Source organism: Spirillospora sp. NPDC127506 (assembly GCF_040302145.1).
In the GTDB taxonomy this organism is placed as follows: domain Bacteria; phylum Actinomycetota; class Actinomycetes; order Streptosporangiales; family Streptosporangiaceae; genus Spirillospora.
The window spans coordinates 108,480-155,063 of sequence record NZ_JBEORG010000014.1; the positions used below are offsets into that span (position 1 = coordinate 108,480).

Genomic DNA, 46,584 nt, shown 5'->3' on the forward strand with positions numbered 1-46,584 from the left:
AGGGCGGCGTCCTAGGCCACTAGACGACGGGGGCGTGTGTCCGCGTGCGGCGGACGCAGCTGGGGTACCAGGACTCGAACCTAGACTAAGTGAACCAGAATCACTCGTGCTGCCGATTACACCATACCCCAGTGAGGTACGGGCTTCCGTGCCGTTTCCAGCCCGGTCGCTCGCGCCTCGATGAGAATACAGGACCTTGCGAGAACGGCCAAAACGATTGGCCGGAACGGCGGTCAGCGGGTGAAGTCGGGCGGTCCGATGTGGGTCCGGCCCCAGTCGACGAGGGGGCGCAGGCGCCGCCAGGACGTCCGTACCCGCGTGACGACCTCGCCGGGATCGGCGGTCCACGGGTCGGCGGGCCAGCCGGTGTGGGCGTAGAGGGAGCGGTGCCGCAGCAGGTCGAGGCGCGGGTGGTCGGGGGCGGTGCCGCGGGGGCGGGTCTTGAGGCGGTCGCCGGCGATCTCCATGCCGGCGGACCGGAGGTCGTCCACGATGGCCTGGAGTTCGCCGCCGTAGGTGTCGGACCCGGCGGCCTCGCGGTAGCGGCGGAGCTGGTCGGGGGTGGGCGCGTACATGCCGCCCGCGACCATGAGGCCGTCCGCGTCGATCTGGATGTAGAAGCCCTCTCCGGTGTGGGCGCCCTGGTGCGTCTTGTAAGGAGACTTGTCCTTGCTGAACCGGACGTCCCGGTACGGGCGGAAGAGCTTGACCGCGCCGAACTCCTCTTCGAGTTCGGCGCACAGCTCGGTCAGCGGTTCGCGCACATGCCGCTCGTAGGTCTCCTTGCGGGCCGTCCAGTAGGACTTGCTGTTGTCGGCCAGCAGGCCCTCGTAGAAGGAGAACGCCTCGCCGGTGAAACCGCGGAACGCCATGGCTCAGTCGCGCTCGATGACGCGGTTGGTGAGGCGGCCGATGCCCTCGATGTCGACGGTCACCTCGTCCCCGATCTCCAGCGGGCCGACGCCGGCGGGGGTGCCGGTGAGGATGACGTCGCCGGGCAGCAGGGTCATGACCTGGCTGACGTACTCGACGAGGGTCGGGACGTCGTGCAGGAGCAGGGAGGTGCGGGCGTCCTGGCGGACGTCCCCGTTGACGGCCGTGGAGATGGCCAGGTCGGCGGGGTCGGCCTCGGTCTCGATCCACGGGCCGAGGGGGCAGAACGTGTCGAAGCCCTTGGCCCGCGTCCACTGCCCGTCCTTCTTCTGCAGGTCGCGGGCGGTGACGTCGTTCGCGCAGGTGTAGCCGAGGATGACCTCGGCGGCGCGGGACGCGGGCACCTCGCGGCACATCCGGCCGATGACGACGGCCAGCTCGCCCTCGTAGTCGACGCGGTCGGACAGCTTCCGCGGGTAGGCGATCGCCTCGCCGGGGCCGATCACGGCGGTGGACGGCTTGGAGAAGATCACCGGCTCGGCGGGCGGCTCGCCGCCCATCTCGCGGGCGTGGTCGGCGTAGTTCTTCCCGATCGCGATGATCTTGCTGGGCAGGATCGGCGCGAGCAGCCGGACGTCGGCGAGCGGCAGGCGCTGCCCGGTGAACGTCAGCTCCCCGAACGGGTGGGCCGCGATGACGGCGACGGTGTTCTCCTCCACCACTCCGAAGGACATGCCGTCGTCGGTGGAGAACCTGGCGATACGCATGTTCGAGAGCCTAGTACTCCCGTCAGAAGCCGCACGCCCCGCCGTTCAGCTCGCACCCCTTCGGCGTGGACGCGCGCCCGGCCGCGCCGTACTGGATCTCCCACGTGCCGCCGGGCGGGATCGCCGGGGCGCCGTCGAGGTTCCTGATCTCCACCTTCTCGCCGCCGCGGACGAGCCGCGCGCCCCAGATGTTCTTGACGTCCGCGCCGGGTGCGCGGAACGTCAGCTTCCACGTCTTCATGGGGCGGTCGGTGCGGTTGGTGATGACCATCCTGCCTTCGAAGTACCCCTCGTCCTGCTGGACGAGCTGGTACGTGATCCCCTTGCCCCGCACGAGCGGGCCGATCGGTGCGGTGGTCGCCGGCGGCGGCGTGCCGGGCGCGCCCGGCTGCTGCGCGGGCGGCTGCCCCGCCGCGGGCGCCTCGCTCGGCGCGGGCCCGCCGGGGGTCGGTCCGCCCGTCGGCCCGCCGGCTCCCGCCGGCGCCGACGCGCCAGGCGGCGACGGGGGCGACGACGGGGGCGCCGCGCTCCCGCCGTCCGAACCGCCCCTGGTGAGCAGGAGCGCCACGACCGCCGCGGCGGCGACGAGCAGCACCACGCCGACGGCCCCCACGAGGATCAGCGGGCGCCGGGACCGCCTCGGCGGCGCTCCCCCGGACGGCATCACCGGAGCGGTCGCGCCGTGCTGGGGAGCCGGCCCTGACGGCATCGCGAGCGGGAATGCCGGAGCGCCGGCGTCCGTGGACGCCGACTCGGCCCCGAACTGCTCCGTCCACGGCGTCTCTCCCACCGGCGAGGGCGCCGGCGCCGGCACCGCGCCCTGCGCGAACGCCGCCTCCTCCTCCTGAGGAGGGGCGGGCTCGCCGAGCCGGATGTCGGTGACGGTCGCGGACGCCTTCTCCGGCGCATCGCGGGAGGTCGCGCCCGGGTCGTCCGGAGGGTCCTGGGAGGTCGCCTGCGGGTCGTCTTCGGGGTCGTCGGCCGGAAGGTCGCGGAGGGTGACTTCCGGAGCGTCCTCGGGGTCGTCGGCCGGGAAGTCCTGGACCGTCGCGTCCGCGAGGTCGTCGACGACGGTCGAATCGGCCCCGGTGCCCGCGTCCGGCGCGGCGGCCCGGCCGGGAACGCGGAACTCGGCGGTCGTCTTGTGGTCCGGGGGCACGTACCCGGAGTCCTCGCCGCTCAACTCGTCCACCCTCCGCTGTCGTCGATCTCATGGAGTCCGACGACGGGCGAAGCGGTTCGGTTCAGCCCGAAACCGGGAGGTGTCCGGAATGCGTCAGCCGGCCGGCGCGGGCTCGAGCCCGCGCCGCGCGGCCTGCCGCAGCTGCCGGTTCAGCATGTCGGTGATGAGCTCGATCGCGTCCGGACCGGTCGCGTCGAGGGCGCCGCTCAGCCAGCGGGTGGCCTCGGCGAGCAGTTCCTCGGCCGACTCCCCCTCGGGCCCCGCGTCGGCCATCCGCCCCAGCAGCGCGCCGAGGCGCAGCGCGGCGTCGGCGCTGCCCGACTCGGCGGCCCGGCGGTACCAGCCGGCGGCCTGGTCGAGATCGCCCTCGCGCTCGTAGACCTCGCCGAGCCCGAACGCCATGTCAGCCCAGGTGCCGTCCGTCGGACGCCCAAGGTCCTCGGGAGTCCACGGTCGGACGGGCATAGGATCACTCCGGCAGGTCGGTTCGATGGGACGGCATGCAGGAACGCCACGCATGCCGTGCAGGTCCCCATAGTGGACGCTTCAACCGAAATCCGCCACCGCTTTCGCCGCATTTGGCGAAATTTCTGCGTAACCGTACCGATACCGACGGAAACAACGTCGTTCTTTCGAACGACCGGTTTCAGGCGGCCCGGAAGCGGAGCAGGGCGTCCTCGAACCCGTCGTGTCCTGCGTCGACGGCCCGCACCGCGGCCGGCGCCTCCACCGCCCCGCGCTCCAGCAGGTGCGGGACGGAGCGGGGCTCGGGCAGCACGCCGCCGCCGAGCCGGACGGGATCGCGCAGCACGGTCCGCACACCGGGCTCCCCGGAGACGAACTCGCCGAGCACGAACCCCTCGGATTCGTTCCACACGAGGGCCCGGAGCCCGAGCACGAACGTCGCGTCGCGCGGGTTGGCCGGGTCCAGCCAGACCTTGGAGAGCGGCGCCCCCTGGGCTTGGAGCGCGTCGCCGACGCAGGTGACGTAGCCGCGGATGACATCGACGAAGGGATCCGAGTGAGGCAGGGGCCGAAGGCGGTCGATCACTGATTCATCCCTCTCTTCGAGTTCTTTACGAAGTATGAGGGAAGATGATCCTGTTTGTCCCGTTTGGAAGGGAGAAATCTGGCTGAAGGCAGGCCAAATAGCCCCCTTCGCCACACAACTCCCTTCTCTCTCGTCTCTTCGCGGCTCAGACCGCCCGGGGCGGGGCGGTCCGGGGTACGGCTCGTGCGGCGAGCCGCGAGGCGAACTCCGGCATGAGGTACGAGGCGAGCCAGGGAGCGAGGACCGCGGCGCACGCCCCCGCCGAGTAGAGCGCCGTCAGCCGCCCCGGCGCCCCGGCCCGCCGGCCGAGTTCGGCGGTGATGACCAGGACCGCGGCGCCGGCGACCGCCGCCTGCTCGGCGCCGGCCCACGGCTGCCGCGCCGCCGGCGGCACCGGCGTCAGCTGCAGCACCGGGACGGCCGCCGGGCCGGGCTCGTCCACGACCGGCTCGCCCAGGGCACCGGGCCCGGCCGGTCCGCCGAGGCCGGCCCGCCCGGAGTGCCGCGTGATCCGTTGCTCCGGCGTGCTCGACGCCGCGTCCATCCGGTCTTCCACCTCGAACTCTCCTTAAGGTCAGCGGTCCGCTCCGCGGCGACCGGAGGTCATGTTCTCGGCCCGTTCAGCCCCCGGACGGTGACCAGCGAGGGCCAGCGGCCGGTCTCCACCGGCGCGGGCGGCTCGCTGCGGAGATCCGCGTGCCTCGTCCGGAAGCCGATGCTGACGACGTAGAAGACCGTGGCCAGGAAGAGCGCCGTGGGAACGAGGACCCAAAGCATGATCGGGGTCATGGTTGAACCTCCTCCGGGGAGTTCGCGATATCCCTTACATCCAGAACATCCTGCTGCTAGTGTTGTCAGAGTTTTCAGCTGGTGGGACTTGTCCCAACAAGTTGCTATCCAGCTTGTACCCTCTTTTGGGATTGCAAACACATAGGACGGGAAGAACTTGTTCAGAAGTCCGGTTCTGTGCAATGTTCCGCAGGTACGGCGGTCGGTACGAACCGGGACGGGCAGGCCGGAAGGGAGCGGATCCGATGGCTCGCACGACGCCTCTCCGCTGGCGTGATATCGCCGATGACCTGCGCCGGCGCATCGAATCGGGAGATCTCGCGAGCGAGAAGGGCTCGTCCGAGCGACGGCCGCTGCCTCCCGAGAAGGAGCTGGAGCAGCAGTACCGCGCCTCCCGCAACACCGTCCGAGACGCGCTCGCCTGGCTCCGGCAGCAGGGATACGTCGTCTCCGAACAGGGCAAGGGGACGTTCGTCGTACCCGAGCCCGACATCGTCGACGTCACGCTGCGCGCGGTCGAGCTGGGGCTCGCACCCGGCGCCGTGTCGGACGAGTGGTACAACCGCGACGCCGCCATCCCCGCCGACCGGAACGCGACGGTGTCGCAGGTCAAGGTCGAGATCCAGGAGGGCACCAAGGTCATCGCCCGGTACCTGCGGACGAAGAGCGGCTCGGAGTTCATCTCCCGCCACCAGGAGATCTTCCTCGACGAGAAGCCCTGGGTGCTGCAGACCTCCTTCTATCCGCTGGAGTTCGCCACCAGCGGCGCGTCCCGCCTTCTCCTCCCCCGCGACATCCCCGAGGGGGCCGTGGCCTACCTCGGCGAGGCCCTCGGCTATCGCGAGGTCGGCTTCCACGACGAGATCAGGGCCCGTGTACCGGACGAGAACGAGAAGCGGTTCTTCAGCCTCGGCGAGTCGGCGGCCGGCATCGTCTTCGAAACGGTGCGGACCGCCTACTCGGCCGACGGCAACCCGTTCCGGGTCACCGTGACGGTCTGGCCCGCCAACCGCACACGGCTGCACTACAACGACGGAAAGGTCCCCGACGCCGTCCTCAGGACGCCCGGCCTGGCCCCCAACGACGACTCTCCGCCCACGTCCTCGCCGGACGGCGACGCCGGAAGCGGATAGCCGGCCGCCGCCGACCACGGCGGCCGTCACACACCAGTCCATATGCCCCCCTTCCCGACCGGACGGGAGCCTTCGCGCCCCCGTTCACCCGGCCGGGAGGAGGGGTCTTGATCTTTCCGGAGTCAGGAGCACGTGGATACAGACACCGAGGCCCTTCAACCGAGCAGGGCCGCTCATCCCACCTACCCCATCCGCCTGGCCCGGCCGGACGAGATCGACGTCGTCCTGGGGCTCATCGACCACGCGGCCGAATGGCTGCGGAAGAAGAAGACGACGACGCAGTGGGCCGAGCCGTGGCCCAGTCCGGAAGGCCGGGAGAAGCGGGTCTACGAGGCTCTCGCCAACGGCGAGACCTGGCTCCTGTTCGACAGGGGGCGCGCGATCGGCACCGTCTCCATCAAGACGATGGGTCACGAGGAGCTCTGGACCGCGAAAGAGCGCGAGGTCGAGGCCGTCTACCTGCACCGCCTCGTCGTCCACCGGGACTACGCGGGACTCGGGCTGGGCGCCGAGCTGATCGACTGGGCCGGTCGCGAGGGCGCCTCCCAGCAGCGGAACGCGGCACTCATCCGCATCGACGTCTGGACCGACAACAACGCGCTCCACGACTACTACCGCGGCCTGGGTTTCAGGTACGTCGCGACGCGCCGCACCAAGGACAGGACGCCCTCGGGCGCATTGTTCGAAAGGCCTCTGACCACCGCCCGGCCTGGTCGTCCTCAGCGCATCATTGAGGAAGGAGCCGACCTCTGAGGAACCCCCATGGCACGAACCCCCAAGTACGTCGAGATCGCCCAGGATCTTCAAGGCCGGATCGAGGACGGGAGGCTCGCACCAGGGGAAGCACTGCCAGAGGCGGTGCCTCGCTTCCAGTGATCTCCCGCAAGCCCGACGCGCGGGACGGGCTCTTCAACGCGCTGCGCGAACGCTGACCCAGGGGTCGGCGGGGTCAGACGAAGCGGACGAGCATCAGGTCGCTGTCGGGGGTTTCGCGCCAGTAGAAGGCGCCCGGTTCGCGGGACATCTCTTCGATCTCGCCGGCGATGATCAGGGCGCGGTTGATGCAGTCGGTCTTGTTGTAGCCGGTCAGGTACTGGAGGCGCTGGAGCGCCTGGACGGCCTTGCCGGTCAGGTTGACCGTGACGCGGTCGCTCGTCGGGGCGGTGTCGGCGCGGCGGCCGGGATCCTTCGCGTCCTGGGCCTCGGAGGATGCCCGAGAGTCCGTCATGAGCGCTCACTCCAATCCGGGGCGCGGAGCCCGGCCCACCCCCTGCGTTCCGGCGCCTGACCGGAAGCCTCATCCGGTCAGGCGCCCATACAGCCCTCCGTCAGCAAATCCATGCCGGGTGTACAGCATGCACGACAGAGGTTCCCTCGTCTTCGCCGCCGGAAACCTCCGACAGCTCCTCCTTGCCATCAGGTAAGAAGACGTTCACCATTCTAGCAGCAGTCTTCGTATGGCTTTCGTATGTATTTTGAATGCGGAGTGGGGCACGGACGAACACCGGGAGGCTGCGGGCCCTCCCGGGGGAAGGAAGACTCCGTGAGACTGAACCGCTGGGCGGCGCGGCTGCGGGGGCGCGCGGCGCCCACCGCCGGCTCGGGGCCGGTGAACGCGAAGGTCATGACCCCGGTGACGCTCGGGGCCGTGGTGCTGGGGTACGCGCTGGACGGTCCGGGCACCGCCGCGATCAGCGGCGTCCTGGCCTTCCTCACGCTCCCCGCGGTGGCCGTGACGAACGCGGTCGTCCAGTATCTGAAGGCGGACACGCTGCAGGAGACGTCCGGGCCGCCATCGGCGGCGGTGGCGGTGGCGGTCCCGTCCGGGCCGTCCGCCCTGGCACCGGTCTCCGACCTGGTGGTCTCGCGGGAGGCCCCGACGTTCTGGGACGCGCTGACCCCCGTGGAGCGGCGCGACTTCATCGCGCGGGCCCGCCGGCATCTGTACCGCGCGGAAGACGTGCTGTGCCGGGAGGGCGGCGTCGCGGGCGAGGTCGTGGTGATCCTGTCCGGGTGGACGCGGGTGTGGGTCTGGGAGGGGCCCGAGCAGCGGATCATCGCGTTCCGCGGCGCCGGGGAGCTGGTCGGGGAGCGTGCGGCGCTGATGATCCGGGACCGGTCCGCCACCGTGACGGCCGACGGCGACGTCCAGGCGCTCCGGATCGACGCCCACGACTTCGGCGCCTTCCTGGACGCGCACCCGCGCGTGCGGGGCGTCCTGGAGCAGCAGGTCTACCGGCGGCAGATCGAGAAGCCCGGCTTCCAGGCCGTGCGGGGCAACTGCTCGATCCTCATCACCGACATCACCCGGTTCAGCTCGCCGGTGCGCACCGACGCCGACCGCGGGTACGTCCTGGGCGCGATGTACGACCTGATGGGCGAGGCGTTCACCGCGTCCGGCCTCGACTTCGGCCGCCTCTACCAGGAGGACCGCGGCGACGGCGCGCTCGTCGTCGTCCCGCCGACCACGCCGACCGACAAGGTCGTCGACCCGATGCTCGCGCACCTGGCGGCGTCGCTGCGGCGGCACAACCGGCGCGCCGCCGAGGCGACCCGGCTGCAGCTGCGGGCCGCGCTGCACGTCGGTCCCGTGCAGCGCGGCCCGAAGGGCGTGGCCGGCGGCTCCATCATCACGACGCGGCGGATGGTGGACGCCCCGGCGGTGAAGCGGCGCGTCGCCGAGACGGGCGCCGACCTGGCGTTCGTCACGTCCGACTTCGTGTACGACACGGTGATCAGGCCCGCCCCGGGGCTGATCGACCCGAGCCGCTACTCGCGGGTCCGGGTCAGGGTGAAGGAGGCGTCGCTGTCGGCGTGGCTGATGCTGGAGGGCGGCGCGTCCCGGCTCCGCGCCGTGTGACGGTCAGGACTCCGCGACCAGATCCTGGTAATCGGGGTGCTTGCCGATCCACTTCTTGATGAACGGGCACACGGGGACGACCGAGCCGCCCTTGCCGCGGATGTCGTCCAGCGTGCCGCGGGCCAGCGAACTCCCCACGCCCTTCCCCTCGAACGCCGGGTCGACCTCCGTATGGATGAGGACGACGGCGTCGCCCTCCCGCTCGTATTCGACGAAGCCGGCCAGGTCGCCGTCCACCCTGATCTCGTAGCGGCTCTTCTCGGCGTTGTCGGTGATCTCGGTGCTCATGCCCGGGTAAATGCCCAGCGGGCGCGAGAGATTCCCGGTCAGCCCGCGTCGTAGCCGGCGCGGAGCAGGCAGTACGTGACGGCCTCCTCCAGGGCCTGCCAGGACGCGGCGATGACGTTGTCCTCGACGCCGACGGTGCCCCACTCGCGCTCGCCGTCGCCGGACTCGATCAGCACCCGTGTCCGCGCGTCCGTGCCGTGCGCCCCCTCCAGGATGCGGACCTTGTAGTCGACCAGCTCCAGCCGCGCCAGCTCCGGGTAGAGCCGACCGAGCGCGATGCGCAGCGCGTTGTCGAGGGCGTTGACGGGGCCGTTGCCCTCGCCGGTCGCGATGATCCGCTCGCCCTTGGCGTGCAGCTTGACGGTCGCCTCGCTGACCATGGAGCCGTCCGGGCGGCGCTCCACGATCGACCGCCACGACTCGACCTCGAAGTGCCGCTGCCGGACGCCGGTCAGCTCCTCGCGCAGCAGCAGCTCGAACGAGGCGTCGGCGGCCTCGAAGGTGTAGCCGGTGTTCTCCAGCTCCTTGACCCTGGCGACGACGGCCTTGGCCTTCTCGCCGGACAGGTCGTAGCCCAGCTCGCGGCCCTTCAGCTCGACCGACGCGCGCCCGGCCATGCTCGACACCAGCATCCGCATGTCGTTGCCGACGGCGGCGGGGTCGATGTGCTGGTACAGGTCTGGGTCGACCTTGACCGCGGACGCGTGCAGCCCCGCCTTGTGCGCGAACGCGGACACGCCCACGTACGGCTGCTGCGAGCCGGGAGCGATGTTGGTGACCTCCGACACGGCGTGCGCGATCCGGGTCATCTCGGCGAGCTGCGCGTCCGACACGAGGCTCATGCCCCGCTTGAGCTGCAGGTTACCGACGACGGTGAACAGGTTGGCGTTGCCGCTGCGCTCCCCGTACCCGTTCGCGCAGCCCTGCACGTGCGTGGCGCCGGCCTTCACCGCGGCGAGCGTGTTCGCGACCGCGCAGCCGGAGTCGTCGTGGCAGTGGATGCCGACCCGGACCCCGTACCCGACGACCTCGTGGACGACCTCGGCCAGCTCGTCCGGCAGCATGCCGCCGTTGGTGTCGCAGAGCGCGACGACGTCCGCGCCCGCCTCGGCGGCGGTGCGGACGGCCTCCAGCGCGTAGGCGCGGTTGGCCTTGTAGCCGTCGAAGAAGTGCTCCGCGTCCAGGAAGACCCGTTGGCCCTCCGCACGCAGGTGGGAGACCGTGTCGCGGATCATCGCGAGGTTCTCCTCCAGGGTGGTGCGGAGGGCCAGCTCGACGTGCCTGTCGTGGCTCTTGGCGACCAGGGTCACGACGGACGCGCCGGATTCGCGCAGGGCGGCGACCTGGGGGTCGTCGGCCGCCTTCACCCCGGCCCGGCGGGTCGCGCCGAACGCGGTGAGCTGCGCGTGCCTCAGGTCGAGCTCGGTTCGAGCCCGCCTGAAGAACTCGGTGTCCTTGGGGTTGGCGCCCGGCCAGCCTCCCTCGATGAAGCCGACGCCGAGGTCGTCGAGATGCCGCGCGATCGCGAGCTTGTCGGGCACGGAGAGGTTGAGCCCCTCCTGCTGCGCCCCGTCGCGCAGGGTGGTGTCGTAGACGTGGAACGCGTCGCGTTGCATTGGTGAGAACCCCCAGAGGGTGGCGCCAGGGCACAAAAAAACCTCTCACGGACGTGAGAGGTCTGCGCGCCGGCGTTGTCCCGTTAGCTGCCGGCGCGCCAGCCGATAATGACGAGGCTGTTGCGCATGATGCTCTCAGTCTGCCACACGCTTCGCGCGCCTGGGACATCCGTCTCAGATCCTGAGACGGGACGGCCCCGGCGCACGGTGCGCCGGGGCTCGCGAACCCGCAGGTCAGATGATTTTGTGGACCCAGCCGTAGGGGTCGGAACGGGTGCCGTACTGAATGCCGACCAGCTCCTCGCGGAGCCGCATCGAGATCTCGCCGGGCTCGCCGTCCCCGATCGTCCACTCCCGGTCCCGGCCCTTGACCCGGCCGACCGGGCTGATGATCGCGGCGGTGCCGCAGCCGAACACCTCGGTGATCTCGCCGGACGCGCAGCCCTCCTGCCACTCGTCGATGCTGATCTTGCCCTCCTCGGCGGGGATGCCGAGGTCCGGGGCCAGCTTCAGCATCGAGTCGCGGGTGACGCCGGCGAGCAGCGTCCCGGTGAGCGCGGGCGTGAGCAGCCGAGCCTGGGAGCCGGACCCGTAGACGAACATCAGGTTCATCGAGCCGACCTCCTCGACCCAGCGGTGCTCCACCGCGTCGAGCCAGACGACCTGGTCGCAGCCCTGCGCGACGGCCTCGGCCTGCCCGGCGAACGAGGCCGCGTAGTTGCCGCCGAACTTGGCCTCGCCGGTGCCGCCGGGCGCCGCGCGGGTGTAGTCCTGCGACAGCCAGACCGTGACCGGCTTGATGCCGCGCGGGTAGTACAGCCCGGACGGCGACGCGATGACCATGAACAGGAACTCGTTCGCCGGGCTGTTGACGCCGAGGGCGCGGGTCGTGGCGAACATGAACGGGCGCAGGTAGAGGCTGTGGCCCTCGGCGTCGGGGACCCAGTCCTTGTCCGTCCGGACGAGCAGTTCGATCGCGTCCACGAACAGCTGCTCGGGGATCTCCGGCATCGCCATCCGCTTCGCCGACCGGTTCATCCGGGCCGCGTTCATGTACGGGCGGAAGGTGACGATCGACCCGTCCGGCTGCTTGTAGGCCTTGAGACCCTCGAAGAGCTCCTGGGCGTAGTGGAACACCTGCGAGGCAGGGTCCATCGGGATCGGCCCGTACGGTTCGAGTTTCGCGTCGTGCCAGCCGCGCTCCGCCGAGTACCTGATCGTGATCATGTGATCGGTGAAGTGCCGGCCGAAGCCGGGGTCGGCCAGGATCGCCGCGCGTTCGTCGGCGCTCGCGGGCCGCTCGGTGCGCGTGATCTCGAACTCCAGGGTGTCGCTCATCGCGGTTCGTCCTCTCGCGGATCGCCGGGCGGCCCCATCGCCGCTGTGGCTTCCTTAGTCCCTATTGTCGTACTTCGTCTAGTCCTGCTCCTCCACGCGGCGCATACGGAAGACCGGGCGCGCCGCGAGGGGCACACCCGGTCCGGCCGGACAGGCGGCGTGCCCTATCCGGATACTCGCTTGGCGATCGCGTCGCCGATCTGGGACGTGGAGCGGGCGCCGAGCCCGGCGCGCTCCGCCAGGTCGTCCGAGACGGCCTGCTCGACGCGGCGGGCGGCGTCGCCCTCGCCGACGTGGTCGAGCAGCATCGCGACGGACAGGATCGTGGCGGTCGGGTCGGCCTTGCCCTGCCCGGCGATGTCGGGCGCGCTGCCGTGCACCGGCTCGAACATCGACGGGGCGGTGCGGTCGGGGTTGACGTTGCCGGACGCGGCGAGCCCGATCCCGCCCGCGATGGCGGCGCCGATGTCGGTGATGATGTCGCCGAACAGGTTGTCGGTGACGACCACGTCGAACCGCTGCGGCTGGTTGACGAAGAACATGGTGGCCGCGTCGACGTGGACGTAGTCCGTGGCGACCTGCGGGTACTCCTCGCCGACCCGCTTGAGGACCCGCTGGTAGAGGTCGCCGGCGAACGTCAGGACGTTGTCCTTGTGGACCAGCGTGAGCTTCCGGCGCGGGCGGGACGCCGCGACCTCGAACGCGTACCGGACGACCCTCTCGACCCCGTACGCGGTGTTCACGCTCTCCTGCGTGGCGACCTCGTGCGGCGTGCCCTTGCGCAGCACGCCCCCGACGCCCGTGTACGGCCCTTCCGTCCCCTCCCGGACGACCACCATGTCGATGTCATCGGCGGTCACGCCGGCCAGCGGCGTCTCGACGCCTGGGAACAGCTTCACCGGCCGCAGGTTGACGTAGTGGTCGAGCTCGAACCGGGCGCGCAGCAGCAGCCCGCGCTCCAGCGTCCCGCTGGGCACGCTGGGGTCGCCGACCGCGCCGAGCAGGATGACCTCCTGCTCGCGCAGCTCGGCCAGCACCGAGTCGGGCAGCGTCTCCCCCGTCCGGTGCCAGCGCGCGGCGCCGAGGTCGTAGGTGGTCTGCTCGAACGTGAAGTCGCCGGACACGGCGTCGAGGACCTTGAGGCCCTCGGCGACCACCTCGGGGCCGATCCCGTCGCCGGGGATGACGGCCAGACGAATGCTGCGCGAAGCCATGCGCGCACTCTACTGCAAACGTCTCAGTGCGTGGGCTCTCGTCTCACGATCCGGGCAAGAGTCCGCAATCCCCGCACATCCCGCCTCCGGGCACCCGGTAGTACAGGCAGCAGCTCTTCCGGACGAACCCGTCCGGCCCGAACTCCCCCGTCCCGGCCAGCGGCTCCCGCGCCAGCAGCGCCCGCACCAGCGCGGCCCGCGCGGGGTCGGCCGGCCCCACGTTCAGGCTGCCGGCCAGCGCGGAGGCCGCGTTGCCCCAGACGAGACCGTCCGCGAGGTTCACGAAGCCGGCCATGGTCTCTTGCAGGGGCCGGAGATGCCCGTCCACCACCATGGGGTGCACGAGCCCGGCGGCCTCGGCGGCGCCTTCGACCCGCCGTCCACCGGGCTCCGCGAGCCCCAGCGCGATCGGCTCGCCCGGCGCCCACCGCCACCGCAACCCGCTCACGTCGGGGACGATGCCGACCGCCGCCGCGGCGACGACGGGCGACCACAGCCGCGCCGCGAGCCCTTGGAACACCAGGGAGGCCGCGACCCGCCGCTCCCCCGTCCCGAGCCGCTCTGCGTAATCCCCTGTCAGCGCGCGCAACCGCGTGGTGTCGCCGCCGAACGGCCGCCACTCGGGCCCGTCGAGCCCCGCGGTGATGATCTCGAAGTACGGCCCGAGCCGGGCGAGGTCCCGCAGCACCCCCGCGACCTCGGCAGGGGTGACGTCGACCGGCATAAGCCTCAGTGTCACATGCCCGACAGGGCGCTGAGCGGCGAGCGCGGCCGGGCCGGCGCGACGACGCCAGCCGCCGGCCCGGCCGCACGACCACCTCGATCGTCGCGATCGCGTCCGGAGGCGGGTTCGGGCCTGCGAGAACCCGATCGCGGGGCGGACGGCTAGTCGGCGCGCCGGTCCAGGGCGGTCTGCAGGGCGCGGGCGGCTTCCTCTTCGGCGTCGTCCGCGGGCGCGTTGGTCCAGGTCTCGTTCATGGGAATGCTCCAGATTCGCTGAGCTGTGGCGAGAGGGCGGCCGGACGGGCGTTGTTCGCGCGATCCGGCTGGACATCGGACTCACGGCCAGGCAGAGCCTCCGCAGCGGGTGCCGGCCTGCCGATGATCAGGCCCCGCTGCGGCAGCGAAGGATTACCACGAAGCGCCGCATGACTACCTGCGAGATTACCCCCGGTCCGGCGGGGTTGTCCCGACCCGTGGCCGGGAATCTCGTCATTTGAGACAGGTTTGGGGTGGCGTACGTCACGGGCGGGCGCACCGGAAGCGCGCCCGCCCGTGACGGAAGGGGTCTCAGCCCGCGGGGTCAGCCGTCGAGGTCGACGCGGCGGCCCATGTCGGCGCCGACCTCCCGGGTGATGGCGTCGACGAGCTGCGGGGAGATGGCCGAGTCGACGGTGAGCGCGATCAGCGCCTTGCCGCCCTTGACGTCCCGGCCGACCTGCATGCCGGCGATGTTGACCTGCTCGTCGCCGAGCAGCTTGCCGACGGCGCCGACGATGCCGGGGCGGTCGACGTAGGAGAAGAACGCCATGTGCTCGGTCGGGACGAGCTCCATGTTGTAGCCGTTGATCTCGATGATCCGCTCGGCGTGCTTGGGGCCGGTGAGCGTGCCGGAGACCGAGACGACCTCGCCGTCGGCCATGGTGCCGCGGACCTGCACGACGTTGCGCCAGTCGGGGCTGTCCTCGGAGGTGGTGAGGGTGACCTCGACGCCGCGGTCGCGGGCGAGGAGGGGGGCGTTGACGAACGTCACGGCCTCCTCGATGACGTCCACGAAGACGCCCTTGAGCGCGGCGAGTTCGAGGACCTTCACGTCGTGCTCGGCGATCTCCCCGCGGACGACGACGTCGAGGCGGACGGGGACGCCGCCGGCGAGGGCGGTGAAGATGCGGCCGAGCTTCTCGGCGAGCGGCAGGCCGGGCTTGACGTCCTCGGCGACGGCGCCGCCCTGGACGTTGACGGCGTCCGGCACGAACTCGCCGGACAGGGCCAGCTTCACCGAGCGGGCGACCTGGGTGCCCGCCTTCTCCTGCGCCTCGTGGGTGCTGGCGCCGAGGTGCGGGGTGACGACGACGTTGTCGTGGTGGAACAGCGGGCTCTCGGTGCACGGCTCGGTGCTGAACACGTCGATGCCGGCGCCGGCGACCCGGCCGTCCTTGATCGCGAGGTCGAGGGCCTCCTCGTCGACGATCCCGCCGCGGGCGGCGTTGACGATCCGCACGGACGGCTTGACCTGCTGCAGCTCGCGGTCGCCGATGAGGCCGAGGGTCTCGGGCGTCTTCGGCAGGTGGACGGTGATGAAGTCGCTCTCGCGGAGCAGCTCCTCCAGCGTGACGAGCTTCACGCCGAGCTGCGCGGCGCGGGCCGCCTGCACGTACGGGTCGTAGGCGATCACGTTCATGTCGAAGGCGGCGAGGCGCTGCGCGACGAGCACGCCGATGCGGCCGAGGCCGAGCACGCCGACGGTCTTGCCCTGCAGCTCGACGCCGGTGTACTTCGAGCGCTTCCACTCGCCCCGCTTGAGCGCGGCGTGGCCCTGCGGCACGTTGCGCGCGGTGGCGAGGAGCAGCGCGATCGCGTGCTCGGCGGCGGTGACGATGTTGGACGTGGGCGCGTTGACCACCATGACGCCGGCCTTGGTGGCGGCCTCCACGTCGACGTTGTCGAGGCCGACGCCGGCGCGGGCCACGACCCGCAGCTTTTTGGCGTGCTGGAAGACCTCGGCGGTGACCTTGGTGGCGCTCCGCACGATCAGCGCGTCGACGTCGGCGACGGCCGGGAGCAGCTGCTCGCGGTCGCTGCCGTCGGCGTGCCGGACGTCGAAGTCGTTCTCCAGCACGGCGATGCCGGCGGGCGAGAGTTCTTCAGCGACGAGGACGACGGGCTTGCTCAAGGGAAAACAGTCCTTCGGAATGTGAGAGTGGTGTGTGCTGCGTGCAGGTGAAGTCGCGAGTCACCTCGTCGTGGCCCTCGCCCCCGGCAGCCGAGTCTATAACCCGCCGGCCGCGGCGGTTCGCGGCAGGGAGAGACTCACCGGTAACTACCGCTCCGGCCGGATGCGCCCCGTATGTCAGGCCGCGTTCGGTTCCGGCACGGCGGCGAGCACGGTGGCCACCCGCTCGGCGTCGGCGAGGTGGATGTGCGGGACGTCCACGAACACCCGCAGCGGCCCGGCGGGCAGCCCCAGCTCCTCGGCGACGCCCAGCTGCACCTCCCGCAGCGGGATGTACATCAGGTAGCCCCGGTGGACGTTCTGCGACCGGAACATCGCCGTCATGATCAGCCGGTAGCCGCGGATGCGGAACGACAGCGCGGTGAGGGCGGGCAGCCCGTCCGCCGGCTCGCCCGGGATCGTCAGCGAGATCCACGCGCTCGTGGTCCACGGCCTGGCCCGCAGCAGGTCCACCACCCAGCGGATCTGGTCGTGCCCGCCGAGGTCGTGCAGCCGCGGCCAGTACCGCCCGCGGACGACCCGCCGGGTGCGCTCCTGGGCCCGCCGGACCAGCCGCGCCCGGTCGCCGTGCTCGTGGAGGAGGGGGTCCTCCCAGCTCAGCGAGTTGATCTCGAACACCAGCGGGGGCCCCTCGATGATGGGCCCGCCGTCCTCCAGCCCCGCCTCGCCGGCCGCCCACACGTGCCGGAGCACGCCGATCCACGCCTGCCCGCACGTCTCCCAGCGCCGGACGTCCTTGTCCCCTTGCGCCGGCATGTCATGACTCCGCACCGTAATTCAGAGATTTACCTGCCCGCGGCAATGCCGCACCGGAAGGGAATTCCGCGCCGTCCCCGGCCGGTGACCTTCCGTCGTCCTCGATCAGCCTCGCCCAACTCATGCACACTGCCCCAAGACCCGCCACGGCAGCGGTCACAGGGTGTTCGTGCAGGTTCGACCCGCACGGGCCGCGGCCGTCACGGCTTTCTTCAAGTATCAGGCAACGTACCCGAAAACGATAGGCATATTTATCCGAACGGTACCTTCACCGGCATTCTGACCGCGTTGTCGTCCATCAGTCACTGGACAATGCGTCCGGCGATCCCGGCGCGTCCTCACCACGGGTCGGGGACGTCCCGGTGCAGCACGATGTACCCGTCCCGGCGGAAGACCTGCCGGTACCCGGCGGCCTCCAGGCCGGCGACCCGGCGCCGCTGCTCGGCGACCGACCCGAACGGGAACTCCAGCCGCCCGACGCAGGCGACCACCCAGGGCGCGCCGCGCGGCCGCTCGTCCCACAGCAGGACGCGGGCGCGGGACGTCAGCGCGGGCCCGACGCCGTTGGCCGCCTCGACGAGCGCCCCGTCGGGGATCACCGCCGCGGCCGCCGACGCCGCGCGGGCCCGCTCGTTCTGCCGCCACAGCGCCGGGTCGGCCAGGTGCCGGTACGCGAAGAACGGCACGCAGGCGAGCGTGGCGGCCAGCACCCCGGCCATCGGCAGGACGGGCGGGAACCGGCGCGCCGGCCGCGGCCGCCCGCGCAGCCGCGCGGCGCCGTCCGCCGCCGCGAGGACGAGCACGGCGATGACGAACGCGTTGTAGTGGTAGTGCGGCTCCCACCAGTTGCCGAACCGGCTCGCGAGCATCCGCTCGGCCAGCAGCGGCACGGCGGTGAGGGTCAGCGGGGACGCCAGCGGCAGCAGGAGCAGCGGCAGGACGAGCAGCGCCATCGTCACGACCTTCTGCGGCGGGTCGACGAGCACGGCCGCGACGTCCCACGGCCGGGTGAGGGCGTGGACGGCGGCGTGCGGCACGTCCGGGCCGAGCGCGCCGTACGCCCAGTAGTAGTCGTTGTCGCCGCCGAACGCGGCGATGAGCACGCGGGAGCCGACCCAGGCGGCGACCAGCCCGACCGCGGCGTAGGCGAGCCCGGCCCGCCGGTCGCCGCGCGGCAGGAGGTCGCGCAGGCGGCGCCGCTCGCCGTCCCGCTCGTCGGGGCGGGTGAGCAGGTAGAGGCCGAAGCCCGCGAGCAGGAGGCCCATGTCCTCCTTGACCAGCAGCAGCGCGGCCGCCGCCGCGGCCGCCTGGACGCGCCGCCCCGCGTCGTACCGCTCGACGAGGAGCGCCGACAGCAGCGGGACGAACGCGACCTCGTGGAAGTCGAACGCGAGCGCCTCGGCGATCGGCCAGGACAGCGCGTAGGCGCCGGCCGCGCAGTAGGCGGCGCCGGGGCCGAGCCTGCGCTCGGTGTACCGCCAGATCGGCCGGATCGCGAGCGCGAACAGCACGGCCTGCGCGACGAGCAGCGTCTCCGGGCCGGCGTGGATCCAGTAGAGCGGCGCCAGCAGCGCCAGGATCGGCGAGAAATGGTCGCCGAGGACGGAGAAGCCGGGCCCGAAGCCGTTGTGGACGCCCTTCACCATCGCGACCGGGAGGTCGAAGCGGCTGTAGGAGCGGACCGCCTGATCGAAGATCACGAGGTCGTAGCTGCCGGTCCGGAAGGCGTGCAGCCGCATCAGCGAGTACGCGGCGTAGAGCAGCGCGGCGGCCGCGGTGAGCGCGGCCGGCAGCAGGCGGCGGCGCCGGGTGCCTCCCCCGGTGCCTGCGGGAACCTCGCGGGCGGGCCCCTGCGCCACGACGACCTCGGCCACGCGCCGGACGCTACCACCCGCCCGGCGCGCGGCTGAGTTCCGTCCCGCGCGTTTCGCCCGCGCGTTTCGCCCGCGCGAGCGCCATCCGTGACCGCGCGTTTCCCGGTACCCGCGCCGCTCCCGCGGTCGCGGGACACGTCCCGCAGCGAGAGGACGTTCACCGCCGCGCCTGCTCGTCGGTGCTCGCGGGAGCCCCGGCGGGCGCGGAGGGGTCGGGCGGCTCGGCGCCGACGACGTAGGTCTCGCAGTGGTCCAGCCAGCGCACCTCGGCCTCCGCCTGGAAGATCATGGATTCCAGGACCAGCCGCCAGGCGCGGTCGCCCTGGTCGGCGGGGACGGCGGGCGCGTCGGCCTTGAGCCGGGTGAGGTCCTGCAGGGTGCGCAGCGTGGCGGTGCGCTGCGCCTGGACGACCTGGGCGACGTCCACGCCGGGGGCGGTGACGGCCATCGCCAGCTTGATCGCCAGTTCGTCGCGGGGCCGGTCGCTCCGGACGATCGGCGTGGCGAACCACCGCCGGACGTCCTCCTCGCCCGCCGGGGTGATCCGGTAGACGAAGCGGCCCTCGTCGTCGGCGCCGACGCGGGTGACGAGGTCGTCGCGTTCGAGCCTGGAGAGCGTGGAGTAGACCTGCCCGATGTTGAGCGGCCAGGTGGCGCCGGTGAAGGACTCGAACTCGGCGCGCAGCTGGTAGCCGTAGCGGGGCCCCTGGGACAGCAGTGCCAGCAGGCCGTGACGGATCGACATGCCCACCAACTATGCATACCGGGTATCCCCCTGGCAATACCGAGTATGCATCCGGCAGGACACACCGCCGGGATTTCACTGTGCGCGACGGTCCGGACCCTTAACGTGACCGGTGTTCCCGGCCGATCAGGAGAGACCCGTGACCACGGACCGCACCTCGGACCGCACCTCGGACCGCGCCCCCGACCGCGCCCCGACACCGAACAGCCTCGACAGCGTCCTGCGCGACGTGCTGCGCGTCTACGACCACCGCTACCTCGGCCTCGACCGCGCCCAGCGGGAGCGGCTCATGGACGGCACCCGCCGCCTCATCGGCGAGGAGGGGCTGAGCGAGGCCGCCCGCGCCGCCATGCCCGCGTCCGCGCGGCTCCGGGCGTTCTGCATCCAGCACGGGCTGCGCGAGGAGCTGGAGCGGCTGATCCGGGACGAGGTGGAGGGCAGCCCGGCGGGCGCCGTCGTGGTCGGCGGCCGGATCTACGCGATGTACCCGTACCTGCGCGGCGTCCCCAGGCAGGACGCCGACATCACCGCCGAGGTCGGCGTGGAGCACCGGCTCGACGCGGTCTCCTGGCAGGGGCGCAGGGTGCGCATCCGCGGCGTGGCCGCGCTGCAGCGCGTCGAGACGAACCACACCGCCGTGGACGTCGTCCTGCGGGAGCGGACGTCCGGCAAGGAGCACGGCTTCCCCGCCGGCCCCCGCCCGGACGGCGGCCGCGGTTTCGAGGCGGTCGCCGACCCCGCCGCCGTGGAGCCGGGGCGCTGGGACGTGCACGTGGCGGCGACCGCGCTCGGCGTCACCCGCGAGGCGCGCTTCGGCTCCGTCCGCGCCGAGGGCCTGCGGACCGGGCCGCAGCGGCGGGCGGCGGGGCAGAAGGACGTCGCCGTCTACTTCACCAGGGGCGGCCACCTGGCGCTGTTCGTGACCGAGGCGCCCGGCGCCGCCTCGCCCCTGGCCAGGCTGCTGCGCCGGTTCCGCCTCTGACGCGCGCGGGGCGCCCGGACGCGCGGGGCGCCCGGACGCGGGGAGGGGGCGGGGGGGGGCGGGCCCCCGCCCGGCGGGCGGGGGGCCCCCCCGGGGCGGGGGGGGGGCGGTATACCGCCGAGACTATGGGGGGGCGCCGGGCGCGGCCGCGGCGCGGGTTCCCCCTCTGACGCGCGCGGGGCGCCGGCACGCGCGGGGCGCCCGGACGCGCCAAGGCGCGGGGGCGGGCCGCCCCCGCGCCTTCGCGGCGCCGCGCCTCAGCGGAGCGGGCTCAGTCGTTCAGCCAGCTCATCATCGGGCGCAGCTCGGCGCCCGTCTTCTCGATCGGGTGCTCGGCCAGCTCCTCGCGGTACTGCTGGAACTGCTTCTGGCCGCCCTCGAACTCGTCCACCAGCTCCTTGGCGTACTGCCCGGACTGGATCTCGCCGAGGATCTTCTTCATCGCGGCCTTGGTCTCCGGCGTGATCACGCGCGGACCGCGGCTGTAGCCGCCGTACTCGGCGTTGTCGGACACCGACCAGTACATCTTGGAGATGCCGCCCTCGTACATGAGGTCGACGATCAGCTTCATCTCGTGCAGGACCTCGAAGTAGGCGACCTCCGGCTGGTAGCCGGCCTCGGTCAGCACCTCGAACCCCGTCTTGATCAGCTCGGAGACGCCGCCGCACAGCACCGACTGCTCGCCGAACAGGTCGGTCTCGGTCTCCTCGGTGAACGTGGTCTTGATGCCGCCCGCGCGCAGCCCGCCGATCGCCTTGGCGTACGACAGGGCCAGCGGCCACGCGTTGCCGGACGGGTCCTTCTCCACCGCCACGATCACCGGCACGCCGCGCCCGGCGACGAACTGGCGGCGGACGAGGTGCCCCGGGCCCTTCGGTGCGACCATCGCCACGTCCACGCCCTCCGGCGGCTGGACGAGGTCGTAGCGGATGCTGAAGCCGTGGCCGAAGAACAGCGCGTCGCCCTCGACGAGCGCGGGCTTGATGTCCTTCTCGAAGATCTCCCGGTGGTGGTGGTCCGGGGCCAGCAGCATGATGAGGTCGGCCTCCTCGGCCGCCTCCGCCGGGGTGACGACGCGCAGGCCCTCGGCCTCCGCCTTCTCCCGGCTCGCCGACCCCTCGCGGAGCCCGACCCGCACGTCCACGCCGGAGTCGCGCAGGGAGAGCGCGTGCGCGTGCCCCTGGCTGCCGTAGCCGATGATCGCCACGTGCCGGCCCTGGATCACGCTCAGGTCGGCGGCGTCGTCATAGAACATCTCAGCCACAGTGCTGTCGCCTTTCGTTGTTTCCCGTTGGTTCACGCGCTGCGCTCGATAGCCCGCAGCGAGCGGTCGGTGATGGACCGGGCGCCGCGGCCGATGGCCACCATGCCCGACTGCACCAGTTCCTTGATGCCGAACGGCTCCAGGACCCTGATGAACGCGTCCAGCTTGTCACGGTTGCCGGTCGCCTCGATGGTGACCGCGTCCGGCGCGACGTCCACCACCTTGGCACGGAACAGGTTCACGGTCTCCAGGACCTGCGAGCGTGTCTCGGCGTCGGCGCGCACCTTGACCAGGACCAGCTCGCGCTGGACCGACGCCGAGGGGTCCAGCTCGACGATCTTCAGGACGTTGACCAGCTTGTTGAGCTGCTTGGTGACCTGTTCGAGCGGCAGGTCGGCGACGTTCACCACGATCGTCATGCGGGAGATGTCGGGGTGCTCGGTCACGCCGACGGCGAGGGACTCGATGTTGAAGCCGCGCCGGGAGAACAGCGAGGCGACCCGGGCGAGGATGCCGGGCTTGTTCTCCACCAGCACCGAGAGGGTGTGCAGGCTCATCGGGCTCAGTCTCCGTTCTCCCACTCGGGCGCCATGTCCCGCGCGATCTTGATGTCGTCGTTGGTGGTGCCGGCCGCGACCATCGGCCAGACCATGGCGTCCTCGTGCACGACGAAGTCGATCACGACCGGGGCGTCGTTGATCTCCATGGCCTTATTGATGACCTCGTCGACGTCCTCGGCCCGCTCGCAGCGCAGGCCGACGCATCCGTGCGCCTCGGCGAGCTTGACGAAGTCGGGGATCCGCTTCGCCGCGTGCAGGTTGGTGTTGGAGTAGCGCTCGTTGTAGAAGAGCGTCTGCCACTGCCGGACCATGCCGAGGTTGCCGTTGTTGATGACGGCGACCTTGACCGGGATGCCTTCGAGCGCGCAGGTCGCCAGCTCCTGGTTGGTCATCTGGAAGCAGCCGTCGCCGTCGATCGCCCAGACCGTCGCGCCGGGCGCGCCCGCCTTGGCGCCCATCGCGGCGGGGACGGCGTAGCCCATCGTCCCGGCGCCGCCGGAGTTCAGGAACGCGCCCGGCCGCTCGTACTTGATGAACTGCGCGGCCCACATCTGGTGCTGGCCGACGCCCGCGACGTAGTAGGCGTCCGGCCCGGCGATCTCCCCGATCCGCTCGATGACGTACTGCGGGGACAGCGACCCGTCGGCGGGCGTGTCGTAGCCGAGCGGATACGTCTCGCGCCAGGCGTTGAGCTGCCGCCACCAGTCGGTGTAGTCGCCCTTGTTGCCCTGCTCGTGCTCGTTCTGCACGGCGACGATCAGGTCGGCGATGACCTCGCGGGCGTCCCCGACGATCGGGACGTCGGCGTGCCGGTTCTTGGAGATCTCCGCCGGGTCGATGTCGGCGTGCACGACCTTGGCGTGCGGCGCGAACCCGTCCAGCTTGCCGGTGACCCGGTCGTCGAACCGGGCGCCGAGGGCGACCAGCAGGTCGGAGCGCTGCAGCGCGCCGACGGCGCCGACGGCGCCGTGCATCCCGGGCATGCCCATGTGCAGCGGGTGGCTGTCGGGCAGCGCGCCCTTGGCCATCAGCGTGGTGACGACGGGCGCGCCGGTCAGCTCGGCGAGGACCTTCAGCTCGGCGGACGCGCCGGCCTTCAGCACGCCGCCGCCGACGTACAGGACGGGGCGCTCGGCGTTGACGATGAGCCGTGCCGCCTCGCGCACCTGCTTGGAGTGCGGCCGGGTGACGGGCCGGTAGCCCGGGAGCTGGAGCTGGACGGGCCACTCGAACTCGACGGTGGCCTGCAGGGCGTCCTTGGCGATGTCGACCAGGACGGGGCCGGGGCGCCCGGTGCTCGCGATGTGGAACGCCTCGGCGATCGTGCGGGCGATGTCGCCGGCCTTCGTGATCAGGAAGTTGTGCTTGGTGATCGGCATCGTGATGCCGGCGATGTCGGCCTCCTGGAAGCCGTCCGTCCCGATGAGGGAGGACGCGACCTGGCCGGTGATCGCGACGATCGGCACCGAGTCCATGTAGGCGTCGGAGATCGCCGTGACGAGGTTGGTCGCGCCGGGCCCGCTGGTGGCCATGCAGACGCCCACCTTGCCGGTCACCATCGCGTAGCCCTGGGCGGCGTGGCCCGCGCCCTGCTCGTGCCGGACGAGGATGTGGCGCAGCTTCTCGGAGTCGAACAGCGGGTCGTACGCCGGGAGGATCGCGCCACCCGGAATGCCGAACACGGTGTCGACGCCGACGTTCTCCAGGGCGCGCACCAGCGCCTGGGCTCCCGTCATCTGTTCGGTCGTCATGATTCTGCGGTTCCTTGGGGAGTGAGTCTTGGCTCGCCGGGCAACAAAAAACCCCCGCCGCCGTGAAGCGGTCGAGGGGAGGCGCGCAGGACGAGAAGCTTGGTCAGCCTGCGCGCCGACCAAGTACTACGAGGATGGTGGAAGTGCTCTGCACGGGCCTACTTTCGCCGATGTCCGGCCCACGGTCAAATCCGTGGACAGTAAATCTCAGGATATGAGACGTCTGTGGCGTACGTCACCCGGGCAGCGGCAGCGCGACGTCCCCCGGGCGGTTGCGCCCGGCGAGGTTCGTCCGCACCAGCGACTCGACCCGCCCGGCCGCCATCGGGCGCGCCACGAGGAAGCCCTGGCCGCGGGGGCAGCCCATCTCCCGCAGCAGCTCCAGCTGCTCGGGCCGCTCGATGCCCTCCGCGACCACGGTCAGCCCGAGGTCGCTGCCGAGCCGGACGATCGTGCGGGTGAGCAGCGTCCGGGTGTCGTCCGAGCCGAGGCCCGCCACGAACGACGGGTCGATCTTGATGACGTCCACGGGCAGCTGGCCGAGGTAGGCCAGCGAGGCGTACCCCGTGCCGAAGTCGTCGATCGCCAGCCGGACGCCGAGGTCGCGCAGCTCCGACAGCCGCGCCACGTTCTGCCCGGCGTCCTCGACGAGGACCTCCTCGCGGACCTCCAGCGTGAGCGCGCTCGGCGGCAGCCCCGTCTCCTCCAGCACCGCCGCGACCGACTCCACGAAGCGCGGCGCGGCGATCTGCCGGGCGGTGAAGTTCACCGAGACGCCCACGTCCCAGGAGTCGCCGCGCCAGCGGGCGACCTCGCGGCACGCCTCCCGCAGCACCCAGTCGCCGAGCGGGATCATCAGGCCGGACTCCTCCGCCGGGCCGATGAACTCCTCCGGCGGCACCGCCTCGTTCCCGCGCCACCAGCGCAGCAGCGCCTCCACCCCGGTCACCCGGGACGTGGCGAGGTCCACCACCGGCTGGAACTCGACCGCGAACTGCTCCTCGGCCAGCGCCGCCTGCAGGTCGCTGCCCAGTTCGAGCCGCCGGACGACGTCGGCGTGCATGTGCGGCGCGTACACCTCGACGCGCCCGCCGCCGACCTCCTTGGCGCGGGCCATCGCCAGGTCGCCGTTGCGCAGCAGGTCGGCGGCGGTGCGGCGGATCCGGCGGCCCCCGTCCGCGTCGGCCGCGGGCTCCTCCTCGTCCCCGGCGAACGCTATGCCGACACTCGCGGTCAGCACGATGTGCTTGTCGCCGACCTGGTAAGGGTCGGCCGAAAGGACGCGCAGGAGCCGTCCGGCGAGCTCGACCGTGGCGCGCGTCTCACCGTCGTCCGGCGGCAGCTGCACGAGGACGGCGAACTCGTCGCCGCCCCAGCGCGCCACCGTGTCGTCGGACAGCACGTTCGCGCGCAGCCGCCGGGCCGCCTGCGCGAGCACCTGGTCGCCGGCCGCGTGGCCCTCCGAGTCGTTCACCGCGGTGAACCCGTCCAGGTCGACGAACACGACCGCGACCCTGCCGCCGGACGGCTGCCGGGACAGCACCTCCCGCGTCCGCTCCTCGAAGTAGGACCGGTTCGGCAGGCCCGTCAGCCCGTCGTGGAACGTCAGGTGCGCGACCTGCCGCTGCAGCGCGGCCCGCTCGCTGAGGTCCCGCGTCGTGACCAGCAGCCGGGCGGGCGTCCCGTCGGAGCCGCTGTACCGCGAGATCGTCGACTCGGTCGGCAGCCAGGTCCCGTCCGCCGCGCGGACCCGGCACGACACCCGCAGCACGTCGTCGGGGCCGGCGAGGCCGGCCTGCTCGTCCAGGAACTCGGTGAACACCGCCTGGACGTGCGGCACGTCCTCGGGGTGGACGAGATCGTTCAGGGGCCGCCCGAGCAGCTCGTCGGACGTGTAGTGGTACATGCGCAGCGCGCCCGCGCTGGCGTACTGGACGGTCGCGTCGAGGTCGCAGATGAGCACCGCGTCGTTGATGCTCTCCGACAGCGCCCGGAAGTGCTCCTCGCCGGTCTCCACGGCCCGCCGCAGCGCGTCGTTCTCGCGCAGCAGCCCGGCGAGGCGCGCGATGAGGACCAGCGCGGCCGAGCCCGCGGCGATCGAGACGCCGGGCTCCAGGCCGTTCTTCCCGGTGAGGGAGTGGCCGGCGATGAACAGCGCCGCCGCGGCGGCGACGGCGGCGGGCGCTATGCCCGGACCGATCATGCGGCCGCACTCCTCGCCCTCGACCTCCACGCCCTCGGGGATGTCGTCGACGGGCAGGTCCGGGTCGGCGGCCGGGCCCGTCCACGGCACCAGCAGCAGGAGCAGCAGCCCGGCGAGGCGCAGGATGTCGGACGGGTCGTCGCCCGGACCGCCGCCGTCCAGCCGGACGAACGTCGTCACGATGTCGGCGCCCGCGATCGCGGTCAGCGCGCCGTACCCCATCCAGGCGAGCCGCCGGTGCCCGCGGGCGGCGCCGAGGACGAACGGCAGCGCGCCGCACACGAACACGATGTCGATCAGCGGGTACAGCAGTTCGAGGGAGAACTCGGTCGGCGACTCCCCCGACCGGTGGTACAGGGAGCCGAACAGCGCGACCCAGCCGAGCACGAACAGCGCGCAGGCGCAGACGTAGGTGTCGGCGGCGTAGCGCAGCCACGTCCCGCCGTCGCGGGGCAGCCTGATGGGCACGACCAGCCCGGTGACGAGCGCGACCAGCGCGACCAGGTAGAACAGGTCGGGCACCGACAGGGAGAGGGCGCTGCGGCCGGCGCCGTCCGACAGGGCGCTGCCGACCGCGCCGGCGAACCACGACGTGGCGGCGATCCCGAACCAGCGCTGCGACGCCCGCCACAGCCCGCCGGGGACGCCCGGCTCCGCCGGGACCCCGTCCGGCCGCCGGGACGCCAGCAGCAGCGATACCGCGGCGGCGCCCGCCGCGGCGGCCTCCGCCCACGCGTTGAAGGCCCGGCCGCCCCAGCCCAGCAGCGAACCGGCCGCGTAGAGCACGCCGACGAGCGCGGCCAGGGCGACGGGCAGCGCGCGCGGCGGTATCCGCCTGGCGTAGTCGCCGCTCATCGCGCCGTGTCCCTTCCTGCCCCCTGGTGGGGCGTACCGGCCCCCGTGGACGGTGACGCCGCATGCCGGGGGGAGAGTGGGTCCGCGACCCTCGCCGCTCGTACAACGGCCGGGAGGTCGAAGATCGTGCCCCGCGCAGGGTCGGCGCGGAGCGGCGGCGAGCGGACCGGCCTGCCGGGGGGAGCTTGCCCGCCGGGCCGCGTGCCTGGGATCAGCGACGTTGCTGCACTACGGGATCACCGTGTCGCTCAATGTACGTTCGGTAGGTCACGGAGCGATTGAGGCTGAGCCTCCTCCCGGCGACAAACGACCTTGTCGCGGATCCGTTTGGGAGGTCCGAAAACTGATCGTCACCGAATCGGAGACTTGCCCCGGGATGACGCTCGGTGACGGGGAACGACCTGCCCGCCGGATCCGTACTATCTACGGGAGGCGTTCATGCGACTGCACACGATCGTCCTGGTCTCGGCCGCGGTGCTCCTCGCGGGCTGCTCGTCCTCGTCCGGCGGGGACGGTGACGGCGGCGGCGCGAGCACGCCTCCGCCGCTCCCGTCCGGCGCGCCCGCGCGGACGGACGGGAAGCCGCGCACGGTGGCCGCGGATCTGGAGGTGCCGTGGGCGGTGGCGTTCCTGCCCGGCGGCGACGCGCTGGTCACCGAACGCGAATCGGCGCGGCTGGTGCGGGTGGCGCCGTCCGGGGAGAAGACCGCGGTGGGGACGGTGCCGGGCGTGGAGCCGCAGGGCGAGGGCGGGCTACTGGGCGTGGCGGTGTCCCCGTCGTATGCGACCGACCACCTGATCTACCTGTACTACACGGCGGCGTCGGACAACCGTGTCGTCCGCGCCACCTATGACGGGCGCCTCGGCACGCCGGAGCCGATCGTCACCGGCATCCCGAAGGGCCCCAACCACAACGGCGGGCGGCTGAAGTTCGGCCCCGACAAGATGCTGTACATCACCACCGGCGAGACGGGCGACGGCCCTCTCGCGCAGGACCGCGACTCCCTCGCCGGCAAGATCCTGCGCGTCACCCCCGACGGGAAGCCCGCCCCCGGCAACCCGTTCGGCAACCGCGTCTGGACGTACGGGCACCGCAACGTCCAGGGCCTCGCGTGGGACGACGAGGGCCGCCTGTACGCCACGGAGTTCGGGCAGAACCGCTTCGACGAGATCAACCTGATCCAGAAGGGCAAGAACTACGGCTGGCCCGAGGTCGAGGGCGCCGAGGACGGCAAGGGCTTCACGAAGCCGCTGCTGACGTGGACGACCGACGAGGCGTCCCCGTCGGGGCTCGCTTTCGCGGACGGCTCCCTGTGGGCCGGCGCGCTGCGCGGCGAACGCCTCTGGGAGGTGCCGCTGGACGACGGCAAGGCGGGCCGGCCGGTCGCGCACTTCGAGAACGACTACGGCCGTCTGCGCGCCGTGGTGAAGGCCCCGGACGGCTCCCTCTGGGTGACCACGAGCAACCGCGACGGCCGCGGCGACCCAGCACATGACGACGACCGCGTCCTCAGCGTTCCGGTCGGGTGACCGCCGTCCCGCGCCCCTGCCGGGCCGCGGGACGGCGGCCGTGCGTCAGGACGCGCCGAGCTTCTCCAGGATCAGTTCGCGGGCCCGGCCGGCGTCGGCCTGCCCGCGGGTCGCCTTCATGACGGCGCCGACCAGGGCGCCGGCGGCGGCGACCTTCCCGGCCCGGACCTTGTCGGCCACGTCAGCGTTGTCGGCGATCACCTGGTCGATCACCGACGACAGCTCGCCCTCGTCGCTGACGACCTTCAGGCCCCGCTTGGCGACGACCTCGTCCGGCGTGCCCTCCCCGGCGAGGACGCCCTCGAACACCTTCCGGGCCAGCTTGTCGTTCAGCTCCCCGGCGGTGATCATCGCCTGCACCCGCGCGACCTGCTCCGGGGTGATCGGCAGGTCGGCCAGTTCGACGCCCTGCTCGGTCGCGCGCCGCGACAGCTCGTTCATCCACCACTTGCGGGCCGCGGCCGGGTCGGCGCCCTGCGCGACCGTCGCCTCGATGAGGTCGACGGCGCCGGCGTTGACGACGTCCCGCAGCTCCAGGTCGGACAGGTTCCACTCGGCCTGGATGCGCCGCCGCCGCGCCGCGGGCAGCTCGGGCAGCGACGCGCGCAGCTCCTCCACCCACTCCCGCGACGGCGCCATCGGCACCAGGTCGGGCTCGGGGAAGTACCGGTAGTCCTGCGCCTCCTCCTTGCTGCGCCCGCTCGTGGTGCGGCCGGTGTCCTCGTGGAAGTGCCGGGTCTCCTGGACGATCCGGCCGCCGCCGGCGAGCACGCCGGCCTGCCGCTCGATCTCCGACCGGACGGCCCGCTCCACCGACCGCAGCGAGTTGACGTTCTTCGTCTCCGTCCGCGTCCCCCACTCCCGCGCGCCGCGCGGCATCAGGGAGACGTTGACGTCGCAGCGCATCGAGCCCTGCTCCATGCGGACGTCCGAGACGCCCAGGGACCGCACCAGCTCGCGCAGCTCGGTCGCGTACGCCCGCGCGACGAGCGGCGCCTTGTCACCGGTCGCGACGATCGGCCTGGTGACGATCTCCACCAGCGGGATGCCGGCCCGGTTGTAGTCGACCAGCGAGTAGTCGGCCCCGTGGATGCGCCCGGTCGAGCCGCCGACGTGCAGCGACTTGCCGGTGTCCTCCTCCATGTGGACGCGCTCGATCTCGATCCGGTACGTCTCGCCGTCGACCTCGACGTCCAGGTACCCGTCCACGCAGAGCGGCTCGTCGTACTGCGAGATCTGGAAGTTCTTCGGCATGTCCGGATAGAAGTAGTTCTTCCGGGCGAACCGGCACCATTCCACGATCTCGCAGTTCAGCGCCAGGCCGATCTTGATGATGCCCTCGATCGCGGCGCGGTTCGTCACCGGCAGCGACCCGGGCAGCCCGAGGCACACCGGGCACACCTGCGTGTTCGGCTCGGCGCCGAACTCCGTCGGGCACCCGCAGAACATCTTGGACGCGGTCCCCAGCTCGATGTGGGTCTCGATCCCCAGCACCGGCTCGTACTTGGCCAGCGCCTCGTCGTAGTCCATCAGCGTCTCGGTGGTCACTTCGCCTCCGCCAGTTCCGGGGCCTTCGCCAGCAGGGGGCCGCCCCAGCGGTCCTCAAGTGCCCGCTCGACGGCGGCGCCGACGCGGTACACGCGGTCGTCGCCGAGCACGGGCGCCATGATCTGCAGGCCGACGGGCAGGCCGTCCGACAGGCCGCAGGGCACGGAGATCGCGGCGTTGCCGGTGAGGTTCGCCGGGATGGTGCACAGGTCGGCCAGGTACATCGCGACCGGGTCGTCGGCGCGCTCGCCGATCGGGAACGCGGTGGTCGGCGTCGTCGGCGACACCAGGACGTCCACCTGCTCGAACGCGGCTTCGAAGTCGCGCTTGATCAGCGTGCGGACCTGCTGCGCCTTGCCGTAGTAGGCGTCGTAGTAGCCGGACGACAGCGCGTAGGTGCCGAGCATGATGCGCCGCTTCACCTCGGGCCCGAAGCCCTCGGCGCGGGTCAGCGCCATGACCTCCTCGGCGCTGCGGGTGCCGTCGTCGCCGACGCGCAGGCCGTACCGCATGGCGTCGAAGCGGGCCAGGTTGGACGAGCACTCCGACGGCGCGATCAGGTAGTACGCCGGCAGCGCGTAGGTGAAGTGCGGGCAGGAGACCTCGACGACCTTCGCGCCCAGCGACTCCAGCAGCTCGACCGCCTCGGTGAAGCGGGCGGAGACGCCCGCCTCGTACCCCTCGCCGGCGAACTCCTTCACGACGCCCACGCGCAGGCCGTCGACGTCGGCGTGCCGCGCGGCCTCCACGACCGGCGGGACGGCCTCGTCCACCGAGGTCGAGTCCATCGGGTCGTGCCCGCTGAACGCCTCGTGCAGCAGCGCCGCGTCGAGGACGCTGCGGGCGAACGGGCCGGGCGTGTCCAGCGACGACGCGAACGCGATCACTCCGTACCGCGACGACCCGCCGTACGTGGGCTTCACCCCGACGATCCCGGTGACCGCGGCGGGCTGCCGGATCGAGCCGCCGGTATCGGTACCCGTGGACAGCGGCGCCTCATACGCCGCCACGGCCGCCGACGACCCCCCGGACGAGCCCCCGGGGATGCGCTCCAGATCCCACGGGTTCTTGGAGATGCCGTACGCGCTGTTCTCGGTGGACGACCCCATGGCGAACTCGTCCATGTTCGTCTTGCCGAGGATCACGAGCCCGGCCTGCCGCAGCCGCGCGGTCACGGTCGCGTCGTAGGGCGGCCGCCACCCTTCAAGGATCTTGGACCCGGCCGTGGTCGGCATGTCGGTGGTGGTGAACACGTCCTTGTGCGCGATGGGCACGCCGGCCAGCGGGCCGAGCTCCTCCCCCGCCGCGCGCCGCTCGTCCACCTTCCGCGCCTGCGCCAGCGTCGTGTCGCGGTCGACGTGCAGGAACGCGTTGACCTGCCCGTCGACGGCCGCGATCCGGTCCAGGTGCGCCTCGGCCACCTCGACGGCCGACACCTCGCCGGCGGCGAGCAGCTCTCCGAGCTCCGCCGCCCCTTTCCTGACCAGCTCCATCACGCCTCCTCATCCAGGATCCGCGGTACCCGGAAGCGCTGCTCCTCGGCGGCCGGCGCCCCGGAGAGGGCCTGCTCGGGCGTGAGGCACGGGCGTACCTCGTCCGGCCGGTAGACGTTGGTCAGCGGGAGCGCGTGCGAGGTGGGCGGGATGTCCTGCGCGGCGACCTCCTGCACCCGCGCGACCGCGGAGATGATCTGGTCGAGCTGGGCGGCGAGATGGTCGAGCTCATCGTCGCCGAGCGCCAGCCGGGACAGCCGGGCGAGGTGCGACACCTCGTCACGGGTGATGGCGGACATGAGAGAAACCGTTCCTGCGATGAATTGGGTTCACCGCCATCCTATGGGCCGCACCCCCCGCCGCCCGACCGGTTTACGCGGCCATGAGATCCCGGCGCGCCGTTTCATCTCCGCACAGGGGGAACGCTCCTCACGTCCACCCCCGGGACGACGAGAGGAGACCGCCGTGACCATCGGCGGCAGCATCGCCCTGATCATCATCGGCGCGGTCCTGGCCTATGCGGTCAACTACGATCTCAGCGGCATCGACATCCGCCTGGTAGGCGTGATCCTGATGATCGGCGGCCTGATCGGCCTGATCATAGGCATAGTCCGCATAGCGTCCGCCCGCCGCGCCACGCGCCGCCCCGCAGCGCGCGTACGCGAGGAGTACTACGAGGACGACTACGAACCCCGCCACCGCGGCTACTGACCCCCCAGACCGGCGAGCCGGCCGACCACAGCCGCACACCGACCCGTGGCACAAGGCCGGCCGGCTCGCACGGGGTCCCCAACGACAACAACACGCCCGCACGCCCTCGACCCGAGCCGCAGCGCACCCGTGGACCGGTCCTCGGACGAGCACAATTCACACCCTCTTGGACCAAACCCGAGCCTGGCCGCAGACCGAAGCGACCGCCACGGGCAGGCACGCGGAGGGCGCTCTAGCGCCCGGAGCGGGCATGCCCGGCGACGCAGGCGACCGCAGCGACGCCCCACAAACCGCAACAGGCACAGCGACCGCAACAGCGGCGCGAGGATCGCCTGCGTCGCTGACGGGGGGATTGGGGGGTCGCCCCCCCAAATCAAGCAGCAGGCTCCGGTGTTATCTGCGCGTGGCGGCGCAGCCAGTCGGTGGCGGTGGCGGCGTCCATGGGGCGGCCGAAGTGCCAGCCTTGGGCCGCGTCGCAGCCCATGTCGCGGAGCGTTTCGGCGGTGGCGGGGTCTTCGACTCCTTCGGCGATGGAGCGGAGGCCGAGGGTGCGGACGAGGTCGATGATGGAGCGGACGATGACGGCGTCGTCGGGGGATTCGGCGAGGCGGCGGACGAAGGAGGCGTCGATCTTGATCTCTTCGACGGGGAGGCGCTTGAGCCGGACGAGGGAGGAGTAGCCGGTGCCGAAGTCGTCGAGGCTGAGGGGGATGCCGAGGTCGGCCAGGGCGCCGACGGTGTCGGAGGCGTAGGCGGGCTCGTTCATGAGGATCCGCTCGGTGATCTCCAGCTGGAGCGCGGCGGCGGGCAGGCCGCGGGCCAGCAGGCCCTCCTCGATGGTCTCGGCGAGGCCGGTGTCGAGGAGGTCGCGGCCGGAGACGTTGACGGCGACCTGGACTGGGAGGTCTTCGCGCCACCAGGCGGCGGTCTGCGCGAGCGCGCCGGTCACGACGTGGTGGGTGATCGAGCGCATCAGGTAGGTCTGCTCGGCGATGGACAGGAACGCCTCGGGTTCGAGGACGCCCTCGTCGGGGTGCCGCCAGCGGAGGAGGGCCTCCATGCCGACGAGGTGGCCGTCGCGCAGGGAGACCTTCGGCTGGTAGAAGAGTTCGAGTTCGGAGCGGTCGATGGCGCGGCGCAGGTCGCCGAGCATGCTGAGCCGGGCCGGGGAGTTGCGGTCCTTGCCGGGCGAGTAGATCTCGACGCCGGTGCGGGCCTCCTTGGCGTTGTACATGGCGACGTCGGCGCGCTGCAGGAGCAGTTCGAAGTCGGGCGCGTGGTCGGGGAACAGCGCGATGCCGACGCTGGCCTCCATGTCGAAGGACATGCCGTCGAGCCGGACGGGTTCGCTGAGGGCGGCGCGCAGCCGGGCGGCGACCTCGCGGGCGGCGGCCTCGTCGCGGACGGACGGCAGCAGCACGGCGAACTCGTCGCCGCCGAGCCGCGCGACGAGGTCGCCGGGGCGGACGCTGTGGGTGAGCCGGTGCGCGACGAGCTGGAGAAGGCGGTCGCCGGTGGGGTGGCCGAGGGTGTCGTTGACCTCCTTGAAGCGGTCGAGGTCGAGGAGGAACAGCCCGGCGCGGTGGTCGGGCGGGTCGGCGGCCTTGCGGCGGCCGAGGCGGCGCCGGTGCTCCGCGCCGCGGGCCATGGCGAGGGCCTCCTCGGTGCGGACGATCAGCAGCTTGCGGTTGGGCAGCCCGGTCAGCCCGTCGTGCAGGGCCTGGTGCTCGCGCCGGACGGACACCGACGCGTTCATGTAGACCGCGATGAACGGCAGGACGATCAGCGGCACGAACAGGGCGGACCGGTCCATCGCGACGACCATCAGCGGGGCGAGGCCGAGCAGCGCCAGATGGACGAGCACCTGGTAGGCGAGGTCGGTGCGGAGCGCCTTGACCAGCGGGATCCGCGCGTGCAGGGCGACGGCGGAGCCGACGAGGGTGTCGTTGCAGGCGAAGTAGACGGCGCCGGCGAGCGCGATCGCGGGCAGGTCGGAGCCGTGCGGCACCCACAGGTCGGACGGGGTGGCGAGGTCGCCGGACAGGGCGAGGACGAGCTGGGCGGCGGCGAGGCTGAGGGTGTACTGGGCGGCGTTGAAGGCGATCCGGTGCGGGGCGCGGCCGCGGAAGATCCCGCAGGTGACGACGGCGATGGCCTGGAGGGCGGCGGCGATGGGCAGCCCGGCGTACAGCAGCGCGGCGAACGAGAACGTGGTGGAGGTGGTGGCGCCGTTGTTCTCGGTGGAGCCGGGCGTGATGATCGGGCGCAGCTCGCCGAACACGATGAAGCAGCCGAGGATCCAGAACACCGGCGTGCTGACGAGGGCGTCCAGGTCGGCGGCGGTCAGCCCGGAGAACGCGGCCCCGCCGGCCGCGACGCCGAGCAGGATGACCACGACGAAGTAGATCCACAACGGGGAACCACGGCGCGGGGCCGTGTTCCGGGTGTTGTTCGGGTCCTTCATCACATCCTCGGGGGGTTCGGGGGGCCGTCCCCCGGCACCGGAGCGTCCCCGACCTCGGGGGACGCCCCCCGGGTGTTACGTCCGGAGATTCAGGTACAGGTCGTGATGAGAGGGAGGGTACGGCCTCCGCTCAACTTCGCGAAACCGATTGCGTACGTTCCGTTATGCCGTTCCGCACCGCCCGCTCACCGTTGGGTGATTGGAGTGTACCCCTGAGTAATGCGCCGCTGGTGGAACCCCCACGATCACGCCATGTCATTCATCGGCGCGCAAAGTCACGTTTTTGGCCGCATCCGGCCCTTCGGCGAGCAGCACGCGAAAGCCCTCCTCCGCCAGGACCGGTACGCCCAGCTTGACGGCTTTGTCGTACTTTGACCCGGGATTGTCGCCCACGACCACGAATCCGGTCTTCTTCGACACCGAGCCGGACACCTTGCCGCCGAGCCGCTGCACCGCCTCGGTCGCCGAGTCGCGGCTGAACTCCTCCAGCGACCCGGTGATCACGACGGTGACGCCCTCCAGCGGACGCGGGCCGGCGGCGCCCTCGTCCTCCATCCGGACGCCCGCGGCCCGCCACTTGTCGACGATCTCCCGGTGCCAGTCGACCGCGAACCACTTCTTGATCGACGCCGCGATCGTCGGCCCGACCCCGTCGACCGCCGCCAGCTCCTCCTCGGTCGCGTTCGCGATCGCGTCCATCGAGCGCATCTCGCGGGCCAGGTCGCGCGCGGCCGACGGCCCCACGTGCCGGATCGACAGCGCCACCAGCACCCGCCACAGCGGCTGCTTCTTGGCCTTCTCCAGCTCCTCGAAGAGGATCTCGACCGTCTTCTTCGGCTCGCCGTCCTTGGTGGCGAAGAACGACACGACCTTCGGCTCGCCGGTCTTCGGGTCGATCTTGGGCGTGCCGGACTTCGGGTCGAGCACCAGGCTCTTGATCGGCAGCAGCTGGTCGACGGTCAGGTGGAACAGGTCGCCCTCGTTCTTCACCGGCGGCTCTTCCGGCTCCAGCGGCTGCGTCAGCGCGGTCGCCCCGACGTATCCGAGCGCCTCGATGTCGAGGGCGTTGCGGCTCGCGACGAAGTAGACCCGCTCGCGCAGCTGCCCGGGGCAGTACTGCGCGTTGGGGCAGCGGATGTCGGCGTCGCCCTCCTTCTCGTAGGCCAGCTCCGTCCCGCACTCGGGGCAGTGCGTCGGCATCTCGAACTCGCGCTCGGAGCCGTCGCGCAGCGCGGTCACCGGCGCGAGGATCTCGGGGATAACGTCGCCGGCCTTGCGCAGCACGACGGTGTCGCCGATCAGCACGCCCTTGCGCTTGACCTCGCCCGCGTTGTGCAGCGTGGCCCGGTCGACGGTCGAACCCGCGACCTTCACCGGCTCCATCACGCCGTACGGGGTGATGCGCCCGGTGCGCCCCACGCCCACCTTGATGTCGAGGAGCTTGGTGTTGACCTCCTCCGGCGGGTACTTCCACGCGATCGCCCAGCGCGGCGCCCGGCTCGTCGACCCGAGCCGCCGCTGAAGCGAGAACTGGTCGACCTTCACCACGACCCCGTCGATCTCGTACGGGGTGTCATGCCGGTTCTCGCCGTACTCGGCGATGTACTCGCGGACGGCGTCGAGCCCGCCGACGACCTTGTACCGGTCACTGATCGGCAGCCCCCAGCCGCGCATCAGCTCGTACGCCCCGGACTGGCTCTCCGGCTGCTCGCCGCCGCGCCAGGCGCCGAACCCGTGGACGAGCATGCCGAGCGGCCGGTGCGCGGTGACGCGCGGGTCCTTCTGCCGCAGCGACCCCGCCGCCGCGTTGCGCGGGTTGGCGAACGGCTCCTTGCCGGCCTCGACCTGCGCGGCGTTGACCTGCTCGAACCCGTCGACCGGCAGGAAGACCTCGCCGCGGACCTCCAGGACGTCCGGCCAGCCCTCCCCCGCCAGCCGGTCGGGGACGTCGGCGATCGTGCGGACGTTGTTGGTGACGTCCTCGCCGGTGCGCCCGTCGCCGCGGGTGACCCCGCGCGTCAGCCGCCCGTTCTCGTAGGTCAGCGCGATCGCCAGCCCGTCGATCTTCAGCTCGCACAGGTAGCCGGCGACCTCGCCGACCTCCTTGACGACGCGCTCGTCCCACGCGACCAGCTCCTCGTCGCTCATCGCGTTGTCGAGGCTCTGCATCCGCTCCAGGTGCTGGACGGTCCTGAAGTCGGTGACGATCGGCGCGCCGACCTTCTGCGTCGGCGAGTCGGGCGTGACGAGCTCGGGGTACCGCTCCTCCAGCGCGCGGATCTCCCGCATCCGCTGGTCGTACTCCGCGTCGGTGAGCGTCGGCTGGTCGAGGACGTAGTACCGGTAGTTGGCCTCTTCGAGCTCCTCGCTCAGCTCGCGGTGCCGCTGCCGTGCCTCGGTGGGAACGCCGTCGCTCATGGTCATGCCCCTATTGTCGCCAACGGGTCCGACATTACGTCGCGCCTCACGCGGCGGCTTCGTAAAGCATCCGCGCCGTGTCCCGGCAGCGCTTGAGGGCGTCGCGGACGTACCGGGGCGACGCGCCCGCCATGCCGCAGGCCGGGGTGATCACGACCTGTTCCGCCAGCCGCGCGGCCGGGAATCCGAGCCGCCGCCACAGCTCCCGCACCGGCTCGCCCGTCGCCCGCAGGGACGGCAGCGCGGCGTCGGCGGCGGGCACCGCGCCGAGGAACAGGGCCGTCCCGGCGTCGATCGCCTCCCCCACCGCGTCGTCGTCGCGCTCCGGCACCAGCGCCAGGTCGACGGAGACCGCATGGGCTCCGGCGCCGCGCAGCAGCCCGTAGGGGACGTTCCGGGCGCAGCAGTGCACGACCGTGTACGCGCCGGCGGCGTCGATCACGCCGCGCAGGGCCTCCTGCGCGACGGGCTCCTCGATCGCGCGCAGCCGGGAGAACCCGCTGGCGGTCGGGACGGTGCCGGCGAGCGCGGCGGGCAGGCCGGGCTCGTCCAGCTGCAGCAGGATCTCCGCCGCGGGCAGCCGGCGCCGGACGTCCGCGACGTGCGCGGCGACGCCCTCGGCGAGCGAGGCGGCCAGGTCGCGGACGGCGCCCGGGTCCTTCAGCGCGCGGTCCCCGTGCCGCAGCTCGATCGTGGCCGCCAGCGTCCACGGCCCGCACACCTGGATCTTGAACGGCCCGTCGTGGCCGCCCGCGACCTCCTCCAGGGCGTCGAGGTCGCGGGCCAGGTGGTCGCGGGCGCGCATCGTGTCGCGGCCGGGGCGGTCGGCGAACCGCCATCCGGAGGGCTCCACCCGCACCGGCATGTCGATCAGCAGCCCGGCCGTCCGCCCGGTCAGGTCGGCGCCGGGCCCGCGCGCGGGCAGCTCCGGCATATGCGGCAGCTCGGGCAGCTCGCCGAGGACGACCCGCAGCGCCTCCGCCGGGTCGTCCCCCGGGTAGGACCCGATGCCGGTCGCCGTCCCGGCTCGCCAGGGATAACTCGTCACACGGGAGAGCCTAGCGGCGCGGTGATCACACCAGTTCCGCGAGCCGGTCCAGGTAGCGGAGCGTGTCGGGCTCCGGCTCGGTCCGCAGGTTGAACAGGACCTCGTCGACGCCCGCGGCCGCCAGCTCCTCGATCGCCTCGCGCCTGCCCGGCGCCCCGAACACCGTCACCGGCACCCGGCGGCCCGCCCGCTCGCGCAGCTCGGCGATCTTCGCGGCGAGCACGCCGGTGTCGCGCCCGTAGATCGGCAGCCAGCCGTCGCCGAACTCCACGACGCGGTCGAACGTCGTCGGCCCGGCCCCGCCGATCATCACGGGAGGGTGCGGGTCCTGGACGGGCTTCGGGTAGGAGAACACCGGGTCGAAGTCGACGAACTCGCCGTGGAACTCGGCCTCGTCCTTCGTCCACAGCTCCTTGACGGCGAGCACGCGCTCGCGGAGCAGCCGCATCCGCGTCCTCGGGTCGGTGCCGTGGTTGCGCATCTCCTCCCGGTTCCAGCCCGCGCCGACGCCGAGCACCGCGCGCCCGCCGGAGACCAGGTCGAGGGAGGCGGTCTCCTTCGCCAGGATGATCGGGTCCCGCTGGACGACCAGCGCGATGCCCGTCCCGACGCGGAGCCGCTCGGTCACCGCCGCCGCGGCGGTCAGCGCCACGAACGGGTCGAGCGTCCGGTAGTACATCCGGGGCAGTTCCGCCCCGCCCGGCCACGGCGACTCCCGCTTCACCGGGATGTGGGTGTGCTCGGCCAGGTACAGCGACCGGAGGCCGCGCTCCTCCAGCGCCCGCCCGAGGGCCGCCGGCCCGATCCCGTCATCGGTCACGAACGTCGAAACACCGAACTCCACAACACGCCTCCCAATGCTCGCCTACGCGACCATAAGACACCCGGGCCCGATGTGATCCCCCGGGGGGCACGGTACGGCGGAGCGCTCAGCGCCCGAGGGAGGAGAGCCGGGCCACGGAGATCGTGGCCGACGCGAGGACCCGGTCGCCGTCGTACAGCACGGCGGCCTGGCCGGCCGCGACGCCGCGCGCCGGGGCGGCGAGGCTGATGCGCAGCTCGCCGCCGCGCAGCTCGGCCGTGCAGTCGTGGACCTCGCCGTGCGCGCGCAGCTGGACCTGGCAGTCGAACGGGCCGTCCGGCACGTCGCTCAGCCGCACCGGCCGCTCGCCGGTGATCTCGTGGACGTCCAGCTCCTCGCGCGGCCCGACCGTCACGGTGTTCGTGACCGGGGAGATGTCGAGGACGTACCGGGGCCGCCCGTCCGGCGCGGGGGTGCCGATCCGCAGGCCCTTGCGCTGCCCGATCGTGTAGGCGTAGGCGCCGTCGTGCTCGCCGACCCGGTTGCCGCCGGTGTCGACGATCGGGCCCTTCGCGGTGCCGAGCCGCTCGGCGAGGAAGGCGCGCGTGTCGCCGTCGGCGATGAAGCAGATGTCGTGGCTGTCGGGCTTGTCGGCGACCTGGAGGCCGCGCCGCTCCGCCTCCCGCCGGATGTCGGCCTTGGACGTGTCGCCGAGCGGGAACATCGCGTGCGCGAGCTGCTCCGGGGTGCACACGGCGAGGACGTACGACTGGTCCTTGGCGGGGTCGACGCCGCGGCGCAGGACGCCGTCCTCGAGGCGGGCGTAGTGGCCGGTGCAGACGGCGTCGAACCCGAGGGCCATGGCGCGGTCCAGCAGCGCGGCGAACTTGATCTTCTCGTTGCAGCGCAGGCACGGGTTCGGGGTGCGGCCGGCCGCGTACTCGCTGACGAAGTCCTCCACGACGTCCTTGTGGAACCGCTCGGCGAGGTCCCACACGTAGAACGGGATGCCGATGGCGTCGGCGGCGCGGCGGGCGTCGCGGGAGTCCTCCAGGGTGCAGCAGCCGCGCGCGCCGGTCCGGTAGGACCGCGGGTTGCTGGACAGGGCCATGTGGACGCCGGTGACGTCGTGCCCGGCCTCGGCGGCGCGGGCGGCGGCCACGGCGGAATCGACGCCGCCCGACATTGCGGCGAGAACGCGAAGAGTCATGGTGCCTTCGAGGGTACGCGGCGTGGCCCGGTCCGCCGCCCGCATTTCCGCGTACGATTGGGGCCGCTATGGGAATCTTCCGCCGTCCGCGCGAGGCGTCCGCCATCGTACCGCCCGCCATCAGCGAGTTCTGGGAGTGGTGGGCCCAGGCCCGCCCGACGATCGAGGCCTCCCTGGCCGCCGGGCCGGAGCCCGCCGCGGCGGAGTCCGCCGTGCCCGGCGAGGGGCTGTCGGCGGAGACGATCGAGGAGCTGTCCCGCCGCGTCCACCGGATCCATCCGGGGCTCCAGTGGGAGATCGGCGGCGCCGACGACCGGAACCCGTCGCTGACCGTGACCGGCGGCGGCGACCCGGAGCTGCGCGGCGTGACCGAGCGGTGGGCGCGCGCCGCGCCCGCCGGCGCCGCGGCCGACGGCTGGAGCTTCCACCCGGCGCGCCAGGCCGACCCGGAGATGCTCTCCCAGGACCTCATCCTCGGCGACCACGAGTTCGACCTGGAGTACGTCCGGCTGGGCATGCGCGCCGACACCGACCGCGCCCGCGTGCACATCAGCGCCTACCACCCCGACTTCCTGTTCGTCGCCGAGGAGCAGCGGCTCCAGGTGGCGCTGAACGTCCTGTACTGGGCGCTCGGCGAGGACGACGTGGCCCGCTGGATCGGCGAGGTCGCGACCGCGGAGGAGGCGCCGATCGACTCGCTGCCGCCGTCGATGCTGCCCGCGGTCGTCGAGCAGGTCGCCGAGCCGTTCGCCGAGCCCGCCTGGCTGACCGGGGAGGGCCGCACCCCGCGCGGGCACCCGGCCCGCCTCGGCGCCCGGTTCCCGCTGCACCGGCAGGACTACCCGCTCTGCGACCTGCACGTGGCGATCACCGTCCCGTACGCCAACAGCAACCCCGACCGGCTGCCGGTCGAGCCGTCGGCGGGCGCGCTGCGCGCGTTCGAGAAGAAGCTCGCCAAGCTGGGCGACCGCGCGGTCCTCGCCGTCCGGGAGACCGGCGACGGCCTGCGCGTCTTCCACCTGTACGCCGACCCCGACTCGGGCGTCGTGTCCGAGCTCGACCAGCTCGCCGCCGGGTGGCCGGAGGGCAAGGCCAAGGTCGCCTCCACCGCCGACCCCGGCTGGAAGGCCCTCGCCCCGTACCAGCCCTAGCGGGCCGGGCCTCGCGGGTGGTCCTAGCGGGTCGCGTCGACCTTGCGCCAGCGGGCCTCGCAGAAGGAGTACAGGCCGAAGGTCAGGACGCCCGCGGCGACCGCGGCAAGGCCCCACGGCCCGGCGGGGGTGTCGGCGAACTCGCGCAGGGCGCCGTCCAGGCCGCGGGCCTTCCCGGGGTCGAAGGTGACGGCCGCGTGGGCGAGGAAGGCGCCGACGGCGAGGCCGAGGACGCCGCGGGCGCCGTTGCCGACGATCCCGAGCGGCTGGACGACGCGGCGCGCCGCATCGCTCATCTCGGCGGTCTTGAGCTCCTCCAGGAACTTGCGGCGGACGCTGCTGACGATCACCACGGCGCCCCAGACCACGAACCCGGCGGCGACCGCCAGGACGAGCCAGCGGCCGCCGGGCTCGCCCATCAGCCGCGCCGTGAGGGTCTTGGACTGCTGGTCGCTCGACTTCCCGTGGTGCCCGAAGACGAAGGCCAGCGTCCCCGCGAAGCCGGCGGAGTACACGATCCCGCGCGCCGCGGAGGCCAGCCGCTCGGTGGGCTTGTCGCCGTCCGGGACGGGACGCCCGTACACGGCTTCGGCGAACTGCCAGAGGGCGAGGGCGGCGAAACCGGCCGCCATCAGCCAGACGACGACCAGGCCGCCGGGCTTCCCGGCGACGGTCTGCAGCGCGCCCTGCCGGTCGGCCTCCTCGCCGCCTCCGCCGAAGGCCACCTGCAGGGCGATCCATCCGATGAGCAGGTAGAGCAGGCCGCGGGCGACCAGCCCCACCCTCGACATGCGGTGGAACCAGGGGTGTCCCGCCGCCTGTTTGATCCCGTCGCGCACGTCCGTCGTCACGGCCGACGCTGTCCCCGTTCAACGGACGGTCAAACCTGGGCAGATCAGCTGAGACCGGCGCGGCGCGCGCGTTCCACGACCGGGCCGATGGCGTCGGCGAGGGCCTTGACGTCGGCCTCGGTGGAGGTGTGGCCGAGGGTGAAGCGCAGCGAGCCGCGGGCGCGCTCGGGGCTCGCGCCCATCGCGAGCAGGACGTGGCTGGGCTGCGAGACGCCCGCCGAGCACGCGGACCCGGTGGAGCACGCGATGCCGCGCGCGTCCAGCAGCATGAGCAGGGCGTCGCCCTCGCAGCCGGGGAAGGAGAAGTGCGCGTTGCCGGGCAGCCGGTCGGCGGGGTCGCCGTTGAGGACCGCGTCCGGCACCGCGGCGCGGACGGCCTCGATCAGCCGGTCGCGCAGGCCGGCCAGCCGGCGCGCCTCGGCCTCCCGGTGCGCGGCGGCCGCCTGGACGGCGGCGGCGAACCCGGCGATGGCGGGGGTGTCGAGCGTCCCGGACCGGACGTCGCGCTCCTGCCCGCCGCCGTGCAGGAGCGGCACCGGGTCGAGGAACACCGGCTCCTTGGGCTTGGCGAGCAGCAGCGCCCCGACGCCGATCGGGCCGCCGAGCTTGTGGCCGGTGACGGTCAGCGCCTGCGCGCCGCTCGCCGCGAAGCCGACGGGCAGGTGCCCGGCGGCCTGGACGGCGTCGGTGTGCAGGGGGACGCCGCGCTCGCGGGCGGCGGCGGCCAGCTCCGCGACGGGCTGGACGGTGCCGACCTCGTTGTTCGCCCACATGACCGTGGCGAGCGCCACGTCGTCCCCGGAGCCGAGCGCCTCGCGCAGGACGTCGGGTTGGACGCGGCCCAGCTCGTCCACCGGCAGCCAGTCGACCTTGGCGCCCTCGTGGTCGGCGAGCCACTGCACCGCGTCCATGACGGCGTGGTGCTCGATGGCGCCGGCCAGCACGCGGACGCGGGCCGGATCGGCGGCGCGCCGCGCCCAGTAGAGCCCCTTGACCGCCAGGTTGTCGGCCTCGGTGCCGCCGGAGGTGAACACGACCTCGCTCGGCCGGGCGTCGAACGCCTCGGCGATGATCTCCCTGGACTCCTCGACGACGCGGCGGGCGCGCCGCCCCACCGCATGCAGGGAGGACGGGTTCCCCAGCTCGCGTAGCTCCGCCGTCATCGCCTCGATGGCCTCGGGCAGCATCGGGGTCGTCGCCGCATGGTCGAGGTAGGTCACCACGCGGTCAACAGTATCCGCGCCCCCGCTGTTCCCCGCCGCTGCCCGCGCGGTAGCGCGGATGCCGGGGGCCGGGCCGGGAATAGCGCCGCCACCGGGCCGGTTCACCCGGTGTACCGTCCAGCCGGTACAGTGGAGGGGTCATGACGAGGGAAGCGCTGCTGGACGCCGCGGAGGCCGTCCTGTCCGAGCAGGGGACGCAGGCGCTGACGCTCACCGCGGTCGCCGACCGCGCCGGCGTCAGCAAGGGCGGGCTGCTCTACCACTTCCCCACCAAGGAGGCCCTCGTCCGGGCGATGGTGGCCCGGGTCATCGAGGAGTTCGACGACCTGATCGCCACCTACATCGACTCCTACGGCGACGGCGCGCCCGGCGCCTACACCCGCGCCTACGTCGAGGCGACGTTCGAGATCCTCACCGGCGAGGCCCGCGCCTACCGGCGCTGGTCGGCCATCACGGCCGCCGCGGCGGACCCGGAGCAGGCCGAGCCGCTGAACGAGGCGATGCGGCGCTGGCACGGCCGCGACCCCGCCGAGGACCCCGACCCCGGCATCGCGATGGTCGTCCGCCTCGCGGCCGAGGGGCTCTGGGAAGTCGTCAGCCACGCCCCGGGCCTGTACGACGAGCGACAACTCGAAGCGCTGAAACAGCGGCTGCTCGCCCTGCTGGAGCGCTGACCCGGGCCACACGGCCCCCTCCGGGCTCCCCCGAGTCCCGGAGCACTCCCACCACGCGGAGAACCCGCACGAAGCGGCCGTGCAGGAACGCCTGCGCGGCACCACCGGGGTGCGCCCCGCCGAGACCAGAAAGAGGTGAACCATGCTGTTCCGTGCCCGTTCCGGGACGTTCCTGACCTTCGCACTGGCCGGCCTGCTGACCGGGGTGTGGGTGGCGCGCATGCCCGCGCTGGCCGGGAAGTTCGGGACCACCGAGGGCGAGATCGGCATCGTCGTCCTCGTCTGGGGTCTCGGCGCGATCGCGGCCATGCAGGCGCTGCGCGGCGTCATGGCGCGCGCGGGCAGCCGCACGGTGCTGCGGGCGGCGCTGCCGCTGACCGCGCTCTCGTACGCGGCGGTGGCGCTCGCGCCCACCTACGGGCTGCTGCTCGCGGCCGTCGCCCTGTTCGGCATGATGTTCGGGATCACCGACATCGCGATGAACGCGCAGGGCAGCGTCGTCGAGCACGCGTACCGCCGGTCCGTCATGAGCGGCATGCACGCCGGCTGGTGCGTCGGCGCGATGAGCGGCGGGCTGTTCGGCGTCGCCACGGCCGCCGCCGGGTTCGGGTTCACCGGGACCGTGCTGGCCGCCGCGCTGCTGTCGCTGCCCGCCGGCCTCGCGCTCGGCCGCACCTACCTGCCCGACCCCGCCGCGCCCGCCGCGCCCGGGACGGGCCGCAGGGGGCGCCGCATGCCCGCCGCCGTGTACCTCATCGGCGTCCTCGGCTTCATCGCGTTCATGACCGAGGGTTCGATCGCCGACTGGAGCGGCCTGCTCCTGCACGACGAACTGGGCGCCACCGAGGCCGTGGCCGCCGTCGGCTACCCGGTGTTCGAGCTGGCGATGCTGCTCGGCCGGCTGGTCGGCGACCGCGTCCGGATGCGCGTCGGCACCCGCCGGCTGCTGACCGGCGCGGGCCTCGGCACCGCGGCCGGGATGACCGTCGTCGTGCTGGCGCCGAACCCGGCCGTCGCGATCGCCGGGTTCTTCGTGACCGGGCTGGTCGTCTGCACGGTCGTCCCGACGACGATCTCGCTGGCCGGGACCGCCGCGCCGGACCGTCCGGCCGCGGCCGTCGCCCAGGTCGGCGCGATGGGCTACGGCGGCCTGCTGCTCGGCCCGGTCGTGGTCGGCTTCCTCTCGGACGCCACCTCCCTGCGCGTCGGCGTCGGCACCGTCGTCGTCCTCGCCCTCCTCATCGCCGCGGGCGCCCGGTTCGTCCGGTTCCGCCCGGCCCCCGCCGTCGCGGTCCCCGCACCGGCCGAGGCCGGCGACCCGAACGACACCCGGCCCGAGCCCATCGCCGCCTGACCGCCTCGTGGGCGGGGCCGGCGATCCGGTATAACCCCCATGGGTCACGGCGGCTGATGGGGGCGGTTCATGGGCGGTTGGCGCGTTCCGGGGTACAGCGAGCTGCGCGTGCTCGGCGAGGGGGCGCAGGGGCGGGTCGTGCTGGCGCGGCATGACGCGACCGGGCGGCCCGCGGCGATCAAGTACCTCGGGGAGCGGCTCGCGGGGGACGCCGAGTTCCGGGAGCGGTTCCGGGCCGAGGCGGCACTGCTGAGCCGGCTCCGCAACCCCTTCGTCGCCGAGCTGTTCGGGCTGGTCGAGAGGCCGGAGGGCGCGGCCATCGTGATGGAGGCCGTGGACGGCGCGCCGCTGAAGGCGGTCCTCGCCGAGCGGGGGCCGCTGGAGCCGGAGGCGGCCCTGGCGGTCCTCAAGGGGTCGCTGCTGGGGCTCGCCGCCGCGCACGACCTCGGGATCGTCCACCGCGACTACAAGCCCGCGAACGTCATCGTGCGCGGCGACGGGCTGAGCAAGCTGATCGACTTCGGGATCGCCGTGGACGCGGGCGCGTCGGGGCGCTCCGGAACGCCCGTCTACATGGCGCCCGAGCAGTGGCGGGACGAGCCCGCCTCCCCCGCCACCGACGTGTACGCGGCGACGTGCGTGTTCTTCGAGTGCGTGACGGGACGCCGCCCCTACGCCGCCGCGGACGGGGCCGGGCTCATGGGCCTGCACCTCACGGCGCCCGTCCCGGCCGGGGACGTCCCCGAGCCGCTGCGCCCGCTGATCGAGCGCGGCATGGCCAAGAACCCGTGGGACCGCCCGATGGGGGCCGCGGCGTTCGTCGCCGAGCTGGAGTCGGTCGCGGCGGGGGCGTACGGGGCCGACTGGGAGGGGCGCGGCGTCCGCACGCTCGCGGGCGCGGCCGCCGCGCTGTCGATGCTGTTCCCGCTCACCGCGCTCGCCCTCGGCCCGGGCGGCGCCGCCGGAGCCGGGGCGGCGGGCGCGGGCGCCGCGGGCGCCGGGACGGCGGGCGCGGCCGGGGCCGGGGGTGCGGGCAGGAGACCTCGACGACC

General features: G+C 72.6%; 41 protein-coding genes and 2 tRNA genes (1 of these 43 cut by a window edge). 10 read left to right on the forward strand and 33 right to left on the reverse strand.

Annotated features, from left to right (window positions below):
* From ABTW95_RS16165 to ABTW95_RS16205, 9 genes are all read right to left on the reverse strand, one after another.
* Window positions 1–34, reverse strand: a tRNA-Glu gene (locus ABTW95_RS16165); it reaches 39 nt to the left of the window's first position.
* 25 nt (window positions 35–59) lie between these two features.
* A tRNA-Gln gene (locus ABTW95_RS16170) sits at window positions 60–131 on the reverse strand.
* 102 nt (window positions 132–233) lie between these two features.
* Window positions 234–872, reverse strand: coding sequence for a DUF2461 domain-containing protein (locus tag ABTW95_RS16175; protein WP_396452494.1), 639 nt, complete (start codon window positions 870–872; stop codon window positions 234–236).
* A gap of 3 nt (window positions 873–875) precedes the next feature.
* Complete coding sequence (locus ABTW95_RS16180) at window positions 876–1,640, reverse strand: fumarylacetoacetate hydrolase family protein (RefSeq protein ID WP_396452492.1); 765 nt, start codon at window positions 1,638–1,640, stop codon at window positions 876–878.
* A gap of 22 nt (window positions 1,641–1,662) precedes the next feature.
* Window positions 1,663–2,823: a cellulose binding domain-containing protein gene (locus ABTW95_RS16185; RefSeq protein WP_500226659.1), complete on the reverse strand. Its 1,161-nt coding sequence runs from the start codon at window positions 2,821–2,823 to the stop codon at window positions 1,663–1,665.
* A 93-nt stretch (window positions 2,824–2,916) separates the two neighbouring features.
* Window positions 2,917–3,225: a hypothetical protein gene (locus ABTW95_RS16190; RefSeq protein ID WP_396452489.1), complete on the reverse strand. Its 309-nt coding sequence runs from the start codon at window positions 3,223–3,225 to the stop codon at window positions 2,917–2,919.
* A gap of 244 nt (window positions 3,226–3,469) precedes the next feature.
* A complete protein-coding gene (locus ABTW95_RS16195; protein WP_396453726.1) occupies window positions 3,470–3,874 on the reverse strand; it encodes a DUF6292 family protein in 405 nt (134 codons plus the stop codon).
* A gap of 145 nt (window positions 3,875–4,019) precedes the next feature.
* Window positions 4,020–4,430, reverse strand: a complete 411-nt coding sequence (locus ABTW95_RS16200; RefSeq protein ID WP_396453222.1) for a hypothetical protein — start codon at window positions 4,428–4,430, stop codon at window positions 4,020–4,022.
* Between the two features lie 47 nt (window positions 4,431–4,477).
* On the reverse strand, window positions 4,478–4,663 hold the full coding sequence (locus ABTW95_RS16205; RefSeq protein ID WP_396453224.1) for a hypothetical protein: 186 nt from the start codon (window positions 4,661–4,663) through the stop codon (window positions 4,478–4,480).
* Window positions 4,664–4,908: 245 nt separating this feature from the next.
* On the opposite strand from ABTW95_RS16205, the gene ABTW95_RS16210 reads away from it, so the two are divergent.
* Both ABTW95_RS16210 and ABTW95_RS16215 read left to right on the forward strand, forming a co-directional pair.
* The gene (locus ABTW95_RS16210; RefSeq protein WP_396453226.1) at window positions 4,909–5,796 is read left to right on the forward strand and encodes a GntR family transcriptional regulator; all 888 of its coding nucleotides are present in this window, start codon (window positions 4,909–4,911) and stop codon (window positions 5,794–5,796) included.
* 132 nt (window positions 5,797–5,928) lie between these two features.
* Entirely contained in the window at window positions 5,929–6,549 is a 621-nt protein-coding gene (locus ABTW95_RS16215; RefSeq protein WP_396453228.1) for a GNAT family N-acetyltransferase, read from the forward strand.
* Between the two features lie 196 nt (window positions 6,550–6,745).
* Here ABTW95_RS16215 and ABTW95_RS16220 read toward each other — a convergent pair whose 3' ends face one another.
* Window positions 6,746–7,024, reverse strand: coding sequence for a hypothetical protein (locus tag ABTW95_RS16220; RefSeq protein WP_396449257.1), 279 nt, complete (start codon window positions 7,022–7,024; stop codon window positions 6,746–6,748).
* A 315-nt stretch (window positions 7,025–7,339) separates the two neighbouring features.
* On the opposite strand from ABTW95_RS16220, the gene ABTW95_RS16225 reads away from it, so the two are divergent.
* Window positions 7,340–8,656: a Crp/Fnr family transcriptional regulator gene (locus ABTW95_RS16225; protein WP_500226660.1), complete on the forward strand. Its 1,317-nt coding sequence runs from the start codon at window positions 7,340–7,342 to the stop codon at window positions 8,654–8,656.
* A 3-nt stretch (window positions 8,657–8,659) separates the two neighbouring features.
* Here the strand turns inward: ABTW95_RS16225 and ABTW95_RS16230 are convergent, their stop codons facing one another.
* From ABTW95_RS16230 to ABTW95_RS16270, 9 genes are all read right to left on the reverse strand, one after another.
* Window positions 8,660–8,944 (reverse strand): GNAT family N-acetyltransferase, encoded by a 285-nt coding sequence (locus tag ABTW95_RS16230; RefSeq protein ID WP_396449259.1) that lies wholly within the window; start codon window positions 8,942–8,944, stop codon window positions 8,660–8,662.
* A gap of 38 nt (window positions 8,945–8,982) precedes the next feature.
* The gene (cimA, locus tag ABTW95_RS16235; protein WP_396449260.1) at window positions 8,983–10,560 is read right to left on the reverse strand and encodes a citramalate synthase; all 1,578 of its coding nucleotides are present in this window, start codon (window positions 10,558–10,560) and stop codon (window positions 8,983–8,985) included.
* Window positions 10,561–10,794: 234 nt separating this feature from the next.
* On the reverse strand, window positions 10,795–11,898 hold the full coding sequence (locus ABTW95_RS16240) for a branched-chain amino acid aminotransferase (RefSeq protein WP_396449261.1): 1,104 nt from the start codon (window positions 11,896–11,898) through the stop codon (window positions 10,795–10,797).
* A gap of 164 nt (window positions 11,899–12,062) precedes the next feature.
* Window positions 12,063–13,112 carry a 3-isopropylmalate dehydrogenase gene (locus ABTW95_RS16245; protein WP_396449262.1) on the reverse strand — a complete coding sequence of 350 codons (1,050 nt, stop codon included), beginning with the start codon at window positions 13,110–13,112 and terminating at the stop codon, window positions 12,063–12,065.
* 43 nt (window positions 13,113–13,155) lie between these two features.
* Window positions 13,156–13,836: a (2Fe-2S)-binding protein gene (locus ABTW95_RS16250; RefSeq protein WP_396449263.1), complete on the reverse strand. Its 681-nt coding sequence runs from the start codon at window positions 13,834–13,836 to the stop codon at window positions 13,156–13,158.
* Window positions 13,837–14,415: 579 nt separating this feature from the next.
* Window positions 14,416–16,005: a phosphoglycerate dehydrogenase gene (serA, locus tag ABTW95_RS16255; RefSeq protein ID WP_396449264.1), complete on the reverse strand. Its 1,590-nt coding sequence runs from the start codon at window positions 16,003–16,005 to the stop codon at window positions 14,416–14,418.
* 177 nt (window positions 16,006–16,182) lie between these two features.
* Window positions 16,183–16,821 (reverse strand): thymidylate synthase family protein, encoded by a 639-nt coding sequence (locus ABTW95_RS16260; RefSeq protein ID WP_396449265.1) that lies wholly within the window; start codon window positions 16,819–16,821, stop codon window positions 16,183–16,185.
* Window positions 16,822–17,159: 338 nt separating this feature from the next.
* Window positions 17,160–18,695, reverse strand: coding sequence for a DUF2079 domain-containing protein (locus tag ABTW95_RS16265; protein WP_500226661.1), 1,536 nt, complete (start codon window positions 18,693–18,695; stop codon window positions 17,160–17,162).
* Between the two features lie 157 nt (window positions 18,696–18,852).
* Window positions 18,853–19,440, reverse strand: a complete 588-nt coding sequence (locus ABTW95_RS16270; protein ID WP_396449267.1) for a PadR family transcriptional regulator — start codon at window positions 19,438–19,440, stop codon at window positions 18,853–18,855.
* Between the two features lie 139 nt (window positions 19,441–19,579).
* Here ABTW95_RS16270 and ABTW95_RS16275 point away from each other — a divergent pair, with 139 nt between their 5' ends.
* Complete coding sequence (locus ABTW95_RS16275; protein WP_396449268.1) at window positions 19,580–20,422, forward strand: hypothetical protein; 843 nt, start codon at window positions 19,580–19,582, stop codon at window positions 20,420–20,422.
* Window positions 20,423–20,693: 271 nt separating this feature from the next.
* Here the strand turns inward: ABTW95_RS16275 and ilvC are convergent, their stop codons facing one another.
* The 4 genes from ilvC to ABTW95_RS16295 all read right to left on the reverse strand — a co-directional run bounded on the left by ilvC (window position 20,694) and on the right by ABTW95_RS16295 (window position 27,055).
* Window positions 20,694–21,722 carry a ketol-acid reductoisomerase gene (ilvC, locus tag ABTW95_RS16280; protein WP_500226662.1) on the reverse strand — a complete coding sequence of 343 codons (1,029 nt, stop codon included), beginning with the start codon at window positions 21,720–21,722 and terminating at the stop codon, window positions 20,694–20,696.
* The gene (gene ilvN / locus ABTW95_RS16285) at window positions 21,719–22,243 is read right to left on the reverse strand and encodes an acetolactate synthase small subunit (protein WP_396449270.1); all 525 of its coding nucleotides are present in this window, start codon (window positions 22,241–22,243) and stop codon (window positions 21,719–21,721) included. The genes ilvC and ilvN overlap by 4 nt, the downstream gene beginning before the upstream one ends.
* Window positions 22,244–22,248: 5 nt before the next feature.
* Window positions 22,249–24,120 (reverse strand): acetolactate synthase large subunit, encoded by a 1,872-nt coding sequence (locus tag ABTW95_RS16290; protein ID WP_396449271.1) that lies wholly within the window; start codon window positions 24,118–24,120, stop codon window positions 22,249–22,251.
* A 112-nt stretch (window positions 24,121–24,232) separates the two neighbouring features.
* A complete protein-coding gene (locus ABTW95_RS16295; RefSeq protein ID WP_500226663.1) occupies window positions 24,233–27,055 on the reverse strand; it encodes a putative bifunctional diguanylate cyclase/phosphodiesterase in 2,823 nt (940 codons plus the stop codon).
* A 438-nt stretch (window positions 27,056–27,493) separates the two neighbouring features.
* On the opposite strand from ABTW95_RS16295, the gene ABTW95_RS16300 reads away from it, so the two are divergent.
* Window positions 27,494–28,585, forward strand: a complete 1,092-nt coding sequence (locus ABTW95_RS16300; protein ID WP_500226664.1) for a PQQ-dependent sugar dehydrogenase — start codon at window positions 27,494–27,496, stop codon at window positions 28,583–28,585.
* 45 nt (window positions 28,586–28,630) lie between these two features.
* Here the strand turns inward: ABTW95_RS16300 and gatB are convergent, their stop codons facing one another.
* From gatB to gatC, 3 genes are read right to left on the reverse strand one after another with little or no spacing between them, the layout of a single operon-like run.
* Entirely contained in the window at window positions 28,631–30,133 is a 1,503-nt protein-coding gene (gene gatB, locus ABTW95_RS16305; protein WP_396453724.1) for an Asp-tRNA(Asn)/Glu-tRNA(Gln) amidotransferase subunit GatB, read from the reverse strand.
* On the reverse strand, window positions 30,130–31,626 hold the full coding sequence (gene gatA / locus ABTW95_RS16310) for an Asp-tRNA(Asn)/Glu-tRNA(Gln) amidotransferase subunit GatA (RefSeq protein ID WP_396449275.1): 1,497 nt from the start codon (window positions 31,624–31,626) through the stop codon (window positions 30,130–30,132). Before gatA ends, gatB begins: the two co-directional genes overlap by 4 nt.
* A complete protein-coding gene (gene gatC, locus ABTW95_RS16315) occupies window positions 31,626–31,925 on the reverse strand; it encodes an Asp-tRNA(Asn)/Glu-tRNA(Gln) amidotransferase subunit GatC (protein ID WP_396449276.1) in 300 nt (99 codons plus the stop codon). The genes gatA and gatC overlap by 1 nt, the downstream gene beginning before the upstream one ends.
* 166 nt (window positions 31,926–32,091) lie before the next feature.
* On the opposite strand from gatC, the gene ABTW95_RS16320 reads away from it, so the two are divergent.
* The gene (locus tag ABTW95_RS16320; protein WP_396449277.1) at window positions 32,092–32,337 is read left to right on the forward strand and encodes a DUF6458 family protein; all 246 of its coding nucleotides are present in this window, start codon (window positions 32,092–32,094) and stop codon (window positions 32,335–32,337) included.
* Window positions 32,338–32,710: 373 nt separating this feature from the next.
* On the opposite strand, the gene ABTW95_RS16325 is transcribed toward ABTW95_RS16320, so the two are convergent.
* From ABTW95_RS16325 to mnmA, 5 genes are all read right to left on the reverse strand, one after another.
* Window positions 32,711–34,801 carry a putative bifunctional diguanylate cyclase/phosphodiesterase gene (locus tag ABTW95_RS16325; protein ID WP_396449278.1) on the reverse strand — a complete coding sequence of 697 codons (2,091 nt, stop codon included), beginning with the start codon at window positions 34,799–34,801 and terminating at the stop codon, window positions 32,711–32,713.
* A gap of 255 nt (window positions 34,802–35,056) precedes the next feature.
* Window positions 35,057–37,225, reverse strand: a complete 2,169-nt coding sequence (ligA, locus tag ABTW95_RS16330) for an NAD-dependent DNA ligase LigA (protein ID WP_396449279.1) — start codon at window positions 37,223–37,225, stop codon at window positions 35,057–35,059.
* A gap of 40 nt (window positions 37,226–37,265) precedes the next feature.
* Window positions 37,266–38,267: a methionine synthase gene (locus ABTW95_RS16335; RefSeq protein WP_500226665.1), complete on the reverse strand. Its 1,002-nt coding sequence runs from the start codon at window positions 38,265–38,267 to the stop codon at window positions 37,266–37,268.
* 25 nt (window positions 38,268–38,292) lie between these two features.
* A complete protein-coding gene (locus ABTW95_RS16340; protein ID WP_396449281.1) occupies window positions 38,293–39,111 on the reverse strand; it encodes an LLM class F420-dependent oxidoreductase in 819 nt (272 codons plus the stop codon).
* 85 nt (window positions 39,112–39,196) lie between these two features.
* Window positions 39,197–40,279 (reverse strand): tRNA 2-thiouridine(34) synthase MnmA, encoded by a 1,083-nt coding sequence (mnmA, locus tag ABTW95_RS16345; RefSeq protein WP_396449282.1) that lies wholly within the window; start codon window positions 40,277–40,279, stop codon window positions 39,197–39,199.
* A 68-nt stretch (window positions 40,280–40,347) separates the two neighbouring features.
* On the opposite strand from mnmA, the gene ABTW95_RS16350 reads away from it, so the two are divergent.
* The gene (locus ABTW95_RS16350) at window positions 40,348–41,430 is read left to right on the forward strand and encodes a DUF695 domain-containing protein (protein WP_500226666.1); all 1,083 of its coding nucleotides are present in this window, start codon (window positions 40,348–40,350) and stop codon (window positions 41,428–41,430) included.
* A gap of 23 nt (window positions 41,431–41,453) precedes the next feature.
* On the opposite strand, the gene ABTW95_RS16355 is transcribed toward ABTW95_RS16350, so the two are convergent.
* Both ABTW95_RS16355 and ABTW95_RS16360 read right to left on the reverse strand, forming a co-directional pair.
* A complete protein-coding gene (locus ABTW95_RS16355) occupies window positions 41,454–42,281 on the reverse strand; it encodes a DUF1206 domain-containing protein (RefSeq protein WP_500226667.1) in 828 nt (275 codons plus the stop codon).
* A gap of 44 nt (window positions 42,282–42,325) precedes the next feature.
* On the reverse strand, window positions 42,326–43,501 hold the full coding sequence (locus ABTW95_RS16360; RefSeq protein ID WP_500226671.1) for a cysteine desulfurase family protein: 1,176 nt from the start codon (window positions 43,499–43,501) through the stop codon (window positions 42,326–42,328).
* A 143-nt stretch (window positions 43,502–43,644) separates the two neighbouring features.
* Here ABTW95_RS16360 and ABTW95_RS16365 point away from each other — a divergent pair, with 143 nt between their 5' ends.
* The 3 genes from ABTW95_RS16365 to ABTW95_RS16375 all read left to right on the forward strand — a co-directional run.
* Window positions 43,645–44,178 (forward strand): TetR/AcrR family transcriptional regulator, encoded by a 534-nt coding sequence (locus tag ABTW95_RS16365; RefSeq protein WP_396449285.1) that lies wholly within the window; start codon window positions 43,645–43,647, stop codon window positions 44,176–44,178.
* Between the two features lie 142 nt (window positions 44,179–44,320).
* On the forward strand, window positions 44,321–45,532 hold the full coding sequence (locus tag ABTW95_RS16370; protein ID WP_500226668.1) for an MFS transporter: 1,212 nt from the start codon (window positions 44,321–44,323) through the stop codon (window positions 45,530–45,532).
* Window positions 45,533–45,601: 69 nt separating this feature from the next.
* Window positions 45,602–46,584, forward strand: a 983-nt coding sequence (locus tag ABTW95_RS16375; protein ID WP_500226669.1) for a serine/threonine-protein kinase, incomplete at its 3' end; no start/stop codon positions are given.

What these genes read in the sequence shown, in the direction of transcription:
- ABTW95_RS16175 (WP_396452494.1), bottom strand. Translation starts at nt 872, where the DNA reads ATGGCGTTCCGCGGTTTCACCGGCGAGGCGTTCTCCTTCTACGAGGGC.
- ABTW95_RS16180 (WP_396452492.1), bottom strand. Translation starts at nt 1,640, where the DNA reads ATGCGTATCGCCAGGTTCTCCACCGACGACGGCATGTCCTTCGGAGTG.
- ABTW95_RS16190 (WP_396452489.1), bottom strand. Translation starts at nt 3,225, where the DNA reads ATGGCGTTCGGGCTCGGCGAGGTCTACGAGCGCGAGGGCGATCTCGAC.
- ABTW95_RS16205 (WP_396453224.1), bottom strand. Translation starts at nt 4,663, where the DNA reads ATGACCCCGATCATGCTTTGGGTCCTCGTTCCCACGGCGCTCTTCCTG.
- ABTW95_RS16210 (WP_396453226.1), top strand. Translation starts at nt 4,909, where the DNA reads ATGGCTCGCACGACGCCTCTCCGCTGGCGTGATATCGCCGATGACCTG.
- ABTW95_RS16220 (WP_396449257.1), bottom strand. Translation starts at nt 7,024, where the DNA reads ATGACGGACTCTCGGGCATCCTCCGAGGCCCAGGACGCGAAGGATCCC.
- ABTW95_RS16230 (WP_396449259.1), bottom strand. Translation starts at nt 8,944, where the DNA reads ATGAGCACCGAGATCACCGACAACGCCGAGAAGAGCCGCTACGAGATC.
- cimA (WP_396449260.1), bottom strand. Translation starts at nt 10,560, where the DNA reads ATGCAACGCGACGCGTTCCACGTCTACGACACCACCCTGCGCGACGGG.
- ABTW95_RS16240 (WP_396449261.1), bottom strand. Translation starts at nt 11,898, where the DNA reads ATGAGCGACACCCTGGAGTTCGAGATCACGCGCACCGAGCGGCCCGCG.
- ABTW95_RS16245 (WP_396449262.1), bottom strand. Translation starts at nt 13,112, where the DNA reads ATGGCTTCGCGCAGCATTCGTCTGGCCGTCATCCCCGGCGACGGGATC.
- ABTW95_RS16250 (WP_396449263.1), bottom strand. Translation starts at nt 13,836, where the DNA reads ATGCCGGTCGACGTCACCCCTGCCGAGGTCGCGGGGGTGCTGCGGGAC.
- ABTW95_RS16260 (WP_396449265.1), bottom strand. Translation starts at nt 16,821, where the DNA reads ATGCCGGCGCAAGGGGACAAGGACGTCCGGCGCTGGGAGACGTGCGGG.
- ABTW95_RS16270 (WP_396449267.1), bottom strand. Translation starts at nt 19,440, where the DNA reads ATGTCGATCCGTCACGGCCTGCTGGCACTGCTGTCCCAGGGGCCCCGC.
- ilvN (WP_396449270.1), bottom strand. Translation starts at nt 22,243, where the DNA reads ATGAGCCTGCACACCCTCTCGGTGCTGGTGGAGAACAAGCCCGGCATC.
- ABTW95_RS16295 (WP_500226663.1), bottom strand. Translation starts at nt 27,055, where the DNA reads ATGAGCGGCGACTACGCCAGGCGGATACCGCCGCGCGCGCTGCCCGTC.
- ABTW95_RS16300 (WP_500226664.1), top strand. Translation starts at nt 27,494, where the DNA reads ATGCGACTGCACACGATCGTCCTGGTCTCGGCCGCGGTGCTCCTCGCG.
- gatA (WP_396449275.1), bottom strand. Translation starts at nt 31,626, where the DNA reads ATGGAGCTGGTCAGGAAAGGGGCGGCGGAGCTCGGAGAGCTGCTCGCC.
- gatC (WP_396449276.1), bottom strand. Translation starts at nt 31,925, where the DNA reads ATGTCCGCCATCACCCGTGACGAGGTGTCGCACCTCGCCCGGCTGTCC.
- ABTW95_RS16325 (WP_396449278.1), bottom strand. Translation starts at nt 34,801, where the DNA reads ATGAAGGACCCGAACAACACCCGGAACACGGCCCCGCGCCGTGGTTCC.
- ligA (WP_396449279.1), bottom strand. Translation starts at nt 37,225, where the DNA reads ATGACCATGAGCGACGGCGTTCCCACCGAGGCACGGCAGCGGCACCGC.
- mnmA (WP_396449282.1), bottom strand. Translation starts at nt 40,279, where the DNA reads ATGACTCTTCGCGTTCTCGCCGCAATGTCGGGCGGCGTCGATTCCGCC.
- ABTW95_RS16350 (WP_500226666.1), top strand. Translation starts at nt 40,348, where the DNA reads ATGGGAATCTTCCGCCGTCCGCGCGAGGCGTCCGCCATCGTACCGCCC.
- ABTW95_RS16365 (WP_396449285.1), top strand. Translation starts at nt 43,645, where the DNA reads ATGACGAGGGAAGCGCTGCTGGACGCCGCGGAGGCCGTCCTGTCCGAG.
- ABTW95_RS16370 (WP_500226668.1), top strand. Translation starts at nt 44,321, where the DNA reads ATGCTGTTCCGTGCCCGTTCCGGGACGTTCCTGACCTTCGCACTGGCC.